A 57,671-nucleotide genomic window follows, 5' to 3' on the forward strand; every position below is an offset into this window, starting at 1 on the left:
ACGGCGAATTTGACAACTGCTCTCCTTCCTATGAGTGATCCGAATGGAATCACAACAGACCCAGCTGGAAAATTTTTATACACAGGAGATTTCCAAAGTGGAAACATATCCTTGTTTTCGATCAACCAAAGTACTGGAGAATTAACAGCAAACGGAAATTTTCCCGCAGGGATCAATCCTCGAAATTTATTGGTGACTCCTGATGGTAAGTATTTGTATCTCGCTGCAGAAGGTTCTCAATCCATTCGTACCTATTCAATCAATGGAGATGGCACTTTGAATTTTTTGAATTCGTTTCCAACGACCATTGGGCATTCACAAATTCAAATCTCCAGAGACGGAAATTATATTTTTTATTTAAGTCCAACTCTAACAGAACTCGTATCGTATCGAATTAATTATATTGATGGAGGTTTAACATTGGTAGGAACGAGTCCATCATTTGCAAATGATGGTTCAGGAAATGTTTCCACTCATCCCAATGGCAATTTTTTGTATGTGGGTTCCTATCCTTCCATGACCATTTTAAGTTTTGATCGTAATACTGGAAACATGGGTCTGGTGGATTCGGTCGCTCATTCTATGGGGATCAATGGTTCTGCCATTCATCCAAATGGTCTCTTTTATTATACAGTTAATATCAATCACGAATCAATTTCATGTTATCGGATCGACCCTAATACAGGAAAAATTTCCTTGTTTCAAACGATCAATGGATTTGTTGGGAGTAGCTTACGTTTTCTTATCATTGATCCAACTGGTAGGTTTGCGTATCTAGCAGATAGTAATGGACAACTAAAACATTTTAGTATCAATCAAATGAATGGTGAACTCACATTAATTGGGTCTGTCAATCCAGGTGGTGTCCAATGGAATTTGGTGTTTTTATAATAATGGTTTACTTTGTGATTCGAGACATTCGCAATTCGCCTTCCTTTGCAAATTGTTTGAACCAATCCATTTCTTAATCAAATCGATCCATCAAATTTCCGTTCGGATCCTTAGATTTTCTTTGATGATATAGTCTTCAAATTCTTTTTCATAAATTTTTATCTTTTGCGTAATCTCTTTTTGTGTTTGTAATAGGTTTGGATATTTTTCAAGAGTAAATGTTTCGGGATTGATGATCTCTTCCGATTCTTTTTGTTCAATATCGTAAACCAATTGGTCAAGTAAAACACGGTAAGTGAAGTAAAATGCTAGAATCTCCATTTTGATTTCTTGTTCTTTTAAGGATGGAATGGAATCATACTTTGCAATTAGATTTTGACCGATTTGATTCAATGAATTTACTTTTGTTTCGATTGAATCCTTTGAATCGCGGATATCTAAAAACGAATGTAGTAGAGGCAAACTTGCAATTTGATTGATCAAAATGATTTTGGACATTCCTGTTTTTTCAAAATCATCGATCAAAAATGATTCAAATTTTGTTAACCTGATCTTTTGGGTTACTAAATAATTTTGAATGAAAAGAGATTCGATCGCGTATGCATCTGCTTCAAATAATGCCTTTACGATTCGATTGTTTTTATAAAAAAGAAAATACCTTTGACTATTGAAAAAATCGTAAGCATGAGTGAATTCATGCACCAATGCGGAATAAAAAATGCTTGGGTTTTTATCAAACAAATCTAAAAAATAAGTTCCGATCACAATGGCAGGTTTTTTGTTTTCATTGTAAAAATCTACAAAACCCATTGCTGATAAATCTTGGTTTGCATTCATATCAATCAAAAATGTAATTTCACCTTTAATGGCTTGTCCCATCATAAAGTTGACTTTTTGTTCTACTAAATCATGTTTTTTAGGTGAAGATTTAAAAACAGTTTCGAACTGAGTGATTGCGTTCCTTAAAATCGGTTCGTAATCACTCAGCGTTTTTTGTTTGGTTGTCTCACCAAACAAAAGGTTTGGTACTAAAAAAGTGAATAGAATGAATGAGTATGTGAATTGTTTCATATGATTCCTATGCCTATCGTTAATTTTATTTATTTGCCAAAATATTTTCTAAAAATTTCACTCTTGGGTATCAACAGAGTTTTCAATATTCATTTCTTTTAGAGTCCAACCTTCGTAACTTTTCAAAAAAAATAAGTGAATGGTTTCCTCTCCCAATTTAAACTTTAGGTATTTTCCAAAAATGAATTGTTTCTCATTTTTAAGATCGAGGGATTCTATGATCTCTTTGGGATTCAGGTTAGCTAAAGAGTTCGGTTGATGGAAGAATCGATTCGTGATTTCATTTTTTGAGCTTAAAAAAGTAATTGGATTTCCAACGATTTTATACTCTTTTTTGTCTTTTTCTTTTAAGACAAAATTTTGATCGAGTAATTGTGATATTTGGTATAAATCGTTACCTTGTAAGATTTTAAAAGTGGATGGAATCTCTAATGAATCTGATACAACGGCAGTCCCTTTGAAAGAAAGTTTAATACTCGTTACTTTTTGATTCTGAACTTCGATACTAAAATTCCTGGAAGTATCGTAGGAGTAATATTGAATTTGTTTTAATTCTTCCTTTGTTTGTTCATCATAAGCACTACGAATTTCATCTGGTTTTCCAAAGGTAGAAATCACTTTTTGGACCTCATCACCTAAATTGATATCGTTCAATCCGAAATGTTTTGGATTTTTGTTCCCTTGGATTTGGATGGCCCAAACTAAATCTGGCCTTTTATTTTCAGATTCTACGACCAAAATATGTTCATCTAATTTGAATGCATCGTAGCTGTAACCATCTTCAAATGTGTGAGATTTAAATGGTTTTCCATAAATTTCTGTAACTAAACTTCGTTTTTGGCCAAGTTTGATTCCATACATCATAAATAGTTTTGATTCGCCGAATAAGGAAAAGGGAATGATGATGAATAATAGGAAAGATAGGATTGAATTGTTTGGTTTCATTTGATTTCTCTTGTGTTGATTGTTAAGGTGATCTTAAAATTTTTTCTAATGATTTGCCTTTCGCAAGTTCATCGACTAATTTATCCAAATAACGAACCTTTCGAGTCAATGGGTTTTCAATGTCTTCGATACGATAACCACAAATCATTCCTTTTATGAGAGATGCATGTTCATTTAATTTTGCTTTGGCGAAAAAAGTTTCAAATGTCACATTCTCTTTTATCATTTCTTTGATTTTCTTTTCATCAAAGGAAGTGAGCCATTTGATCACTTGGTTTAATTCTTCTACAGTCCTTCCCTTATTTTGTATCTTGGTTACATATAGTGGATACACTTTTGCAAAAGTCATCTTAGCCATTTTATCATGGTGTTCTTTCGTTGGTTCCAATGTTATATCTCTCTGCGTGTTTGGTAATGGAGAGCGGTGTTACCAGAAGGGAAGGTTTTGGAACTCACCAAATCCAATCGAAGTGTTTTATCTAAGGTATGATTCGAAAAGAGTCGCGGGCCTTTTCCAACGATTACAGGATGGATCACAATCCTATATTCATCAATCAAACCGAAGTTTGAAAGTTGTGAGGCAAGACTTAAACTTCCAATACAAATATCCTTTCCTGGTTGTTTTTTGAGATGAGCCACTTCCTCTTCCAAAGGCCTTGTGGCAAGAGTTGTATTGGGATCATCTACTTTTGCTATGGTTTGGGAAAATAAGATTTTTTCCAGAGAAGTGAAGACCTTCGCAAACTCATTGCTAAGTTGCGACATGGATTGGTTTTTCGCAACTTCAGGCCAAAAAGGAACCATGAGTTCGTACGTGGTTCGGCCATAAAGGATTTCACTCGAATTTTGTAAAATTTGCATGAAATATTCGTGCAATGCTTCATCCGCATTCATATCGGCATGACCAAAAAATCCATCTGCTGAGGCATTGATCCCAAAGATAACCTTTCTCATTCGCCTTTTTCTAATAGGTTAGGTTGGGTTTGGAAGTACAATTTGCCTGAGAATGGAGGTGGTTTGGGAAAATTTAGATAGGCAAAGGCGTGAAACAATTGTTTGACTTATGAGCCAATTGCCATCAATTTAAGTTTTGAATTTTGAAAATTGTTACGTAAAGAAGGCCATTCCCCAAAAAACCAAACCCAGAAAGAGACAGAGTGGGTTATAAATCCGCTTTGTATAATACACAAAGATCGGTTTCCAATGTTTGGTGACAAAAGGAAGGTATCCAAGGACACCTCGTAACGTAAAAACAATAGCGACAAAATACATTATATAGCGTATACCATTTGTCATTTGAGGATGTATCAAAAAAGGGACTCGATAGATCCAAACAATGGGCAAAATGGAAAAGAGAATCAAAAACACAGCGACAAAAAAACAACTGAAGGCCGACGGGAACTGATTTCCTTTTCCAAAGACTAAATCAATTAATTCTTGTTTGTTTTTCCCTGGCCATAACCCTCCTAAACCCCAATAGATGTGGATCAAAGATAGGGAAAAAAGGAGTAGGGAGGTTGTGATACTAAGGCTAAAGTAGGTGAGTTCCATGTTGAATGATTGTTATGTTGTCATTTAAAAATTGAAATCGTTAGATGAAATAAAACTTTAACCCAAAGAGAACCGAGGATTAGTTTACGGTTAAAGTTTGTTTTGTGACTATGAATTGAAAAGCATTTTCCGATAAAGATTTACCATTAATCGTAGCGGACCATGCACTATGACCTTCTCCCACAAGAGGATTAAATTCATAGGATGCTCCTGTGGCAATGTAGGCATCTCGGAGTGCCTCCGCTTGTGAAAAGGGAACATCGGCATCAAGTGTGCCATGGACAATACTAATGGGTGGGTCATTGGCATCAAATCTGGACTGGCCTGTAATTGTTTGTAAGTATGTCATATGTGTGATTCCACCCCAGTGGTCGATGACAGTATGAATGGTTGATCCTGCATTGAGATTGGTACTTAAAAGAGTGGTATCCACAAGAGTCAAGGTTTCATCTCGGAAATCATTTACATTTGTGATCCCAAGCATATTGGCTAAAAAGGATCCAGCTGATCCTCCGAGTGCTGTCATGTAATTTGTGTTAATACCATAAGTAGATGCATTGGCATACAACCAACGAAGAGCTGCTTTTGCATCTCTTGCCGCAGGATACATCGCATAACTTTGTTGTCTTTCTGCAGGAGTAAGTGCCGCATTATTTAATACATACGTTCCCCAGGCTGTTGAGAGTGTGCCATAAGCTGAAATCAGTCTGTAGTTGATCGAGATACAAACCCAACCACGACTTGTAAAATAATTTGCCATCGATACGATGTTTGTATCATCTTTCGATCCAGTAGAGAACCCACCACCATGGATGAGGATCATGGCAGGACGGTTCCTTGGTGCATTCTCAGGTAAATATAAATCTAAACTTAAGTTGACGATGTTAGTTGTTGCAGATCCCCAATTGGAATGACTCAGTGCTTGTGCATACACATGAGTCGTTTTGGAAACAGAATAGGTTGTCATTGATCGAACAGTGGGAGGTGTATTGTAAGTACTTTGTTGGGAAAGTGTTTGCAATAATAAACCGGCAGAGATGAGTGAAGTGTTCTCTGAGTTTGTTTTACCATCGACATCCACTCCTACAAGGGAACACGAGAAAAACAAAACCATAACCAAACAAACGAACACAGAAGAAAAAGAACTTTTATGTGACTGACTGATTGGGAATCGATTCAATGGATTCATACCCTTCTTTCCTTTCGACTATGAATAACAGATCAGAAACCTATTTTCTCCTAAGAAATTCATTTATTTATTGGGACATGTCCTATGAGCGAAATGAATTGCCAATCCTCGGTTTTTGGTTTACACTTGAAAACAGATTTTATTGATCAGACATAAGCGAATGCAAACCGATTGAATCGCTTGGTACCAATTTGGAGGATTCTCAGATGAATCAAAACCTAACAAAAATCATATTCTTAATTGCCTTGGTTTTGCTAACCGGTGTGACTTATGCGGGACCAGAAGCAAAAATGAAAAGTGAAACCTATCTTCCCAATGATCCAAACAAAAAGAAAGCTGGAGAAGAGTGTAAATCTTCCGATGAATGTCAAAAACATCATGAGTGTAAAAGTGATGGTGAAAAAAATGTTTGTACAGAACCTCCAAGATCTAAACTACCACCGGGTGTTGTGACCTAAATTCTATTAGGCATGGTCCATCCTATTTGTTATGGATTTAGTTTTACCTAAAATTTCCCGATTCGATTTTACCTTTATCATTGGGATTACGTTCCTCGCCAGTATGATGGCTGGGGTCACTGTGTTTTGGCCTTTACTCTTTATCCCAATGTTAACAGTGCATGGTTGGCTTTTTGGGTATGAACACTTATGGTCTACGTATACGAGGTTACTCTTCCATCGAGATGATCGAAACAAGTTTTGGGCATTGGTATGGATTGTGCCACCAATTGTGTTTCTTTTCCTTATGGCGGTAGGTGCAAACTGGGGCATGAAAGGAATTTTACTTCTCTATTTCATGGGTCAATTGTATCACACAGTGCGTCAAAGTTGGGGGATCACTCAATCTTACAGGCGTAAAGCGGGTGGTCTCCTTTGGGATTCGGAAATATTATCTGAATTGACATTATGGTCTGTTCCTATCTGGGGTTTTCTTCATCGGTGTTCCCAAAGGCCTGATGAATTTCTTTTCCAAGAGTTCTGGCTTCCCCCTGTTCCTGATTTGATTGTACAAGCTGCGGGTGTGGTCACGATGATCCTTTGCTTTATTTGGGTTATGACTCGTATCACTGCATTTTGGCGAGGTGAATTTGCCATTGCTCATACATTATTCATGTTATCCCATTTTTTTGTTTTTTTTGTCGGTTATATTTTAATAGAAGAGTTGTGTTCTGGATGGTTACTTGTCAATGTTTGGCACAATGTCCAATACATTGTTTATGTTTGGGTATATAACCGCAATCGATTTGGTTCGGGAGTTGATCCGAAGGCAAAAGTTCTATCCTGGTTATCGCAACGGGGATATGGGTATACAATTCTTTACTTTCTGTTTACAATCGCACTCGCTTTGCCTATCTATTATTTACTACCAGAACTAGGTGGTACACTGGATGAATTGTTTAAAACACAATTGATACCAATGTCAGTGGTACTTACCATGTCACTGACATTCCATCATTATATCGTCGATGGAGTGATTTGGAAAAGAAAGCACAACTCAATAGACCATCTCTCATCTTCCGATCTTGAAACTGAAACCATTCCAGTTCTATAAAATTGAACTCCCCGCGCCCCGGATAGAAGCGGAAATCCTTTGCGTAAGCAAAGATTGGAGCGGATAGCCGGAGATGGGCGCCCACCAAACAAATTGAAAAAAGATTATGAAATAAAAGAGATCGATCGAACCTCTTACTAAAATTGAACTCAAAATCGAATGCCAAGACAGGTCTAACAAGTATGCCATCCCTTTCCTTTCCATCATTTCCATTAGTGGAAGCAACTTATACATCCTTACCCAATTCTTTTTTCCAAGTTACCAAACCCACACCAGTAACTTCTCCGGAAGTTCTATTTTGGAACGATGCATTGGCATTGGAGTTTCAATTTTCGCATTGGAAAAAACAGGAAGAAGCGACCGCTCGTTTTTTTTCCGGGTCAATCCTGCCGGAAGGAATTGAACCATTTGCCCAAGCCTATGCGGGCCATCAGTTTGGACATTTTACGATGTTAGGTGACGGTCGAACGATTGTGATGGGAGAATTCAAAAACAAAAATGGAGAAAGATTCGATTTCCAATGGAAAGGATCAGGTAGGACCAAGTATTCTAGAAATGGTGATGGACGTGCGACTATCAGTGCGATGGTGCGAGAGTACATCATGAGTGAAGCGATGGCAGGTTTGCGGATTCCAACAACTCGAAGTTTGGCGGTTGTGAAAACTGGGGAGGCTGTTTTAAGAGAGGATCCCCAAGAAGGAGCCGTTTTGACTCGAGTGGCGAAAAGCCATATTCGAGTGGGTACATTTGAATATGCCTACCAAGCTCTATCCTTAGAAGAATTGGAAGCATTATTTTTATACACTGCGAGGAGGCATGCCCCTGATGTTTTAAACACAGAGAATCCTGCGCTTGCATTTTTAGAGTTTGTGATGAGGCGCCAAGTCTCACTCATTACCAATTGGATGAGGGTTGGCTTCATCCATGGTGTGATGAATACAGACAATATGAGTATTGCTGGAGAGACAATCGATTATGGTCCTTGTGCCTTTATGAATGGATTTTCCGCAAAACGTGTGTTTAGCTCCATCGATGTGAATGGTCGTTATGCATTTTCCAATCAAGTGGGGATTGCCCAATGGAACTTAGCATGTTTGACAAATTCGCTTCTCCCTCTCTTAGATCCAAATCAAGAAACCGCGATTGCACTGGCAAAAACAAAACTGAATGAATTGGAATCTTGGTTTCATGAAAGTTACATACGAATGTTAGGTGAAAAAATTGGATTCCCTAACCTAACAGAAAAAGATTTGCTATTACTCCAAAGCCTTTACCAGTGGATGCAAGATACCGAAGCTGATTTTACCAATACATTTCTTGTTTTGGAAGGCGTTTACTCTCCTAAGGATACAATTTATAACGATATTCGATGGAAAGATTGGGTGAAACTTTGGAAGGAAGAGAAAACGAAGCAGGGGATCCGAGACGAAGATGCGATCTCACTGATGCAAAAAACAAATCCAAGCTTTGTACCTAGAAATCACTTAGTGGAAATGGCCCTTGCTAACGTTCACCAAGGAAATACGAGTGTTGTGGATCAATTCATTGAAAGGAGTTTGTCTCCTTACAAACGGGAAATTGGTTATGATTATGGAGATGAAGTCCCGATGGGTGGAGATGCCAACTATCAGACATTTTGTGGGACATAGTGGTAGATTGGAGATTTTCTAGTTTTGGAAGCATTTTCATAAAATGTAGTTTTTTCTAGATATACAAACTAAAGTCGAAGGACTTTATTGGGAACGATGAAAAGATTGTTCTCGGAAAAACAGTCATTTAAGGGGTTCAAATTTTGATTCTCCGAATGCACGCGTAAAGTAGCGAAAAATATGAGGGTCATGATGAGAGAAGAAGAGATTATTTTCAAAGGACTGTCTCCAGTATTCTATTCTCATAGAGTTATTGTTAGTTGTTTTAGTATCACTCATACATATTCATTAAATCTTTTAAATTAGACCAGTTGATAATGCGATCAAAAATTGTGCTGAGTAGTACATAGGTAGTCCAATCGCTCGATTCAGGAATTCTTTTTGGACGAATCGGTGCCTTGCTACAAATATATCAGAGATGTAAAAAAGCAGAGCACCGGTTAACACAAAATTGCGGCAATTGATGTTGATTGTGGTGTGGTCCCAAAAAGAAGCAGCTCCAATCACCATCACTGTGATAATACTGATATAGGCTAAAACAGGTGCACGCATATTCCCAAGATTTGCCTGGAGTCGCATATAAATCACGACACTTGTCAGCAAAAAAACTGTTCCCACTGTGATCATGACTGAACCCACCTCTCCTAATCGAGAAAAAGCAATCGTATACATCACATGACCTGCGAGAAAAGCACCAAGACCTGCTGTGAAAACTTTTTTATGAAAGAAAAAAATCAGACATATATCACCAATAAAACTAAGAACCAACCCAACAAGGATGAGATACTGGTAACTTGAATATTGATTGATTTGGAGAAACGCTGTGATGACAAAAAGTGAAGATAAAATTGGTTTTACACCTAACATTCCTTTTATCGATTCTTTTTTTTCAAAATAGAGGAGGATTCCAAGGAGTGGGAGTGCCGAAATTAAAATGAGAGATTGATTCATGAAGAGATGTCCTTTGCCAATGGAAAGGATCTTAGCACAAAAATCGATCGAATGCAATTTTATTTGCTACTGGTTTTTCTTGATGGGAGTTAGTTTTATTTCTAGTATGTTTGAGAATACTGCCTCTTCCCCAATCTACGAGGCCAAGTGACACATTTGGTATCTTGCGAATCTGATACCAAATTTTAAAGTGCCACCTAACTCATTTTGTCTTCTTGATTCCTTTCGTGAATTAGTATTCTTTACTTCCCCCAAAAAGTATTTTCAGCTTCTTGGTCTTCGGAAAAAAGCCAGACTTCTTTGATCTGTCCATTCTGAATTTTTAATAGGTCAACTCCTGCCATTGACATCAGTGCGTTGTCACGGCTAGCTGAAAATTGAATGATTACAGAAACAAAATCTTCGTTCACCATAAGTATTTTTGGTTCTAACTTTAACGTGCCTTTGGTGATTTCCATCATTTTCCCCAAGAAAGGAAACAATTCTTGTTTTCCCTTGTAAGTTCAAAACTTAGAAATACGGAAAGGTTCCCGAAATCAGCTTGAGCGACTTAATTATTTGTAAGGTGCTTATCTGGTTGGAATTGCCTATGTTGACTACAATGGATTTGATCAATCAGAGATGATTCAATCTTACAACTTAGAGAGTTCCCTTCACAATTTCAGAAAACTAATTAACAATATACTTTCGATTCGTAAAAATGTTTTATATAAAATAGACTTTCAATTTTCTGCTTTAAATTCTTTTTTACTCGTAAGTAAACAGATAAGCAGACCATCGTTAGGAATTCATTTCTTCAAAAAAATACGTTAAGAAATCTTCTTTCAATGGAAAGTCAGAATCATTTACTTTCAACTTCAATAGAAGTTTTTGGTATTCATCAGTTTCTTTTTTCTCTTTGAATAATGGTACGATTTGCTCAAGCCCATGCTGTCCAGCGCAACTTAAAATCCGGGCCGAAGCTAGTTCAAGGGTTTCGTCACAAATACCAAATTTTCTAAAAATACTTTCAATAGCACCAAAGGTATAAACTTCAAAATCCAAATTCAAGGTTTGCAAATAACGAATAAATAATATGATAAATTTTTTATCATATAAAGCCAAGGCATGCGATGCGCTAAAAGCAAAAGGTCTTTCTGGATCTGTATAAGGTATTTTGTGCCTACCAACGGATTGATTGAATTCGATTGTTTTTTTTACAAATCTTTCTATTGAATCAATTAATTCTTTGTGCTCGATGGCTGATAAAAACAGGATAGTCTCATCATCCATGACAAATTCACCTTCAACGTCAGTCAGCTCATTGATGAAGACTTGGGTCTGGGCTGAAACCTGAGTAAGATCTTGAAGATGGACATGATATTCTAGAACACCATTAGCAAGAGGAATAGATGCCAGAAGTTCAATTGCCGAAGAAAGACTATCTTGATTTTTAGGAGTGAATTCTATTATTTTCATTCGATCTAATTTACATTCAACAACTTATGAACTTCTAACGATTTTTACAAGATTAATTTAAATGTTTTGAAATTACAAATCTCCATCATATCAAAATTTTGTTTTTGATACTCTGAAAAGACGAGTGCCTTGGCATTTTGTAAGCTGACTTGATCTTTCCATTTCGCTACCGTCACAACCAGGATGTTATTATTTTTTTCACAAAGGAAAACCTCATCACCTAAAAAGCCAGGAATGGTTTTTATATATTCACGGTTGATTTTTACTCGTTTTAAAAAAACTTCCTTTGCTTCTTTCGGTAATTGGAATCGATCAATCAGAATTTGGTTCATGGTATCCTCTTTATTATTTGCGCTTTTAATAGCTTACATAAAGAATAAGATACACGTTCTCAGGTGAGAAAAATTGTAAAAAATCAGAAAAGAAACATTCTTACCAAATTTGTTTTCGTTCGAAAAAAGTTTTAGGCGATTTTCCCGTAAAAAGTTTCAATTCTTTGTTGAAATGGGATTGATCAAAAAAACCATTATTGTGTGCAATCTCCGTGAGGTTCATTTGATTCGAATAGGAAGAAATGGCCGAATGAATGCGCAACAGATTTGAATAATGTTTCATTGTTGTTCCGATGGAATTTTTGAATTAAAAAATTCTCAATGAGATGAATTCTAATCAAGTCAGATGTGGAATCAAAAAGTTTTTCTTCTATCTCCCTTAATGATTGATTAGGAATTAAGAGTTCTAAACTTAAAGTTTTGCCAATGAAGTCGGAGATAGGTTCCAAAAAAAAATTAGCAGCTCCAATTTCTGTCAAAAGAACAAGCAACGCCGAGGATTTTTTAGGATATATGATTGTTCTTGCGGATTTTCTAAACCCAGCAATTCCCATTCTCGGTAAATCATACGAGTACTCAGACTCAATCGAATGTAAGCTTCCTGAAAGTTGGAATGATAATACAAGATGAGGAGCTGGTAGAATTTGGTTCTCGATACCTTCTTCTGTTTTGATAATTAAGTATTTTTGAACATAAGGGGAGAGTAACTTGGATGGAAAAAAACTCTGGATCTTCATATGTATTTCAATCTTTGAAAGGTATAATTAAGAATCTGATTCTTTTTTCCAAAATCAATTCCAAAATTCAGGACAGATTGCGCAAGATTGGAAAACAGTCTAACTCAAACGTGACTAGATTTTATTCCCATTTCACTATGTTTCCATTTTCAGTTACATTTCCTGATTGAACAATATTTGTAATAATGAAAACGTCTGATACTCCTAATTTAAAATGTTTTTTCAATAACGTATCTAAGCTGAGCTGTATTCTTTCAATGTTTGATTTATCCCAAAGAGAAGGTAAAAAAAGAATTACCATTACTTTATAGTTTTGACCTGCCTGTTGAGAAACATCTATAATGGAAAGGCAAATGTCTTTTAAATCAACTTCAATTGTTTCAGCCCACTCTTTGGTAAGCGTCTCCAGTTGTTTGTTTGTAATTGTCAAATCATTAATGTAACAATTGGCTATCGGCATAAGATTTTAATTGGCTTTGAAAATGATTAACTCATTCGTTTCAATGTCAACTCATGTTCTTAAAGTGATTCATCCTCCGTAATTAACTCTGTTTATTTTATTTTCTCTCTTCACGGATTTCCATCAAAAGAAAGGAATTCGTTTTGACGATTCTTTGCCGAATTGTAGGATAAAAATAACCTATGTCGATATTTTAAAAAAATATCGTCTATCAATATGGGGATTTTGCCTTATGACATCAGTTTCTGGAAACTACTTAGAAAAGGGAAGTATGATAGCGAACACGATTCGTATTTCCTTTGCAATTGTTATGTTATCTATCAATATTTTCTTTATGGTGGCGATTCCAACTACCGAAAAAACGATGAGCCTTATTTTATCATTTCTAGAATTAATAGTTTTGTCATATGGTGTTTATACCTTTTGGCTTTATAAAAAACAAAAATTCTTTTTAAAATTTGCATACGTCTCCATCATACTCGATATCATCATTTATTCGAGTGTTTTCGCCATTGTTGTCATTATGTCCAAAACTCCTGCAGAAAAGGTTTCGATTGCAACATTACCATTTGTAATGTTGGTTCTACTATTTGTCGTTATTTACTCAGGTTTTCTTTTGTCATATCGTTTGACTATGACAGTTGGATACATTGCAATTTCAAGTTTACTTCTATATGTATTTTTAGGAGTAAAGGGTGGTGCTGAAATTAAATTTATTGCGACTGCTGCAAATCAATTTGGGATTCCATTCATTGGGATTAATACAATTGCTTTGATTTGTGGTGTGCATATGATGAGTGCCGTCGTAAAATTTATGTCGAATTCTAGTATTGAAGCAACAAAATCTGCCGAAGAAGCAAGACTAAAATCTGAATCCGCAAACCAAACAAAGCAAAACATCCAACAAGAAGCGGAAACGTTGAATCAAAGTGTCCAAGAAATGTTAAAATTTATGGATTCATTGAACACTGAAATCCAAACACAAGTTTCTAGTGTCGAGGAGATCAGTGCGTCTATGGAAGAACTTGCAGCTTCAATGGACAGTGCTAGCGATTTTGTGAAATCACAGTTTACGAGAATAGATGATTTAAACCAAGAAAGTTCCGTGATGGATAAAATTTTGTCCGAAGTATACAGTTCAACGATCAATTTGGCACAAACCACTGATGAATCAAAACAATATAGTGTTCAAGTAACGACAGCTATGGATTCAGTTAGCTCCAATTTTGAAGAAATTAAAGAAAGTTTTCAAAAAGTGGAAGAAGTGAACCAAATTTTACGAGACATAGCTGATCGAACCAACTTACTTGCATTAAATGCTTCTATTGAAGCAGCTCGCGCTGGTGAACATGGAAGAGGTTTTGCTGTAGTAGCTCAAGAAGTCGCTAAACTTGCTGACAGTGCACAGGAAAATGCATCACTAATATCAAAAATCATTACACAAGCTGCTAAACAAATTGTGAGCGGAAATACGGCCGCTTATGAAACGAAAGAAAAAATGGGAATCCAGGATAAAAGTTTTGGTATCCTCGTTTCAAACCTTTCTGATTTAAAAATTCGAGTAGAAAAACAAACATCCATTCATAAATCTTTTTTAAATTCATTCCAAGAATTGTTTTCACTTTCCAAACAATTGGAAGTTTTGGCATCAGAACAAAAAACGGGTACACAAGAAATGTCGAGAGCGCTTGTATCGATTGAACAATCTGCTTCGTCGCTTGCATCCAATACCTCCCACTTGCGTGAAAATGTGGATGGACTCTCAAAACAATCACAACGATTGGCAAATCACATTTAAGATTGGAGCGAGTATCCGGAAATGTGCTGGCAAAAAAAAACTAAGTCTCCGATACTCACCTTAAAGATCTAGCAAATGCTTTCCCAGATTCAGTAGTGCTACCCCTCGAATCATCCATATAAATATTCTCAAATAAGGAACAAATGTTAGTAAAAGGCAAGATTTATTTTGAGCCTAGCAGTGGATTATCGAAAGTCGCAGATACAGAGTTAAATGGCTTTCATAGGCAACTTCACTCACTACTTGTCCTTTAGATGATTGAAACTTTCGATGAAAATCTTCGTCTAAGAAAATTACAATGAAAGAGCCAAAATATTGGATTGCACGCCTCTTTGTTATACTCGCCATTTTCTTGTTACTCTTGGCCATGAACACAGTCCGAAAATGGATTCTCTTTCGAATTTTTGGTATACCACTAACAGGCAGAGTTGTGTCGTTTGTTTCCAGGGGACGAGATCGTTACCAAGTGCCTTTGCTCTCTTTTGAAATTTTGGTTGAGGTCGATGGCAAAGAACATCGATTTCCCACTAATTTACATTGGAATAGGCCCCCTTATCGTATCGGGGACTCCGTTCCCGTTCGGATGATGCGAGTTTCACAAAATGAGCTCACGTTTATGTGGGATCACTTAGAAGAATATGTTACCGATGGGTTTTTTGTACTGGTGATTGGTCTTGTGCTTTTAGTGATGGGAATTGGCTTTTGGTAGTTGTGTAAGTGGGCACCTCGCAATCGTTAGGTTTATGTTGATTCTGTTCTGTAAGCGACCGGGCTTTCCGCTCCAATCTTTTCACTTATGTGAAAAGGATTTCCACTTCAATCCCTGGTGCAGGGTTGATAGACGAAAGGAAAAGGTAGATGTTCCAAGTGACCTTACAAAATTCCGTGCAGGAACTTTTTAATCTCTTAAGTCAAAATGGAGATATTTAAAATGCAGTAGATTTCCAAATACTATTGGTCAATCGATTGAATTTGATTTGGCAACCATTTAACAAGAGTTTCTCTTAGATTTGACAATCGAGCTGGTTTGATCAAAAGCTCATCCATTCCTATGGACAAACAATACTCTCTTTCTTCCACCAAAGCATTGGCAGTGTAACCGATAATCGGTATTCGTTTTTCAAATTTTGATTTTTCTATATTTCGGATCTCTTTGGTTAATGTATAACCATCTTTTATGGGCATATGGCAATCGGTTATGATGAGATCGTATTTATTGTTTAACCACAACTGCAAAGCCTTTTCCCCATCATCAGCTCCATCGACTTCCAGACCAAAAACTTTCAATTGGCGTAAAATAATTTCTAAATTGACTGAATTGTCATCAACAGCTAATATTCGAGGAGGATCAAATTCTGTAAAAAAAATTGGTTCAATTGTTTTTGGGGCATTTTCCTTTGAATTCTCGTTTTTGGTATCCATTTCCGTTGTGGGAAGCGACAATGTAATACTAAATGTAGACCCAGAACCTGGTAAACTATCAATCGTTATGTTTCCGTCCATCAGTTCAGACAATCTCATACAGATAGCAAGTCCAAGTCCAGTGCCACCGTACAATCGAGCAGTGTCAGCTGTGGCCTGCGTATAAGACTGGAATAATTTTGATTGATCAGTTTTGCTGAGGCCTATTCCTGTATCAGTGACGGAAAATTGGATTTGTTGTAATGTATCAATATTTTTAATTAAGTTCGCTGAAATATGAATACTTCCTTTCGATGTAAATTTAATACCATTGCTTACAAAATTATTGATAATCTGAGACAAACGTAAAGAATCCAATATATGCGCAGATGTAATTTTTTCATCCACAGCATAACTTAATGTCAATCCTTTTGAACTTGCGATTTGTAAATAGGTTGTCGCTACTTCGGAGAGTAGTCGACTAATTGATGTTGGTTGAAGTGATAATTCTAATTTTCCCTCTTCTATTTTTGAAAGATCAAGAATATCGCTAAGGATACGTAGTAAGCTGTTGCCTGAAACCAATGCATTATTCACTAAACTTTTTTGGTCATCATTTAATGAAGTTTGATAGAGTAACTCTAACATACCGATAAGCCCACTAAGTGGTGTACGGATTTCATGGCTCATTGTTGCGAGAAAAGAATCCTTTGCTTTGTTTGCCATTTCTGCATTTTCTTTTGCCTTTTCCAGATATGTTTTTGCAGCAAATTCTTCCGATATATCGCGAAAAACTAAAATCGATCCAATGATTTCACCGTTTTTATTTCGAATGGGTGAACATGTATCAGAAATATTTATTTTTCTTCCATAGCGGTGGATTAAAATTCCATCTTGGCTACTTCCTTTGACAGTTCCGTTAGAGATGACTTCGAAGATGGGAATGCTTTTGGGTAAACCAGAGGATGCATACACTAATTGTAATACTTCGTTTACGTTTTTACCGATCGCTTCTTTTGCTGTCCAACCGATAAGAGATTCTGCAACAGGATTTAATCGATTGATGATTCCATGTTCATCCGTAGCAAGAACAGCATCGCCGATAGAACTGAGTGTGATAGATAAATTTTGTTCGCTGTTAAGTAATGCTTCATTTTTTTCAATTACTTCTTTTGCACGGGTAATCACTTCGGATTCCATTTTTGAAATGCGCTCTGTCATTTCATCTGTTTGTTCCGACTGTTCTACTCTTTGTTGTTTTAAATATACAAAATCCGTAACATCTTCTGCCGTATGTACAATACAGACTAAATCTCCATTGGAATTAAAAACTGGTGAATTTCTAGGACTCCAATATCGAACTTCAAATCCACTTCCATCCGGCTTTGTTATATCATATTTTTGTAATGCCATTGTGCTCGTGCGTTTGTAGTTAAGCACTTGCTTAAGCGAGGAACGAAGTTGTTTGACACCATCCGCGGATTGATCCTCTGGATTGTCAGGGAATACTTCAAAAAGATTCTGTCCGACAACATTTTCCCTTTTGATTAACGTCGCATTTGCATACGCATCGCTGATATCAATGATACAAAAATCCAAATCCAAAAGCATATATAGTTCAGGCAATGATTGAAAAATATTTTGAAAATCATATTTTGGAAATTTAGTATTGGAGGAAGTCAATTTCGAGCCTAGCTTTTTGTCATCAAAGGATTTTTTCTAAAACAAAGTTGAAAAAACAAATTAGAATAGTAGAACATAAAAATAGAGAGTGATCAATCAATATATTTCGTTCCTCTGAAGCAAATGCTAAATTAATGGAAACCTTAGGAGAGTCCCCAGTTTTTTGATCAGAGTCAGACTCTGCAATCAGAATGGAGATCATAGAATTGTGACAGATTGTTCACGTTACGATAGTTTCCATTAGATCGATAAGAACCAAGCGGATCAAACGTATCTCTGAATCAATATGACTCATAATCAAGCATCATTGAAAACGATCAATGTACGTTACGTTCATTAAAAACAAAGGTCTGATGAAATAAAGTATATTCATGTTTTCGATATTGATTGGAGCCATTGCACTCTTTAGAAATTTTGGTTGAGGTCGAAGGCAAAGAACATCGATTTCCCACTAATTTACATTGGAATAGGCCCCCTTATCGTATCGGGGACTCCGTTTCCGACTTCGTCCTGTTTTGATTGTTTACTCGCATCACAAACATTAGAAGAGGGTCTATTTTTTCTGACGACATAGGTCTTTGATCAGGTTTTCCAAAAGCAAGCCTCAAATCCAAAAAACGTTTTGGCTTAAGGTTTTGGATACAAACTAGGCATTAACGTTCCAGTCCATTTTGCACGAAGAACTGCAGTGCTATTATTGTTGTTAATGTCTTTGTCCCAGAAACTAAATCCGAATTTTTCCCGATGAAACCAAGGTCCAACATGACCTCCCCAAAACCCTTCGGCAGCTAACGTATTACAAAAAGCACGAGACCATTTGATCGACCAAGGAATGTTGGATTTGGGTCCACTAAAAACTCCCTCGGATCCAGCCGTAGCCTTACAGACTAACTCTGTCCCACTAAAATAAGGCGCTTGGTCTTCAGCGCTTGGAATAAAACTCGCTTCACAATGAGCATTGGACGAACCTTGGCAAGGTCCCGCCGCCGATCCGTTAGTTCCTGGGTATTTTGCATCCCACATAGTTGTGAATTTTCTTTCATCTCCCCAAAGAGCCCGTTTGAACATACATTGATCTTTCTGAATTTGTCTGTCTGCTGAGGTATATCCAACTAACGCACGTACATGGTTGATTGCAATTCTATGCCACTCATCTAATTCCGCTTTTGTGGGATTTTTATTATCTTTGAATGGATTTGTTTTGTAAAATACTTCTCTAATTCCACGAACACGATCCGCACTTGGACAAATGCTTGCGAAAAATTGAGACTTAGTCATTTTTGTTGGATCATAAATTGTTTTTCCATCCCACTTAGATGCATCCCATTGTGCCTTTGTGATCCATTTCACACTATCTGGATCATGTGCTGTGTTTCCAGCTGCTAATGGCTTAGATTGGAGTGTTTTCCAATTTGCTTGGTTTGATGTAAATTGTTCATTTGAACTTATGTCGGTAATTGAAACGACTAATATAGATAATGCGAAATAGAAGAGAGTATTTTTTTTCATAGAAACCTTCTTACAATAATTTAGTGACTACCTAGGAAAGTCGTTCACCTTTTTTAGAATAACCTATCTGCAAAATCAATGCGGAATCCCGATACTCGTTATAGAATGTTCTTTCTTTGACCTAACGTTTATCGAAGGATAGGGGCCAATCAGAATACAGGCGACTCTATTTTCTAAAAAAAAATGACAAAAAAATGAGGCTTAAATTTTGATATCTGTAAAATTTTAGAGGTTGATCGCTTCCAAACTCGTCCCAAAATCCAAAGGTTATGCACCATCAAACCTTTGTTTAAGAAAGGGATTAAGTATCGCATTGCCGATTTTGATATTAACGAAATTCGTATGGACAAACGGAAAGCAGTGATTGACCTTGCAGGACAAACTTCTAGTACCCAAAGGATCATTTACATCATTGATCCAGAAATGAACGCACCTCTATATGATGCAGTAAAAAAGAAGGACACTCTTTAACTCCAGAATTCCATTTTTATGATTCAATATTTAGATAGTATCGTTTAGATAAATCTAGACATGAATCATCAAAGATTGAATCTTATGAAATGGAAAAAATTGGAAAAATCGCTTCGATCAAAAGAGAAGCGGCTATTTACAAATTAACAAATTCCTTTCGATGGTTTTCAGAATTTGGAGCTACCGGTGGTCTGATCCTATTTTTTATTTCGATTATAGCTTTAGTTTGGGCGAATTCTCCCTTCCAAAACTTTTATGAAGATTTTAAAAACATAAACCTTACATTTTCCGTTGGAAGTTTTGTAATTTCCAAAGGACTCATCCTTTGGATCAACGATGCTCTAATGGCAATTTTTTTCTTTGTTGTAGGTTTAGAAATCAAACGAGAATTTTTAGTTGGAGAACTTTCAGATATTCGTAAGGCAACATTTCCGATCTTTGCGGCAATCGGAGGGATGTTAGTGCCAGCCTTGATATATTATCTTTTTAATCAAGAAGGAGATTTAAGAAATGGTTGGGGGATACCAATGGCAACGGATATCGCATTCGCCTTAGGTTTCCTTGCTTTATTAGGTTCTCGAGTACCTGTCTCCTTGAAAGTCTTTTTAACCGCACTAGCGATTGTGGATGATATCGGAGCTGTTGTTGTGATCGGTCTCTTTTATACTGAGACAATTCATATGATTCCGATTGTATGTGCAGGATTCATATTTATTACATTGATATTTGGGAATTCATTAGGAATCAGAACTCCCTGGTTTTATTTCATTTTTGGAATCTTTTTATGGATCGCTTTTTTAAAGTCAGGCATTCACGCCACTGTATCTGGAGTCCTAGCAGCATTCACGATACCATCCAAATCTCTCGTTGATGGACATCTCTTTGTAAAAGAAGGAAAATCTTTGCTAAACGAATTTGAAAAATCAATCTCTAATGCAAATACAACAAAGAATTCGCAAATCTTACTCACAACAAAACAAGAGTCCGTTGTGTCCACAATGGAAACCGCATGTGAATACATCCTTCCTCCTTTGTTTCGTTTAGAACATTCAATTCTACCTTGGGTTACTTTTGTGATTATGCCAATCTTTGCTTTAGCAAATGCAGGGATCACCATGCAAGGTGACTTTTTTAGTTCATTGTATCATCCTGTAACGTATGGTGTCATAGGTGGACTCTTCTTTGGAAAACCGATCGGGATTTTCATATTTTCCTTTTTTGCTGTAAAACTTGGCATTTCGAAATTACCAGAACATACAAGCTGGAGTCAGGTAATTGGAATCGGGTTTTTTGCAGGGATCGGATTTACAATGTCCATATTTGTTGCAAGTTTAGCTTTCGCAAACGCTAACCATTCATTAACAAATTCTAAAATTGGAATTTTACTCGGATCGTTCATCAGTTTGGTGGTGGGAATGGTTGTGCTCTATTTTCAAAAAAAGAAATAGTGTATCGGCACACGATCAAACTTTCCGTATATGAACGATTTAGAACTGATTCGAAGATTACTTCAATTAGTTTTGCTGAAAAATCGGATTCAAGAAAGGCTCTTAATTTAGTATTACGATTTTCCCTTCCAGTCACATAGAGAAATGGAAAACGAAATTTATTTTGAGTTTTCTACAAACATCTTTAGACGAGAAAGCGAACTATCCCACTCTTTGGAAATAATATTTAGATACTCTTGCAAGGCTTTAATGGGTTTTGGATTTAATACATACAATCTTTCACGACCCTGTTTCAGTTTTGAAACTAGACCTACATCCTCTAACACAGTCAGGTGTTTTGTAATTGCTTGCCGTGAAATCTCAGCATCTTTCGATAGCGAAGAAATAGAGTAAGGCTCTTTGTCTGTTAGTTTTTCAACCAAAGACAAACGAGTTGGATCACCCAAGGCAGCAAAAATCTCTGCCTTTTTTTCCATCGTGAGTGCTTTTGAATGATTAGGCATTTAAGACGAAACTCTCAATGTTTTTAAGTTGTGCATCCCAACCTCCACTATGCATACGAAATGCTTCCGCTCGCCGACTGGCAGTAATTAGATCGAAACCCGATTCTTTTACTCTTAATTCAGTTTTGTCTCCCTTTTCGACTAAAAAAAATTCTACAAGAGTCGGTTCTTCCTTTGTGTAATCAAAACTTTGGTCGAGGGGAAAGGGAATCCATGAATACGAAAAATACGATTGGGGTTGGATCTTTTTAATTCGAAATTCCATTTTCATTTCAAAACCCTTCAATGTATTCATACCTAATGTTGTATTTCCTTCCACAAACTCTGATTCCAATTTTACGCCAAACCATTTCCCAAATTGTTTAGAATTCGTAAGTGCATCCCAAATTTTATGTAATGGTGCATCGATTTCAATTTTTCTCTCGATTGTGTTTTCTGTTGTTTCCATATGCAACCTCTTTCTTGCATAATTTCAGGTTCTACGATTTATGCAACCATTTAGTTGCATATTTTACAGAAAATTTTTGGAAATTTTTAAATGGGAATGCACAAATCTATCATCATTTTCGAGTCACCTCGCTTCTTACATTTCGATACTTTAATTAGTTTTAATGCAAATCGGTCAAGACCTGTGGGTTCACGAAAATATAGTCATTGAACCCAGAGTGATCAAGATTACGCATTTCAATATATTACAATTATAATAACCACATAGGAACTTCCTAAGAGTTTTTCTAAAACCAAATCCCTATATCCAGAAATGGTTCCCGTTATGAGGGACAGATTGCCTATTATGGGAATCCAATATGCTTAAAGGCGACTATATTTATTCAGAAGTAAGAAGACTTGCGGAGATATTAAAAAATGCAGATTCAGAGAAACAAATTCCGATTTTGTTTTTAGATGAAATTTTAAAAGGAACCAATTCTAAGGAACGTTATATTGCGACCCGCGAACTTTTGTTTGCCTTAAAAGAAAAGGGTGCTATTGTTTTTGTCACAACCCATGATTTAAAATTAAGCGAAATTCCTTGGGCCCAACAATTCCATTTCACCGAACTGGAAGTAGATGGAAATATGGAATTTGATTATAAAATAAGGAAGGGAGTCTCTACCTCGACGAATGCCCTCCGAATTTTAAAAAAAGAAGGAATCCCCACTAGAAATGAAGAGGAATGAACTATCTTTTATATCGTGAAAAATAAGCATTTGAAGTACCAGAACCAAACGGAATTGGGGAATCAGAAATATCACCATCTGAACTACCAATACTACTAAAAGAGTCATCACAATGTTTGATAGAAGCGGATTTGAAATTTTCTTTCCCTGTAATTCTGTAGTCTTCGCGAAGAGTCACAGGATCCAATTCCGAACTGATTCCAGATGTATTCGAAATCGTACCCGAAATCAAAACTTTGCTATTAGAAAGTAATTTTGCGTCCGAAAGTGTGACACTTTCACCTGGATTGTATACAAATGTAGAGAACAATAGATTTCCGGAACCATTTAATCGGTAAAGAATTGTGGAATCAATCCCCGTACCTGGATGTTGTAGGCCATCACTTGGTGTTGTATCAGTATAAAGGGCCGAACTAATCAAAGTTTGATCCGGAAAGACAACTAGAGAAGGTGCCACATTGTCGCTTGCATTCGAGCCACCTCCTAAATAACGATGCCATTGGTAGTTGAAATCAGAATCCAGTTTCATAACTAAGCTGCTAACAGCACCTGGGTAGGTATTTAATTGATTCGGGAAATTTGCTAATAATAACGCAGCATATGCGAGTGAAACAATGTAATAACCGTTTCCATTTGGAATTTCCACAATTCGATTGGGCCGATAGTCATCAATATTTGATCCAAAAGCATAATATCTTGTCCATTGGGTATTTCCGTCGTAACTAATTTTTTGTATGAACCAATCGTTTCCTGAAGGAGATCCAATTACCGTTCCTGCATTAACCAATGTATAGCGAGTAAATCCTAAAATATATAAACCAGATTTGTCCGAACTATTAACAATATCGGAGATAAAGGCAGATTCGGCAGTTGTACCATCATTCAAGTATTTTGTCCAAAGGAAAGTACCATCTGTTGAAAGCTTTGTGATCACGGTATTATTTCCATTATTGGTATGTGAACTAATTGCTCCTGGAATCGTACTCGTAGGAGTTGTAAAATAAGCATACAATCCATCATCTTCTATATGGATCAAACCGTTGGGGCGATCCGAACGTTGGCCAAGGTAACGGAACCACTCTTTTGTTCCCAAATTTGAAAACTTTGAAGCAAATATATTGGTTGTTGAACCAGGAGTTCCTTGGAAATTCACCCCACTAGCACCAAAGTCATTGGTGGTCATACCGAAACCGAAAAGATTATAGTTTCTGTCAGTTTGAATTTTAAAGCCTGCAGTGAACCCAGTAGTTGGTGTTCCCACAAAACTCCCCCAAGGACCTGGAGCCGGTGAACAAGAATTACATGCTTGGTAGTAGCCTAAGGCACATAATAGTAGGGCATTTTCGAAGAATGATTTTGAATTGGGATCCGAAGCGTTGTTTAATTCGGAAGGTTTGCAAAATGTTGTAGCAAGGAGTGCCACGGTGGTAATAAGAAGAACTGATTTTGTTACGAATTTGAATTTGTTACCATCAGACATATGTTTCTGCATATTTTTAACCACATAGGAACTTCCTAAGAGTTTTTCTAAAACCAAATCCCTATATCCAGAAATGGTTCCCGTTATGAGGGACAGATTGCCTATTATGGGAATCCAATATGCTTAAAGGCGACTATATTTTACGCGAAAAATCGAAAAAAATGAGGGTTAAATTTACAAACTGGACAGGCGAGTGGATCTTTAACATCAAACGAAGATTTGATGGCTTCTGCCCAGGAAGATTTCTTATCCAGATATTGGTGTCTGATCTTCTTTGCTGGTCGCACGTAAATTCCATAATAGCGAACTGATTTTTCATCCTTCTTAGGTAGAAAGAAGAGCATACGCGCGAGAAATTCATCGATCGGCATCGTTAAACTCTGATACGATTTTTCTTTAGTGATAGATTCGACGTTGCTCTTAAAAAATGGAGTTCTGAAAAAAAATAAGTAATCTCTTTCACTCTCCCGCGAGAGGGATAGTAAGGGCGCGAAGCGGTCGCTTGGCGACCGAAGCCCTGCATAGCCCGACCCGAAAGGGGCTCGCCCACCAACAGTATAAACATCTTCCCCCATAAAAAAAGGGAAACTTTCGTTTCCCTTTTTGCATTTAAGTTGCTTTACATCTTGCTTACTGTGGCAATTAACTCTCGCTAAATGCCGAGCATTGAGTAGGCCAAAGGCCGTATCGAAATGCGAAATGTTCCCTACCGAATCCCAGGTTTGATGTATTTCAACTCATCCAAATATCGTCCCGTTCCGAGCACCACACAAGTGAGTGGGTTTTCGGCACGGAAGACAGGAACCCCTGTTTCTTTGGTGATGGTGGGCACCTCGCAATCGTTAGGCTAATTTCGATTTTGTTTCGTAAGCGACCGGGCTTTCCGTTCCAATCTTTTCACTACGTGAAAAGGATTTCCACTGCAATCCCTGGTGCGGGGATCCCAAGAAAATCAGAATTTGAAAGAGATAAATTAGATTGACTAGATGATAGGACTAAGTCTATAATTCTTTCATGGAAAAAAAGTATAATATACACGAGGCAAAAACTCATTTTTCTGAGCTTGTGCATGAAACGGAGGAGGGAAGGGAAATCTTAATTTCCCGAGCAGGAAAGGTCGTTGCTAAATTAATTCCATTCAGAGAAAAGCCCAAAAAAAGAAATCTAGGTATGTTCAAGGGCGAAATATGGATGGCAGAAGATTTCAATGCCTCATTACCGCCTGACATTCAAAAATTCTTTGAAGAGTAGTCTATCTTGAAATATTTACTGGATACACAAATCTTTATTTTTGCTTTGGAAAATCCTACAATGATACCACCAAAGATAAGAAAGGTTCTTGAGTCCTTTGAGAGCGAACTGTTTGTAAGTGATGTTTCCGTCTGGGAAATGATAATAAAAGCCTCTATAAAGAAACTCAAATTTAAATCAGATATAAAGCAAGTTATTACCAAGGGATATGATGTATTAGGTGCAAACGATTTACTTATTCAGAAAAGCCATATCTTCCGTTCCATGACTCTTCCATTTCATCATAAGGATCCCTTTGATCGATTGCTCGCATCACAAGCATTGGAAGAGGATCTCCTTTTTCTTACGACTGATGTTATATTTAAAAAATATAAAGTGAAGGTCCTATAACGACAAATGTCGAATATAAAGATTTACAATGAGTCAAGTGTGGAGTAATGAAAAAAGAAAAAGATAGTATAAGTGATTCTGTTATCGTGGAAAAGGCATTAAAAGAAGCCGCCAAACACGCAAAAAAACTCGCAATACAGACGAAAACCAAGTTCATAACGCGCAAAGTAAAAACTAAGAAATCCATTTCAACCACATAGGAATTTAATAAGAGTTTTCCCGCGACCAAGTCCCCATATCCAGAAATGTTTCCCGTTATGCGGGACAGATTGCCCATTATAGGAAGCCAGCCGGCTTAAAAGCGACTATATTTTAAGTCCAGAAGCGGCGGCAATCCGGCTCGCTCGTGCTCCAGCATGTTGTTCGCGCGCTGGCGAAGCGTGTCCCAGAACAGAATGGTGCGTTCGAAGAAGTCGCGCTGGTAATCGAAATAGTCCTGCGCCGAAGGTGCTTCAGCTGCTCTTTTCATGCCACTAGACGCATCCTGTGGCGCAGGCTTCAACAACTCCTCGGAATGATCCAAGACGGTCGGTGGTAGATCCTTTGCCTGGCGGTGCGTCCATTGCACCGCTGCTTCCTTACCCACCGCCGTGGTGCGTTGAGAGGTCCGAGGCTTTTGTGGTGACGTGGGGGTTTTCATCATTCCTCCGAACTACGGGGTCATTTTTTTCCGCGCCGTAAACGCAGAGCATTGAAAATCACCGAGGCCGAGCTCAGACTCATGGCCAGCGCCGCGATCAGCGGGGACAACAACCACCCAGTGAATGGGTACAGCACGCCTGCCGCAATCGGCACCCCAATGCCGTTGTAAACGAATGCGAACAGGAGGTTCTGGCGCATGTTTCGGACGGTGTCGATAGAGATGTCGCGTGCGGCTGTGATGCCGCGCAAATCGCCTTTGACCAGCGTGATCTGGCCGCTGTTCATGGCCACATCGGTCCCCGTGCCCATGGCCACGCCGACATCGGCCTTTGCCAACGCAGGCGCATCGTTGATGCCATCGCCGGCCATGGCGACAATGTGGCCCTCTTTCTGGAGCCGTTCCACGAGCGCCAGCTTGTCTGCGGGCTTGACTTCGCCATGCACCTCGTCGATGCCCAGTTTTGCACTCACGGCCTTGGCGGTGGTCAGACCATCGCCAGTTGCCATCACGATGCGCAAACCGCTGGCGTGCAAAGTCTTAATGGCTTCCAAGGTGGTGGCCTTGATGGGATCGGTCACGGCCAGGATGCCAGCCAGTTGTCTGTCCACGGCCAGATGCATCACGCTGGCGCCTTCACTGCGCAGACGCTCGCCATCTACCTTGAGCGCATCAGTGGCCACGCCCTCCTGCTGCATCAATGCGGTGTTGCCCAGCACCAGATGCTTCCCATCGACGATGCCGCGCACGCCAATGCCGCTGCCGGATTCGAAATCTAGCGGCTTGATCAGTTCCAGGCCCTTGGCGCGTGCTGCGCTGACGATGGCCTCTGCCAAAGGATGCTCGCTGCCTTGGTCCAAACTGGCCGCAAGGCGCAGTACTTCGTCCGCTGTATAGCCGGGTGCGGCAACTGCGGTGTCGAAAGCGGGCTTACCTTCGGTCAAAGTTCCTGTCTTGTCCACTATCAGCGTGTCCACCTCGCGCATTTTCTCGATGGCGCCAGCATCGCGGAACAGCACCCCCTGTGTCGCGGCACGCCCTGTGGCCACCATCACCGACATCGGCGTGGCCAGCCCCAGCGCACAGGGGCAAGCGATGATCAGCACGGCCACTGCGTTGATCAAGCCAAACACCCAGCTAGGTTCCGGACCGAACCAACCCCAGACAAAGAAGGTGGCAATGGCGATGAGCACCACCACGACCACAAATTTGCCTGCCACCACATCCGCCATGCGCTGCATGGGCGCCTTCGAGCGCTGGGCATTGGCCACCATCTGAACAATCTGCGACAGCATGGTGGCCGCACCGACTTTTTCGGAGCGCATCACCAAGGCGCCACTGGTGTTCATCGTGGCGCCAATCACATTGTCACCAAGCCGTTTGGTCACCGGCACAGGCTCGCCAGTAAGCATGGATTCATCGACCGCACTGCTGCCTTCGGTCACAACGCCGTCGACCGGCACTTTCTCGCCGGGACGAATGCGCAGCAGATCCCCGACGTGAACATGGTTCAGCGGCACGTCCTCTTCGCTGCCATCCGCATTGATGCGGCGAGCGGTCTTTGGTGCCAAACCGAGCAGCGCCTTGATCGCCGCAGAAGTTTGCGAACGGGCCTTCAACTCGATGATCTGGCCCAGCATGGTCAGCGAGATGATGACCACTGCCGCCTCATAGTAAACAGCCACGCGACCCATGGAAATGAATGAATCCGGGAACACGCCCGGCGCCACGGTAGCCACGAGGCTGTAGAGAAAGGCCGCGCCAGTACCCAGGCCAATCAATGTCCACATGTTGGGGCTGCGATGGACAAGAGACTGCCAACCGCGTTCGAAGAAGGGCCAACCCGTCCACAACACGACGGGTAAGGACAGCGCCAGTTCGACCCAGGTTTGAACGTTCATGTCAAACCACCCGAGACGATGGCCGAACATTGCAAGAACAGTAACGATGACTGTGAATGGCAGTGTCCACCAGAAGCGATGCTGAAAATCCTTTAACTCATGGTTGTCTTCCTCGTCCAGAGGAATGATTGGCTCCAATGTCATGCCGCACTTGGGACAGATTCCAGGATGATCCTGCCGCACCTCGGGGTGCATAGGGCAGGTGTAGATGGTGCCGGCCGGCTCTGGCGCGGTGTCCTCGGGTGCAGTAGATACAAGGTATTGCAGTGGGTTCGCTGCGAACTTGCCTTGGCACTTGGCGCTACAGAAATAGTAGGGCAGCCCTTCGTGCGTCAATTTGTGTTCAGACTGCTCCGTAACGGTCATGCCGCACACCGGATCCTTTAGATCCTTTGGCGAGGCTGGCTCGGCAGGGGGGTGACTGCCGTGATGGTGGTGTGCATGCATGTCCATTGCTTATTCCTTGTCGTTGTTGGTGCGCCGTGGCGGCTGCGCATGGTTGCCGTGCCCACCATGGCCGCCGTGGCCGTGCATCAGGTGCATTAGCGGACAGGCGAGGAGCAGCAGGTAGGGCCAATAACCCAGAACATGGCCCCAGTGCTCTCGCAGCAGATAAAAACCAGCGATCACGGCAGCCGTTGCCAGCGCCATGCCGGCTGGGCGGCGCCAGAACGATGGCGCATGGGAGTCGTTGTCAGGCTGATCCATGGCGTTGCTCCTTCAAAGTTGCCAGCAAAAGGTGCGGGCGCGGACGCGCCCAGCCGGTCGACCCGGAATCAAATACCGTGGCCGTCATCGGCAACCACAGCCCCCCGCACCGCCGCTGTGGCAGCCCGAGGCTTTAGGCTGCGAGGTCGCAGCGGGAATGGACGCGTCTGTGGCCAGCTTTGCGGGGTAACCCGCATCCGTCAACCACTACCACTTAGGAACAAGATAGGGGTTTTTCCAAGATTGAGCCCCCAAATCCAGAGGGGAAGCCCAATCTTCGTGACAGATTGCCCATTATAGGAAGCCAGCCGGCTTAAAGGCGACTATATTTACCACTTAGGAACAAGATAGGGGTTTTTCCAAGATTGAGCCCCCAAATCCAGAGGGGAAGCCCAATCTTCGTGACAGATTGCCCATTATAGGAAGCCAGCCGGCTTAAAGGCGACTATATTTATGTCTGATAAAGAACTCGGGATTAAATATTCACCTGCAAGGGAGGCATTTTCCCACCTCACTACAGTTTGGTACAAGGCTTCTCTCATTTTGGAAGCCATTGGATGATTTGGATATAAATTGTTTTTGTTGTATGGATCTTTGATCCTGTCATACAGCTCAAACTTCACTCCCTCACGGGTGGGGATATAAATGAGTTTGTACTTGGAATTTTGAATGCTCCTGTGTTTGGAGAAGGCAATCGTTTCCCGATAAATTGGATCTGTGATCATAATTTGGTAGTCTTCTTCGGGAACCACTTGGTGGAGTGATAAAATATTCGGATAAGGGATTCTTTGTTTTTGGAAAAAATGATCCCCAACGTCGGAAAACCAAATCCCTGTTTCAGAATATACAAATCGATCCTCTTTCCAATCTCCCTCGTTCATAACAGCTAACAAGGATTTGCCTGGGTATTCGGAAGGCAGTGGAATTTCAAAATAATCCAACAAGGTAGGAACTAAGTCCACACTTGAAGTGATCCCATAAAAATTCTGATCCAAACTAGAAGTTTGGTAGGACTTTGGAAACTTGACCACTTAGGAACAAGATAGGGGTTTTTCCAAGATTGAGCCCCCAAATCCAGAGGGGAAGCCCAATCTTCGTGACAGATTGCCCATTATAGGAAGCCAGCCGGCTTAAAGGCGACTATATTTTATTCCTATGATAACGGAAATCATATTCATGCGGTGACAAGAGTGAATAGTCCGAATACAGGGATTGTTGGCTATTCCTATGATGCTATGGGGAATATGATTGGTCGTAACGGTGACACACTTGTATACAACGCACAAAACAAACTTCAACGAATTGAGACCATTGGAGGAGACAAGTTCGAATACACGTATGACCATTCGGGGATGAGGATTAAAAAATCCTTACAGAATTCAAATACTACGACGTATAGCTTTGGAAACTATTATGAAATCCATCGATCTCCAGGAGTACAAGAGAAACATACGTTGTACGTGATTGGTGCGGAAGAAGATATGGTTGCCCAGTATAGTCGAGGGGATGTTATTCTACTGAATCAGATGGCTTCTAACGAATGGTTAGTGAATCCATTTTGTAAAGATGTAAATATAGATTGTGAAACTTACTGGAAAAACAAAGTTGGCTTTGTCTTGAATACATTCCTTGAAGATATGAATATTTATAAGGATGGAAAGATCGGAAAAGGGCACAGAGTATTACCATGGCTAGTATTACTTGGATTTCTATTCTGGGTGGTATACAAAACAAAAGACCAAAGGGAAGAAACAAATACTAAAAATCAATCCTTTGACTTATTTGGAATTTCTATTCTACCTAATTTGATATACCGAATAGATAGACAAATTCCTCGTTATGGAACTGCATTATTTGTAGTCCTCTTTACTTTTACCACTACAGCAGGATGTTTCCCATTATTGCTCGGAGGTGCGGAGGGCGAATCTGGAACACCGATTTGGATGCTAGGACTTGGGAATATACCTAGCGATACGCAATCAGTAGGTGATGAGCCTCCTGGTCAAGGTGGTGGGGGCGGCGGTTCTTCTACAGGGAATGCGAGAGTTACTGGGATGTACTTTTTCCACCCAGATCATTTGGGAAGTATTACGATGATCACCGATGGGAATGGCAATGTTCTTGCTGGTGGTGAAAGGGGCGGTAAAAGTCATATTACATACAAACCATATGGAGAAATTCTTAGAACTGACTCTTATGGTCCAGACATTACTAAATTCAAATATACAGGGCAAGAAGAAGACCAGGAAAGTGGTTTATACTACTACAAGTCTCGGTATTATGATTCAAATATAGCCCGATTTGTATCCAATGATGGAATGGTTTTTCCCGATAAAGATCAGGGTATGAATAGAATGATGTATGTTGAAGGTAATCCTTTAAAATGGAGAGATCGCAGTGGAAATAGAATATCCACACCACTTGCTTGGGGCATAATGGGTGCATTGTCGGCTCAACGTTATGGTTTATCTGCAGCGGAAGGGTTCGCATTAGGTTATGGAGTTGGAAATCGAATAAACAATAGAAGTAAGAGATTTAATCTAAAGCGAAGTTTTGATAATACATTAGGTAATAATGGTGCACATGGTTGGCTGACAAGAAATGCATTTAGTACAGAAAAGATTTCGAGATGGTATAACAGAGGTAAAAGTGGTTTTGGTATTGGCTCATTTGGTTCTCCAGATAAATATGAAAATACACACCAATATGCCGTACATACAACACTTAATATAATGCTGAGGGATGGTGAAACTTGCAAAAGACTATTAGGGGATAATTGTGCAAATGGAAGAATGTTGTTATATATTATGGCACATGATTCAAGAAAGCGATTTGAAGATGTTGCCAATATTTCAAATCGAAATAATGTTTCATTGCCAAACATCGATATAAATATTGACCCAGAAACTGCATCGGCATTATTCTATATTTGGATTGATTATTCTAATTCCAAAAAGGTTCAAAATGGTGGAGTTTCTTGTGCTGATGATGATAATCTAACAGGTACTCAAGGTTGTAGTCCTGCAGATAAACCACCAAAACCAGAAGAATAAAAGGTTTTTAATATGAAGATATTTATTATTTTAGTTTTAATCATATTTTCTAGTAATTGTGCGACTGAATCTAATTGTATGGAAAAGGCTGATAAAAGTTTTGAAGACTTATGCCTACAAGCAATAGAAGTCGCTTTAAGTTCTCAGGATGAATCAACTCCTGGTTATCAAAGTAGAGTACTAAATAATTCCATTTTAGTATGCTTAGTTCGTTACCAAAACTATAAAAAAGATCAAGCTAACTGTAAAAATATTTTAAGATTGCAAGGGATATGAAAAAGTTATCTATAAAATTAAATTTGTATTGTATTTTTCTTTTTATTCAGCTTTGCCTAATTAATTGTAATAATTACAAAACCTCAAATGATGGAATCATACTTTTATTATTGTATAATCAAATTCTCGAGAGTAGTGATGGAATAAATCGAATGAAATCTGTTGCTATAGATAATGAACGAATTCTTATCTGTGGTGGCACAGGAACACGAATAAGGGGCGATAGTAATTGTCTACTTTATGAAAATGGGAATTTTCGAAAAATTGGTGAGATGCTGACTGCTAGAAGTTCGAATCATAATATGATTAAACTTAATGATGGCAATGTTTTCATCTCTGGTGGAATTCACGGGAATTCTACAACTTCGAATACTGAAATTTTTAAAGCAAATTCCTTTTCTTTTGAACCCGGACCAAAAATGATTTCTACTAGAAGTCGGCATTCATTAACAAAATTGCAAAATGGAAAGATTCTAATCGTTGGTGGGCGAGATTCTAATTTAAATTGGCTTAAATCTGCCGAAATTTATGATCCTGTAACAAACACAATTGAATTAGTAGGCGATTTAAATTTAGCAAGAGGTCGACATTCGTCAGAGTTATTGAGTGATGGTCGAGTTCTTATAATTGGTGGGACCGTTGGTAATCAAAATACAAATACGACAGAAATCTTTGATCCAATAGCAAAGACTTTTAGTAATGGTCCTCTTCTAAATTCACCTCGGAGTTATTTTACCTCAACTTTATTGGCAGGTGATAAGATTGTAATTGCTGGAGGAATTTCTGATGATCTAAATATACAGGGAAATTATTTAAGCTCTATTGAAAATTATAATATCGGTCTGAATTCATTTGCTTTATCTAGTCAGTTTCCTGACCCCAAAGGAATTCATTCTCAGGTAAAATTATCTTCAACAAAAGTTCTTTTTTGTGGTGGAGCGAATGAGAATGTCACGCCAACTGTAATTGAAAAACGTTGCTATATTTATGATTCAGTTGCTTCATCAGTGGTAGAATCTGCAAGTATGGTTGAGGAAAGAATATACAATACTATGGATTTAATTTCAATGAATAAGATATTAATTTGTGGTGGAAATAATTTAAACCGATATTCTAATACTTGCGAAATACTCGATTTAGATATAAATTTATCGAAAATAATAATTTCTGAAATATATTAAATATTTAAATAAATTCGTTATCGTTTCATTCTAAAACTTAAATTTCATCAATCGGTCTCGTATAGGAAATTTTAAAGATAGTTAAAAAGTTAACGGGTAGTGTACAGAATTTCTTGCATAATAAAAAAACTCTCGGATGCGAATAACTATTGGCTTTCAAAATTCATTTTATACAATTTACTTACATCAAGATATTTTTTGTTACCCCATTGAGAACTAGCAATATGCCTTAATCCTGGAGTGACGAGCATGAGGGCAGACTCGCCATCAGGGAAGGCTCCAATTACCCTTGTTCGACGACGAATTTCTTTTATATTTCTTTCTAAAGGATTGTTTGTTCGAATTCTTGTCCATTGAGTTATTGGGTAATTCTTATAAGATAGGGTTTCACTCTTCCATTATCTGATAATGGATAACTTTATTCTATCATGCGTTTTAGCCATTCCACTATTTGTGAAAATGTTTTTTGTTAAGATTACTGATCGTTCCAGAAGGGACTCTCGTGCTCTGTAGTTGTGCAGAGACACCTTCAATGTACACCACGGATACTTCTTTAAGATACCTTTCGGTTTGTTTTTCTTCAAGAAAGCTTTCCAGACGTTTTCCTTTATTTATTTTGGGTCTCGAATTGAATTCCTTTCAATTTTGGTATTTTTAATTTAGCTTTACCTGACTTTGTTTCGAAATTTCTAGTATAGCTACCTGACCTATATCCATCCTGACTTTCTGTTTTTTTTCTTCACTGACGGAAAATAATTTCTCATATACTTTTCCTTAATTGATATGATTAATCCTGTTAGATGGTCTGTTTTGAATTATCTTTTTGGCATGCAGGTTTGCTTTTTCCATTTAACGAAAGAATTTAGACCTTTCCTTGGGATTTTTGCTTTACGGATAAACTTGAAAAGGACATTTTCTAATATAGCTGGAATAGCTCAGAATTCTTCGAATCCTCTTAATTTTAATTTATTGAAAATAATACTTTTTTTTAATACAATTTTGTTAGTTGATTTGATAAATGTGTTTTCTTGATGAAATAATTTGGAATATCTGTTGAATGCAAATGTGGAGTTTGTAATGAAATTTAAGATACTTTTTTTATTATGCTTGGTTTTAAGTTGTTCAGTATCCGTATCGTTGTCAACAGAGCATATTAATTGTTCTGAACAAAAGAAAAAACTTCAAGCTTGTTTGCTTTTTGCGAATTCTGCTAATGAGGGTGAAAAATTACCGTTAGCATTTTCATGTGGAAGTATCTTTAAACTAGATTCATTTTGCGATTAGCATACCTTGTTAACAATTATTTTAATTCTTTTTTTATTCTTTGTTTTTGTATCTTGACTAAAATTTTCCTATTAGATACTTATTTGGTAGTTCAATTTAGGAAACTATTCGTAATTATTTAATTTTATGTTATTATAGGAGAATTCTTGGATATTTTTATCTGCCAATGCATGAGTTTAGCGATTTTCATCAACCTTCTTACTTCTCTAATTTTCTGTTATTCTTATATAACTTGACCACTTAGGAACAAGATAGGGGTTTTTCCAAGATTGAGCCCCCAAATCCAGAGGGGAAGCCCAATCTTCGTGACAGATTGCCCATTATAGGAAGCCAGCCGGCTTAAAGGCGACTATATTTTCGCGAAAAAATCGAGAAAATGAGACATAATTTTTGATGAGACAAAAAGAGGCCAAGCCATTGGATTTGGCATTTTTTGGGTTATGAGTTGGAACGAATTGAAGGTCTGTGAAAACTAGGTTTTCCTAGAATGCTTCTGGAGGATCTCTAGTTCGTTTTTGGTAAAAATAGCCATCGATCAAATTGTATTTCTTTTTCAGCTCTTTCTCTTTGCTGGATGCATGGAAGGAATAGATAACCTTCGTTTCCATACCGTTTTTACAAACTGGACAGGCGAGTGGATCTTTAACATCAAACGAAGATTTAATGGCTTCAGCCCAGGAAGATTTCTTATCCAGAGATTCGTGTCTGATCTTCTTTGCTGGTCGCACGTAAATTCCATAATATCGAACTGACTTTTCATGCTTGTTAGGTAGAAAGAAGAGCATACGCGCGAGAAATTCATCGATCGGCATCGTTAAACTCTGATACGACTTTTCTTTGGTGATAGATTCCACATTACTTTTGTAACGAAATGTTAATGTTTGTTGATTGGAATCAACTTTCTGAATTTGGCTGTTATGAAAGAGTCCGAAGGCAATGTATTGGGCGATTCGAAAAATCGAATTGCTTTCTGCTATATTGATCTTTTCGAAGTAAACATGGAAACCTTTTGGGTAGCTTTTCATGAAAAGGGTATGTTCTTCTTTACTGATGTAATTCTTGCGAAGTAAGTATTTACAAACTGTCCTTTGCCAGTCGTAGCGCATTGTTTTGTAAGGCATATAGAGGATTTGTTTGATTTCACCTGATACCGAATTTATGAGGTCTCTGGTTGCAATCGCATGAACATGTGGATTGAAATTCAAGTGATTGCCCGCTAGGTGAAGAGTGCTAAGGATTCCCGGTTTGTAGTTGTTATCTGATTTGCTAATATTTCGAAGTCGTTTTGTATAGATCTTTGCCGCAAGGCCATTTAGAAACCTAGGATTGACAAGTCTTTGAAATAATAGTTCATTTAATCTTCCAGGTAAGGTGAAAACGATATGGTAATGGGGCAGTTCGGCGTTTAGAATTCTAGATAGATGAATTGACCACCCAAAAAGCTTTTTTCGATAGCAAGATAGACAAAGTCTACTTTTACAGGAGAAGGGAACGGCAAGTACAATTTTGCAATCATGGCATTCATTCCAAATAAAGCCGCGATTGAATTTACCGCAGTTGAGAAGTTTTTCTGCTTCTGCCTTTTTCCAAATTGGGATCTTTCCGAATTTAGTTTCGAATTTTTCCGCATAACTTAAAATAAATGTATCATAGTGATTTTTCCAGAGGGATTTGTACTCAGATTCGCGGGTAAGGGCAGGCGTATAAGTTCGCTTGCCTTTTTTCGAAGAGATGAAAATGGGAAACCTCGGAGAAAGGAATAACTCTCTGATGAGGAAGGTTTGGAATGTAGCTTAAATTCCAAAAAAATGGAGTTCTGAAAAAAATAAGTAATCTCTTTCACTCTCCCGCGAGAGGGATAGTAAGGGCGCGAAGCGGTCGCAAGGCGACCGAAGCCCTGCATAGCCCGACCCGAAAGGGGCTCGCCCACCAACAGTATAAACATCTTCCCCCATAAAAAAAGGAACCATTAATTTGGTTCCTTTTTAGTTTCTCATTGGAAGGTTTTAATATCCGTCGTTTCGATACGCTTCGCTACTCAACGACCGAAACGACGGCAATGGAGCAAATACGCAACCACCGAAACGACATCCGACCAACAAAGCCGAGCCTTGAGTAGGCCGAAGGCCGTATCGAAAGGCGAAAGGCGAAATGTTCCCTACCTGATCCCTGGTTTGATGTATTTCAACTCATCCAAGTAACGTCCTGTTCCGAGCACCACGCAAGTGAGTGGGTTTTCGGCACGGAAGACAGGTACCCCTGTTTCTTTGGTGAGGTAGTGTTCGAGACCTCGGAGGAGGCAACCACCACCCGTGAGAACGATCCCTCGCTCCACGATGTCGGCTGCCAGTTCTGGAGGAGTGCGCTCGAGAACCGATTTGATCCCGTCTAAGATTTCGTCTGTTGGTTCTTTGAGAGCTTTACGGATTTCGTTGGAATCCAGTTCAAGGGTGCGAGGGAGACCAGAGATCGCATCACGGCCTTTCACTTCCATCGTGTCGACACGTTTGTCGGCAAAGGCGTTACCGATGGTGAGTTTGATATCTTCTGCTGTTCTTTCCCCAACCACTAGGTTGTATTGGTTCCGGAGGTATTTGACAATGGCTTCATCGAATTCGTCACCACCAGTGCGGATGGACTCGGCAATCACCATACCACCAAGAGAGATCACAGCGATTTCTGTGGTTCCTCCCCCGATATCCACAATCATGTTCCCTGCTGGTTCATGGATGGGGATATTCGCTCCAATGGCGGCGGCAAGTGCTTCTTCGATGAGGAAAATTTCGCGGGCTCCCGCTTGTTCTGCGGATTCCCGAACGGCACGTCGTTCCACTTCGGTGATTCCCGAAGGAACTCCGATGACGATGCGTGGTTTTACAAATGTAGTGCGGTTGTGGACTTTGGCGATGAAGTAACGGATCATCTTTTCAACGGTTTCAAAGTCGGCGATGACCCCGTCTTTCATGGGGCGGATGGCAACGATGTCCCCAGGTGTCCTTCCGAGCATTCGTTTTGCTTCTTGTCCCACGGCGAGGACTCGGCCTGTAGAGGCTTGGACTGCCACGACCGAAGGTTCTGATAGGACGATCCCTTGTCCTTTTACATGCACGAGAGTGTTCGCGGTTCCCAAATCGATTCCCATATCGTTCGAGAAAAGTCCATAAAGGTTATCAAATATCATATCAGTTCCTGGTGAAAGAAGTACGAAAGGGGGAATTTACGGTGGGTTACACCAAAATAATACAATTCTACCCGTTCCCCATAATTTTCGGCTGGTTTTTGCTTTCAACCGTAAAAATTTTCGATAGGCTAGTTAGATACAAAATGCTACCTTTCTCACAAATCTTACGCAAACCAAACCAGGCATTTCGCTCGGAAAAGATCCTCGCTGCCATTGATTTAGGCACCAATTCCTTCCACATTGTCGTCGTAAAACTAAGACCGGACGGTACACTTGAATACTTAACAAAAGAAAAAGAATCTGTCCGATTAGGGAGTGGTAGCAGTGATTATGCGGTGATCAAAGACGATGCGATCGAGCGTGGTATCGCTTGTTTGAAACGATTCAAAACCTTAGCTGACTCCTACAAAGCGGAAATCAGAGCAGTTGCCACAAGTGCCCTAAGGGAAGCCGAAAATCGTCAGGTCTTTCTTGACCGAGCTGAGAAAGAAACGAGCATCCAAATCCAAGTCATTTCAGGAAACGAAGAAGCCCGCCTCATTTATTTGGGGATTTTACAAGGACTTCCCGTGTTTGACAAACGAATCCTCTTAATTGACATCGGGGGAGGCAGTACAGAACTCCTCATTGGAGAAAAGGGTGAAATTCTTTTTTCCACCAGCATGAAGTTAGGTGCCATTCGATTAACGGAGAAATACCTAAAAAAAGATCCCCTTTCGGCCACTGATTTACAAAAATGTAGGATCCACATTGAATCAGTGTTATCTGCTTTTTTACCGCAAATTGAGAGATTAAAACCCTTTTTGGTTGTGGGAAGTTCCGGAACCATTACCTCGGTGACTTCCATGGTACTCGAAAAAAAAGGGGAAAAGAGAGAACGACTGAACGGAACAGAGATTACAATCGATTTGTTTAAAGAAATCCGCAAACAAGTATTAGATGCAGAAAGTATCAAAAAAAGGTTAAAAATTCCAGGACTTGATGCCAAACGAGGGGATATCATTGTGGGTGGGGTTTTGGTTTTGGACGAAGTGTTACAAAGGATCAAAGCGCCTTCGTTTACAGTGAGTGACTTTGCTCTAAGAGAAGGGATTGTCTACGACACGATTGAATCTTGGTATCGGCATACAGACACATCTTTACCAAGACTCGATAACATTCGAGACAAGGCGATTAAAACCGTAGCCAATCTTTACCCACAAGGGAAAAAACATGCAGAAGCCGTAACGAAACTCACCTTGCAATTGTTTGATGACCTTACAAACTTACATGGACTTGGTAATTTAGAACGAGATTATTTAGAAACGGCATGTTACCTCCACCAAGTGGGGCTTTGTATTTCCCATCACAACTACCACAAACATAGTTATTATATCATTCGAAACTCTGAGGCGATGGTTGGTTTTTCCAATGCTGAAATTGAAATCATAGCCCTTCTTGCCCGTTACCATAGAAAGGGGGGACCCAAAGGGAAACACGAAGAGTTCAAAAACCTTCGGCCCGAAGACCAACTCCTAGTCAAAAAACTGGCCTCGTTTCTTCGGATTGGAGATGGACTTGACCGTTCTGAAAAATCCATTATTGATCGATTGGATGCCGTCGTGGAAAAAGGAAAGGTGAGCTGTCGATTGTATTTTAAAAAGAACGAAGATCCCAATTTGGAAATTTGGTCTGTATCGGAAAAAAAGGATTTGTTTGAAGATACATTCAGTACGACTTTAGAATTTCATTTGCATCCAATATGACTAGAATCATCATTTCGTTTTGTTTTTTCATCTGTTTGACCGAATCCACCACTGCGCTTCCGATCGACTTATCCAAAAATTGGTATGTCACAAAAGGATTTGTTGTCTCAGAAAATCCTGATAGTAAAAAATGGAAAACCTTAGAATCTTTGCCACTCGTTTCCATTCTCCCTGAATTTGATTGGGAAAAAGGGAAATTAAGAAAGGTGACAATGGCAAAGTCCTTTTTGTTGTCACCACCTGACTTCCAAAAGGTGGATGACGATGCATTTAGCCTCCATATACCTTATATTTCTAACTATTATCAAATTTATATCAATGGAAATCTTGTTTCTGCAAACGGTAAATTAAAAGAAGATACCATCGAACAAAGTGGGTACAGACGCCATATCCTCGTTCGGATCAAAAGAAATTTTTTAAATGTTGGGCAAAATCAAATTCGAATTCTCCTCGCGGCAGAAGAAGGGGAAGAACTAAACGTTTATAAGTTATTTAACGATTTCCCTGCCAATATCAATTTAGCGTCAGAACATTTGACTATAGAAGACGAATATGAAACCTACATGTTATTGTTTTTATACTTTTTTGTAGGAATTTACCATGGATTGTTTTATTGGAAACGAAAGCAAGAAACGTATAACTTGTATTATGCTTTATTTTCTGTTTTTTTAGCTGTTTATATGATCTTTCGCTCACAAGGCGTGTATTCCTTTGGTCTTGATCCGTTCACTCAAACAAAAATAGAATACTTTGTGGTATTTTTAACTCCTGTTTGGTTGTTATTGTTTGCCGAAGTATTTTTTCGTGGTAAAATCAGCATTTTATCGAAATCATATTTATCTCTGAGTGGGGTATTGGCAGTCACTCAGATCTTTGTGAATCGTGCCACTTCTGTGATCATTCTTAGGATTTGGCAAGTATCGGTTTTGGTGTTTGGGGTCATGATTTTGTATCTTATTATATCTGCCGTTAGGGCAAAGAATAAAGATGCCAAACGACTGTTAATTGGAATATTATTTTTGCTTGGTACAGGGACTTGGGATATTTTAGGTGCATCAGGAATGTTGCCGATTCAAAATCTAAATCTATTACGTTTTGGGTTTTTAGTTTTTGTCTTAGGTATTGCCGTTGTACTTGCCAATCGGTTTTTGCGAGTGCATAAGCAAGTCGAAGAACTCAATTTGAGTCTTGAAAAAAAAGTAGAAGAAAGAACAAATGAATTACAAAACACCTTAACAAAAGTCCAAGAACTCAAAGTGCAACAAGATGGTGATTATTTTTTAACATCACTCCTCCTAGATCCTTTAAGCCAAACCAAAGTGGAATCAACTCAAGTTTTACTCCAGTCCTTTGTGAAACAAAAAAAGGAATTTGAATTTCGCGGAAAAAAAAGAGAAATTGGTGGTGATATCATCATTAGTGATACCATCACTCTCAACGGAAAAACCTATTTAGTTTTTGTGAATGGAGATGCAATGGGTAAGTCCATCCAAGGTGCGGGTGGAGCTCTCGTTTTAGGTGTTGTATTTTTATCATTCATCAAACGTACCCAAATGATTTTGGAAAACCAAATCAAATCTCCTGAAAGATGGATCAAAGAATGTTTTTTTGAACTGCAAACTATCTTTGAATCTTTCGATGGATCTATGTTAGTTTCTGTTGTGCTTGGCCTTGTGGAAGAGGACACAGGAGTTTTGTATTATCTCAATGCCGAACACCCGTGGACCGTGCTCTATCGTGATGGTGTGGCATCTTTTATAGAAGAAGAATTGGAACTACGGAAGATTGGAACCAAAGGAATGGACGGGGATGTCCGAATCCGAATTTTTCCTTTGGAAAAAGGAGATATTTTATTCATTGGTTCTGATGGTCGAGATGATTTGGTTTTGGAAGAAAGTGGAGATGGAAATCGCCTCATCAATGAAGACGAAACAAAGTTTTTAGAAGTAGTTAAAAAGTCGAATGGTGACTTAAACCTAATCGTCGAAAATTTATTAGATGTAGGAACATTTTCGGATGATTTAACATTACTTAGGTTGGAATGGCTTGGTTCCTTCAAACGAGTTTCAAAAGATACATTGACCAATTTATCGTCCGATGATTATTTATATGCAAAAATAAAATCCTTACTTGAACTTGGGAACGGTGAAGAAGCCTTTCAAACCATTGAATCTTTACTTTCCAATGAATCTTTAAATGATGATGTCCGAATCAACCTCATTCGAGAAAAATCAAGAATCTCATTATTACTCAAAAAATTCGATGTGGCTGTAGAGTCCTTAGAATCTATTTTTCCTTTTTTTGTCACAGACAATGAAATCCTTTTACAACTTAGTTTTGCCTATCGTAAGTCTAGAAACCTAAAAAAAGCGATTGAAATTGGAGAAAGATTACGTGCAAGAGATCCGAAACATGTCCGTAACTTAATCAATTTGGTGGAATGTTATCGCTTGATTGGGAATATAGAAAGGGCAAAAAAGATACTCAATAGACTTGGAGCCATTGCTCCTGAAAATCTTCAATATTTGAAGTTAAAAGAGAATATCGTCACATAATTTTCCCATATTCAGATTGTGGTATTGTAAGTTTCGGCGAATAAAATAGATTGAGAAACGATACTTTCGGTTGAAGGGAGAGTTCGCCGAACTCCGGGATTCAAGTCTATCGCTTGAAAGAATAGGAAATAGAATGGAATTTAAATTCACTCGCTATCATGTATTTGTCGTTGGTTTACTTGCTTTTTTGCAATTTACCGTTGTTTTGGATTTTCTGATCTTATCACCGTTAGGTGTACTTGTCATGAGTGAGCTACAAATCACTACCGAAAAATTTGGATATGTGGTTTCCGCTTATGCCTTTAGCGCCGGGATTTCTGGACTACTTGCTGCAGGGTTTGCGGATCGTTTTGATCGTAAAAAACTCCTCTTGTTTTTTTATATCGGATTTGTTCTCGCAACTTTCCTTTGTGGGATTGCAGTTCATTATGAATTTTTACTATTTGTCAGAATTTTGACTGGTATGTTTGCAGGAGTATTGTCCTCTATTTCATTTGCCATTGTTGCTGATTTATTTCCTTTGCAAGTTCGGGGCAGAGTGATGGGTTTTATCATGACTGCTTTTGCGGCAAGCCAAGTATTTGGTTTACCCATTGGAATATATATTTCGAATCTTTGGGGTTGGCAATCTCCATTTCTTATGATCGCAAGCGTGAGTGGGGTTGTTGGGGTTTTTATTTTTCTCTTTCTAAAACCTGTGACCTCACACTTGGATCAAAAAACTGACACCCATGCCTTCCATCATTTGGTAACGACACTCACCATGCCTAAATACATACCGGCCTTCATTGCAACAACTCTAATGGCAACAGGTGGGTTTATGCTCATGCCATTTGGTTCCGCATTTTCTGTTCATAACTTGGGGATGAAATTGGAAGATTTACCCTTTATTTATATGGTCACAGGGATTGTTTCTATGTTAGGTGGTCCAATGATGGGACGATTGAGTGATTCGATAGGGAAATACAATATGTTTGTTATCGCATCGTCCATTGCAGCACTCATCATCCTTTATTTTACCAGGCTAACCGTGACACCTCTTCCGATTGTCATTGTTCTCAATTCACTTTTATTTGTGTTCATAGCAGCTCGTATGATTTCAGCCAATGCGATTAATTCTGCAGTGCCAGAACTGCATGACCGTGGTGCCTTTATGGCCATCAGCTCTTCTATCCAACAAATCTCAGGTGGGATTGCGGCTTCCGTTGCCGGGCTCATTGTGATCCAAACTCCCAGCGGTTATTTAGAGCATTACGAAGTGTTAGGGTATGTGGTGGCCACTGCAATTGTATGTACAGTGATCCTGATGTATCAAGTGAATCAGATGGTAATGGGAAAAAAATAAGGTAATGGTGAAACCTATTGTTTATCTAAATATAGGTGAAACATTTTTTTCTAAAGGATTCCAAATTGTTGGATAGAGAGTTTTTGTATAAAAAATACCTCTATCCAACAACTAACAGGGAATCTTCGGAATCTTTATTTCCCTGCTAGTTCCTTTGCAAGATCCACTAACAGCCGTACACCGTATCCTGTTGGGCCATGGAATTGGGTTCCGGATTTTTTCTTTCTCCATGCGGCCCCTGCGATATCGATATGGGCCCAGTTGATGGAGTCATCCACAAACTTAGAAAGAAAAATTCCTGCAGAAATGGTTCCTGCACCTTTTCCACCACCAGTGATATTTTTTAAATCCGCAATGTCTGACTTCAGGTCTTCACCATATTCGTCCCAAAGGGGGAGTTCCCAAACTCGGTCATCGGATGCTTCGGATGCTTTGAATAGGGCTTCTCGAAGAGGATCTGAGTTGGTGAGGATGGCGGCGGCCTCATGCCCAAGGGCAATGATCACAGCGCCAGTGAGTGTCGCTAGGTCCACCATATAGTCTGGTTTGTAATTTTTGGAAACATAGGACAATACATCACCTAACACAAGCCTTCCTTCGGCATCCGTGTTTTGGACTTCTACGGTGGTTCCGTTATAAGCTGTGTAAACGTCACCTGGTTTGATTGCTTTTCCATCTGGCATGTTTTCTGCCACCCCAATGGCTGCAATGATATGGATGGGGATTTCAAGGGCTGCAATGGCACCAATCGCGTGTATGGTGGCAGCTGCCCCACACATATCATACTTCATTTCGTGCATCTCACCTGGTGGTTTTAAGGAAATCCCACCTGTATCAAAGGTAAGACCTTTTCCCACAATCGCAAATTTCTTTTTTGCCTTTGTCGGTTTGTATTCCAAAATCACCATCTTGCCTTCCAGTTCGGAACCGCGAGAGACGGCAAGGATTCCACCAAGGCCCTCTTTTTTCAGTTGGGCTTCCTCCCATACCTTTACAGAGAGTTTGTATTCTTTGGCAATTTCTTTGGCCCTGGATACAAAGTCGTTTGGTGTGAAATAATTAGCAGGTAAGTGGGCAATGTGACGAGCACCATTGACGTGTTTTGCGACCACTTTACTTTTAGAAAGTCCTGCTTCTGCAAGTGTAGTGACAGATTTGTCTTCGAACTTGAGATAAACAGATCCCACTTTCTTTTTTTCTTTGTCTTTTTTTTTGGTTTGTAAAACGGAAACCGGATAACTTCCAATGAACAATGTATTGGCGATTTGGTAGGCGATTCGGTCTGCAGAAAACTTTTTGGAAAGTGCTTTTGGGATATGGATTTCTAAACCCATTCCATCATAGTTGAGAATTTTTTCCCCATACTTAAAAAAATGAGAAATCAATTTCCGAAAGTTTAATTTTTCTTTTTCACCTAAACCAAGATAGATGGTGTGTTCTGCTTCATCCCGAAATTCTTTTCCCAGTTCACCTGAGAACACTTTGGTTTCAATTTGGATGGGGAATTTTTTTCCCAGTTCTTCTTTCACTTCTTCTTGGAAAATTGGAATGAGTTTATAAAAGGAACCAGATTTTGCCTGACCGATTTGGATTTGGAGTGGAGAGATTTCGATTTTCATTTCCCTTGGATTTCCTGAATGTCTTTGATGATTTCTTCAACGTGTCCTTTTACCTTCACGCTGTCATAGATTTTTTTAATTTTGAGAGAACTATCGAGTAGGAAGGTGGAGCGAACAATTCCCATGCCTTTGCGACCCATAAACACTTTCTCTCGCCACACTCCATACGCTTCACAAATCTCACCCGATTCATCCGAGATCAGGTCAAAATTGAGCTCTTGTTTTTCGATGAACTTGGTATGAGACTTGGGATTGTCTTTGGAAATCCCCACCACATTGTATCCAAATTTTTTCAGACGAGAAAAGTTGTCTCGAAAGTCACAGGCTTCTGTCGTACAACCGGGTGTCATGTCTCTTGGGTAAAAATAAACAACGATTCCATTTTTGCCTGTTAGATCCGCAAGTTTTACCGATTCGCCGTTTTGGTTGACACTTTTAAAATTGGGGGCTTTTTTTCCTACTTCCAACATAGATTTCTCTCCTTTTAAATTCATTCTTTTAGACAATTTTCAGTTGTCAATTTCGGAAAATGGTTCGATACTCCTAGTATGGACTCCAAAGAAAGGGTACAACTCATCCGCGAAGGAAATACTGCGTTTAATGCAGGTGACATTCGGAAAGCACGCGAACTCTTTCTTAAAACCGACTACAAAGATGGACTGATTCGATTGGGTGACCATTTTATGTATGATCGGAAACTTCCCATGCTTGCCTTTGGATACTATAAAAAGGCAGGAAGGCAAGACAAAGTCGACGAAATTTACCAACGAATGGTGTATGCGCTATCTGTTTGGTTAGGGCGTGATAAATGGAAGATGCCAAATTCCGCCAACCAATCCAATGAAGGGTTAACCAATGGTGAGCAATCATCACAATCAACGCTCAATCCTGATGATTTCAAAGTACACCCCATCCTAAAAGCAAAAGCTCTCGAAATCCTTTCCTGCAAACAGTAAGTGGTTTGGATTCGTCTAAGGTGTAAACATGATCGATAGTTTTACTTTACAAGCACTCGTAATTTCCACACTCATCATCTTTTCCATTCTTTCGAGTAAACTTTTTTTCCGTTTTGGATTTCCGATTCTACTCATTTTTTTAACCTTTGGAATGTTAGCTGGTTCGGATGGACCTGGTGGCATTGACTTTAGTGATTATGGTTTAGCACAATCCATTGGAATCTTTGCTTTGATTTATATTCTGTTTTTAGGTGGCCTTGAAAGTGAATGGGATAGTTTAAAAAACTTTTTAGCTGTTGGGATCCGGCTTTCCATCATCGGCACCATCCTTACGGCTCTTATCTTGGGTGTCCTCATCCATTTATTATTCCCGGTCCTTGGGTTTTTGGAATCCTTTTTACTTGGTTCCATCGTCAGTGCCACTGATGCCGCTTCTGTGTTTAATATTTTTAAAACAGATTCTTCAGACCTTCCTATGCACTTAAAAAAGATCATCGAATTTGAATCGGGATCGAATGATGCAGTGGGAGTTTTACTCACAACCATTTTTATGAACTTAATCACGGCTGATGTGAGTTTTAGTGGTTTCCAATTCTTACGTTTTTTTGTGATGCAGGTTCTTGTGGGGATGATGATGGGATACAGCATGGGAATTCTCATCTTGTATTTAATGAACTCCGTCAAACTTGGATATGATGGTCTTTATTTGGTATTTATCATCGCATCCGTTCCTTTTATTTATGCGGTTGCAACTGTTTTCCAAGGGAATGGATTTTTAGCAGTGTATGTGGCAGGGATCATTGTGGGTCGAAACAAATTCATTCATAAAAAATCCATCTTTCGGTTTTTAAATGGATATGTTTGGATTTTACAAATTGGAATGTTCCTTTGTTTTGGACTTCTTGTCTATCCAACAAGGATGGCTGATATTTGGGTACCAGGACTCCTCATTGGTGTTTTACTGATTCTCTTGGCAAGGCCCCTTGCGGTTTTCATTTCCCTCTTCCGTGTGAATTTACCTGTAAAAGAAAAATTATTTATCTCTTGGGTGGGCCTACGCGGGGCATCCCCCATCATCCTTGCTACTTTTCCGATTGCCCAAGGTCTTGTTTGGGGAGATTTACTCTTTCATATCGTATTCTTTGTGGTATTAGTTTCCCTTCTCGTCCAAGGTTCCCTCATCCCTCGAGTGGCCCAGTGGTTGGGAATCTTAAAAAATGACCCCGATCGGAAAATATACAGACCAACTGACTTTGATAACATTGAGTTTCCAGGAATGACCTTACAAGAGTTAATTGTTCCATACAACTCCAGTGTCGTCGACAAAGCTTTGTTCGAAATTAAACTTCCGGAACAATCGCATATCCTTCTCATTGCTCGAGGGGAACAATTCCTCATCCCATCGGGTAACACACAGGTGAAAGGTGGGGATGTGGTATGGGTGCTCGCAAAAGATGATGTGATGCCCATCATTGGCAGAACCTTTATGGCAATTGCTTAAAAATTAATCCACAAGTTTCATTGGTTTTTATGATTTCTTTTTTGTTGAAACCATCTTTTTGTCCAATCGGAATAGATAATACACTGGTAAGGCGATGAGTGTGATCATAAGGCCCCAAGAAGCCGTGATTGGTTTTTCTACAAATAAAATCACCATCACAGCAATGTTGGCAAAGATATATAAAAAGATTGGCAGAGGATAAAATGGAATTTTGTAATCCGATTTCATTCCCATCTTTTCAAATCGAAACGGAGTTGCTGCGGTGAGACAAGACAAAATGAGTATGGAACAAGTGATCATATAAAGCAAAGATTCGATTTCTTTCACAAACAAAAAGAGAATCGCAACAAATGCCTGAAAAAAAATCGAAACATAAGGGCTATGCCATTTGGGATGGACTTTGGAAAAACTTGGTAAAAACACACCATCTCTTGCCATCGCAAAGTAAACCCGACTCCCACCAATGAGGATGGCGGACATGGATCCCAAAATCACCCATGCAATGAAACTTGTAGTTAAAATGGAATAATCCGAACCGAATAACTTTTGAAAGGCGATGGCACCAATCCCATCTTGCCCTGCCAATTCTCCAATGGGAGCTGAGATCACAAAAAGTAAATTGATGGCAAAATAAAGCCCTGCGACAAGAAAACAAGCAGTGATGGCTGATCGAACAATGGTTTTTTCTGGTTGTTTCACTTCTTCTGCAATGTAGGTGATCATATTCCAACCAAGATAGGAGAAGGAAACTGGGACGATGCCAATGAGAACTTTAGAATAAAAAGATAATTCGAAAAGATTGGGAAATGGAGATTCGAATAAATAACCCCAGTGGGTGGAACCAATCGAAAATCCAAGTGCTAAAAAGAGAAGTAGTCCCGTGATTTTTAAAACAGCAAAAACGTTTTGCACTCGTACTGCTGATTTGATCCCAAAATAATTCAATCCACTAAAAAATAGAATGGGGATCATTCCGATGAAGGTAAGGGAACTCACTTGTAAGTCGAGACCAAGGAATGTATACGTGGGTGATTCAAAGTAGGGAAGGCCTGGGAATAAAATTTGTACATACTTTCCAAAGGCGAGTGCTAAGACCGATACACAGGCTGAAAAATTGGTGAGTAGAGAGGACCACCCACTCATGAACGCGATGGCTGGCGAGTAGGCAACTTTGAGATACACATAATCGCCTCCCGCAAAGGGAAGGAGACGAGCCGCATATGCATATGTGATGGATCCAGAGAGGGCAAGTAGACCGCCGATGATCCAACAAAAGAGGACAATCCAGAGGTTGCCAGTTTCTTTGATTAAGTATCCAGAAGTGAAAAAAATCCCCGACCCCACCATGGAGGAAAAGAGAACGGAAATGGAATCAAAAGTATTAAGGCTACGTTTTAATTCCAATTAACTGCCGAGGAGACGTTTGACCATGGTTTCCGAAATTGGTTTCATGGAAGCCGTAGAGACCGATCCAATTTTACCTTTGAATTCTTCTGGGCTTAGCATCATACCGAGTGAAAATATATTTTCACCTTCCACTTCTTTTTTCTTAAGTTCTGCAAGAAGACTGGAAATGGTACCTTTGCTTGCTTCCAAAATTTCTGGTTTGGAAATTTTGTTTTCACCTAACTCTGGAAAGAGTGGTTCCCCCTCAAATAAAAGTTCTTTGAGTTTGTTTTCATCTTGGGTTGTGTCTTCGAGAAGTCCCATGCGGGATTGTTCTTTCGAAAGTTGTTTTTGTAATTCTGTGAGCCGAGATTGAATATTGTGGTACTGAACAGGGAGGCTTACCACAAAGTCAGATTTTTCATCTGCCTTTTGGATTGGCGTTCCTGTTTTTCCAGAGACATCTTTGGGATCCTTTTTGTCCTGGATTAATTTTTCGGCTGAGTTGAGGAGACGATTGAGACGAACATCCATGTCCTACCTTCCTTGGTAATGGCCTTATGTCTCGGCGGTGCCTGGACATAAATCCTGTGACTACCTGTCTAATTTTCGGCTAACCCGTACAATGAAAATAAACTTTTTCTAAAAAAAAGTAAAGAATTATTAAAGTTGACTCGGGTTTTTGCAAGGTTTTGCTTGTGGGAGTTTATGGAAAGAAACCAATTTCTTCTCTTTCTCTCCTTTTTGTTCTCCACAATTGCCACAATTCTTGGAATTGCCATTTTGGTCTCTGGCTCAAGCCTTGCCCGTTTCTCCAGTGGGACCGGTGGTAGTCTTTTCCAGGCCAGTGAAATTGGAGCCGTCGTTTTACCCATTGTTGGGGAAATCCATTCGGGGGAATCTACCTTTGATTCCACAGGTGCCGACACCGTATTACGCCAATTACGTGAATTGGATGAAGATACCAATGTTAAAGGTATTCTCATCGAGATCAATTCCCCAGGCGGAACGGTAGCCGCTTCCCAAGAAATCTTTAATGAACTCTTACATCTGCGAAAATCCAAAAAGATCGTCGTGAGTATGAAAGATGTGGCCGCTTCCGGTGGATACTATATCGCCGCTGCATCCGATTATATCTTTGCGGAAAACGGAACCATCACTGGATCCATTGGAGTCATTTCATTTGCACCGAATGTGAAAGGGTTACTGGACCGTTACGGGGTGGGAGTTCGCACTTACAAAGCGGGCAAATACAAAGACATGTATTCTCCTTTCCGTGATTCCACAAACGAAGAAGACGATATGATTGGCAAACAACTCCAAGACACCTATCGTAAGTTTGTCGAAGATGTTGCCAAAGGAAGGAACAAAACTGTAAAATCCATTGAAGAGTTAGCAGAAGGAAAAATATATTCTGGTGAAGATGCCTTTCGCAATAAACTCGTGGATGATATTGGCGGAAGAAGGGAAGCTCATAAAAAACTTTCTGAACTTTGCCAATACGAAGGCCTCATTCCTTTATTTGAACAAGAATATTCTCCTTTTGAAAGGATGATTCGATCTCTTGGTGTGAAGTTTTTAGGGGAAGGTTCCCAAACTTCCAAAATCCGAGCTCTCTTACAATCGCAAGTTCTTGTGATTTTACCTACGGCACTTGGGAAATTGATGTTATGAGAGATTTTTTCTTTGATTTGGTTGATACTTTGGAATTGGTATTTCTCGACCCACTTCGTTATTCAGAAGAAGTCAAAGAGATTCCCTTTGCCATGAGTCCAAGTTCTAGTTGGCTTTTTTCAATATTGGCCGCCTTGTCGCTGTCAGTTGGAATGAGTATTTTATCTGCACCTTATACCATTTCGACATTGTCTTTTTTATTTTTTGGTTTTGTTGCCAATTTGATTTTATTTCGGTTTTTTCCTTTTTTTTATTCCCTCGTCGCTGACTATTACGTTCAAAAAAAAGGAAGGTCACAAAAGTTATTGTTTCTTGTGATGTTTGCAAGGCATGCGAGTGTTCTCTTTCTCATCTTTGCTCCTGTTTGTATTGTGTTACATGCCATTGGATTCTCGGGTGTGGGTTCTGGATTTTTTTTATTACTTACATTCATTGTGTTATACGGTCTTGTGATGGCACGTGGACTCAAATCCATTTATGAATTAAGGAATCGAGACTCGATTCGGTTCTCTTTTTACGCATTGGGTCTTACCATTTTGTTCCCATTTTTAATGAATTTATATACAGCAACGAGTGTACTGCAATCGGTTTCAGGTGGTTTTTAATTGAATTTACTCATCACAAATGACGACGGAATTTCTTCCGCCGGGATCAAAGCTTTGGAACGTGTCCTTGGCAAATCTTACAATACATATCTCATTGCCCCTCTAAAAGAACGTTCTGTCACTTCCATGGCACTCACAGTGTTCCAAGGCATGCGAGTGGAACGAATCAATGACAACCACTACATCGCGGATGGATTCCCTGTGGATTGTGTGAACATTGGATTGTATGCCGAAATTTTTCCCAAAATTGACTTTGTCATTTCAGGCATCAATCGAGGTGTCAACATGGGGTATGATGTCCATTATTCAGGAACAGTGGGTGCCGCCAAACATGGTGCCTTACATGGGATTCCGTCCCTTGCTGTCAGTTCAGGTAGGATTGACCCAGAGGATGGGTATGAAAAAGAAGCCGAACTTGTGTTAGCTTTTTTAGAACAATACAAATCACAAATCCAATCGGGGGAGATTTGGAATTTAAATTTCCCACCTGAAGTGAGTGGAACAGGTACCATCAGTGAACTTGTTTTCACAAGACTCGGTCGCCGTCGTTATTCTGAAAAATACGAAAAAAAACAAATCATCGAAGGTGTGAGTGAATTCCAGTTAAATGGAAGTTTACTCGGCCATGATGAGGAAACAGGAACCGACTTTGAGGCCTATGCGCAAGGGAAAATTCCGCTCACTCCCATCCAATTGGATCTCACAGAGAAAAACCGACTGAAAGAATTGCTAACGAATCGATAACAATGCCTGAAGACAACGATTACCTTTCTTATATGAACAAAGGCAATTATGCCATGGCTCTTAATCTTCTCGATCAAGCCTTACTGCAAAATCCAGAAGATCCGATCCTTTTATACAATTTTGCCCTTTGTTGTTTCCAAACCAAAAACTTCAAAAAAACCATCCAAGTTTTGGGTCGGATTTTAAGTGAATACCCAGGTTTCATTGAATTGGACAATGTGTACCGACTGAAAGTATTTTCCCTTGTGGAACTCAAAGATTGGGAAAATGCAGAAACCATCATCAAAGAAAGATTACAAATTGCCGTTGATGACGCAAAACTCCTCTCGTTCTTAGCTCATGTTTATGAATACACACACCGTTTGGAAGAAGCCATCTCCGTCCATCGAAGGATTTTAAAAGCAAATCCAGATTACAAGAACAGCTTAAATTCACTTGGTTACCTCCTTGCTCTGAAAAAGAAGCTAACACCAGACGAAAGGGCAGAGGCAATACGTTCTTTAAAAAAGGCTTTAGAGCTTGATCCGAATAATCCTGCCTATTTGGATTCTTTTGGATATTTTTTGCAGACCAACGGGAAACCAGAAGAAGCCTGGAAGGCCTATCGCAAAGCCTTACAAAAGAACCCAAACCACCCAGTACTTCTCGAAAGACTCAAGAACCTGAAGAAATAAATCTCCCTTTTGTTGACACAGTCCTTCTGCCAAAAACACTGGTGTTTCAAGGACTTTCTCGGGATGTAGCGCAGTGGTAGCGCATCTGTTTTGGGTACAGAGGGTCGCAGGTTCAAATCCTGTCATCCCGAATCAGTTGGTTCTATCTGACCCGGTAGCTCAGCTGGATAGAGCAACTGCCTTCTAAGCAGTTGGTCGGGGGTTCGAATCCCTCTCGGGTCGATGATTGTTCTGAAACGGTGGATGTAGTTCAGCGGTAGAGCCCCGGTTTGTGGTACCGGTCGTCGCGGGTTCGAATCCCGTCATCCACCCACTCAAAAATTTCCCCTTCAATGTTTAAATTCTCATAAAAATGTCTGGGCCGCCTTGCGCTCGCCTGGCCCTCCATGGCCAGAGCTCCCGCTCGCATCCATCCATGGATGCTGTGCGGCGGACCAGACATTTTTATGAAAGTAACAAACTTCATTTGGGAAATTTGGTATAAGTGTTAAGGTTACTTAAGGCTAAAGGAGATTGGGATTCGAACGATTTTGCGAAAGAGTTCGAGTAGGATAAAAATGCAAGACACCTTGCATTTTTTCCGTTAAGCGAGAACGACCGAGCACAGGGAGGTGCGAGGGCTCGCAAAAGACGGCCTGGAACGAGTTCGACCCGGAAGGGAGAACCGTGTAAGGCGAAATCCCGTCATCCACCCACTTGTTAATTTCCCCTTCAACGAATATACTTTCTTAGAAATGGCACGGGCGCCTTCGCGTTCGCCTGGCCTTCCATGGCCAGAGCTCTCGCACGCACCCATCCGTGGGTGCTGTTCGGCGTCCGCGCCATTTCTAAGAAAGAACTCGAATTCATTGGGAAATTTGGTACAAGTGTTTAAGTTACCTAAGAATCGATCGCATTGGGATTCGAACGATTTTGCGATAGAGTTCGAGTAGGATAAAAATGCAAGACACCTTGACTAATTGGCGTTAAGCGAGAACGACCGAGCAGAAGGAAGTGCGAGGGTTTGTAAAAATACTTGAAGGAGCTACAGGAAACCTTCTAATGATGGCATGAAGAAAGTTCTTTGTTTGGTTTTGATTGAATTGTTTTTTTTCGATTGTAAATCGAGCAATACAATCGTGGAAGCAACTAGTGTTATCAGTGGATTTGCTTATACGATTCAAAGTGTACCAATCTATAAAGATCCCGATACAAAAACGGAGATTCTCCTGACGGTTTCCAAAGGTTCTAGGTTGGAAGTTATGGACCATCCGAATCGTGAATTTTGGAAGGTATCTTATAATGAGAATGTGGGTTATATTCCTAGAACATTTCATACGGAGCAAAAATCTAATTTTGTTTCAGTATTCCATTTCGTTGATCATCGTCTTCCAACAAGGGAGATTCAAATTCTTGGAGACAAAGTTAGATTAAGAGAGAAACCATTTTTAGATTCGAAAGTATTAACAGCTTTATCTAAAAATTCAAATTTAGAAATCATCGCCATTGGAAAACTTTTTCAATCAATCGAAACTTATTTTGACGTTTGGTATTTTGTTAAATCTAAGAATGGAATCGAAGGATTTGTTTATGGAGGATTCATACCAAAATTTAGTCACTCTATCCAATTATATTCCAATATGAAAAATCCTCTTTGGATGGATGTAAGAAACCCTGATGCTTTTGTGGCATCCCCTGGTACTGATGAATTTGCAGAACCTCTGTCCTCTTATTGCGGTAAGGGGAGGGAAAATAGTTATAACCGAAAGATCCATGGAGGGATTGAACTCATTTCCGGGATTGCCAATCATAAAGGAATCAATTATTATTTAGTAGATGAACTGTATAATGACATGGAAGGGTGTAGCGGGGTAACCCTATGGATTTCTGAGAAAGAAGTAACATTGGTTGAGGATGTAAAAGCTTATACAGAAAAAAAGTATGCTAAGAACTTTGATCCGAAACTCTTAAAGATTCTGAAAGTAGAAAACTACAAAGCACTTTCAGTTAGAAAGTTAGAAGAGAGTGAAACATACCTACATAATTTTTATCAAATCGAATACGACTTAAGAGATAATAACCTTGGTCACTCAACCTTTGTATACCAAGACCCAAAGAAAGATTATTTCCACTTAGTGGAAGCATCTCAATTGTACTTTGGAGATATGAACAAAGACAAAATTCCTGAGATTTTTGTATGTTATACGGATGGGTTAAATAGTTTTATGGGTGATCTCTTTGTCTTTCAAAATGGAGATTACCAAAGCGTATTACAATTCACTCCTGAAGATGAGTTTAGTGGTGTGAGATTCACTGAAGACCGAATTGAGTTTGCTTTTGATGGAGCAGTTGATGGTTGTCCTTTTGATGAAAGGTTTTCTGAAACAGCCAAGAAGATTTCCCGTTACAAATTGGTGAATGGCTCATTACAAAAATCAAAATTATAGGAAACGATTTTTTCTGACACGAGAATGTGAATTGGGAAATACTAAATCATGCCATACATTCCCAATATCATTAGTTTGTGTGCGCACTCACGGTAGAGGATCTGGACCTACAACCAAACCTGTCTTGTGAATATAGATTATCCTGTTATGAGGAATACAGTAAAATTCGGTTTGCTGTTACCTTTGGTGGCATGCGAAAGGAAGGAATTCCTCCTGTTGAAATCCCTAAAATTTCCGGTATCACAAAATTTGAAAGGACATAAGTCTATTTTAGCATTAATTAAAGTTATGCGGAGATCATTATTTGATTCGTACTAACCCTATAGTATCGAAATCAGTAAATGTATTTCCAGGTCTCATTTTATAAATTTTCTAAGTATATTTTTTTTGATATTCTAATTTAAAAGATTAGGAAAGGATTCTTTATTTCTACGGAAGGACGTAGTAGACATATGAATTCTTATTTTTCAAATCTATCGATTCGACTTAGACTTTTCCTACTCCCAATTCCAATCCTTCTCTTTTTATTAGTACTACTGATTTTATTCATCCGTTCTCAAAACAAGGATATCGATTTCACTTCGAAAGAATTGAAAGGAATCCAAATCATAAAACCCATTTACGCAGTTTACCAACGCGGTTTGACAAAACTGAAAATTGGCGAAGAAAACAGCCGTGATCTAAAACCTTTGGTTCAAGATGGAACTTCCGCCATTCTCAGTTCAGATATTTTTCCAAAAGAATCAACATTAGTGAAAGATTGGAATGCTTACCTAAACCAAGAAAGTTTTGATCAAACGACCACTCACAATTTTTTAGTCAATACACAAGAGATTGCTCTCAAGATTGGGGACTATTCTCATTTAATCTTAGATCCTGAGTTAGATTCTTATTACCAAATGGAAATCGTATTGTTGCAAGTTCCAGAACTTTGGCAAAATGTCGCCCTCTTAAAAGAAGTCATCCGCGAAGAATACTTAGGTGAAAATAAAGGGAGTGATCAATTTTCAAATACAAGCCATACAAAGGCCATCATCTCCATCCATGCAATCGAAACGATTTGTCTCAATATCACCAATTCAAATCAAAAAACGTTAGAAAGTTCTAAAAAATACCAAGAAAAAATAAATCAAAATATCAAGGAAGCAAACCAATCTTGTAAAAATTATGTAGAATCATTAAATGAAGTTTTTTTAAAGAGAACAAAAAAACCTTCAACTTCCAATGATTTGTTCTCTGTCATTCACAAAGGTACTTCGATCGGTGCTGGAATTCAAAATGCTTCAATCAATGTATTGGAAAGTTTAATCACAGATCGACTAACGGAACAAAAGTGGCAAAGGATGGTGAATATTCTAATCGTCTTCGTTGCATTGAGTTTTTCCATTTTATTGATTCGTGTTATCGTTCGAAGTATCAATCTACCATTGGAATCGGTATTAACAAAAATAGAGGAACTTTCCAGTGGCGATGCAGATTTAACGAAACAATTACCATTATTTGGAAAAAATGAAATTGGTAAAATTTCAGAATCGATCAATCACTTTTTGGTCCAATTGAATGATATTATGGTTCAATTAAAGAAATCTGTTTCACAAGTAGATATCATATCCGACCAGTTGAAACATGATGCCATTTCTGTTTCAGACAATGCATCAGGACTCGCCTCTACCACGGAAGAATCTGCCGCTTCCTTAGAAGAATTATCTTCTTCGTTCGAAGTTATGTTTGGATCTATTGAAAATGAAACTAAAAACATAAAAAAAATTGCCGATGAAATACGAAATATTGAATATTCGATCGGCAATATTGAAAAAGAACTTTGGCAACTATCATCCGACTCTGTTTTGTCGACTCAGTTAGCTGACAATGGAAATTTATCGATTCGTAGTACCGATCGTTCCATGGAAGAAATCCGTTTGGTAACCAAAGAGATATCAGGGATTGTTGGTTTCATCACAGATATCTCAGAACAAACCAATTTACTTGCTCTTAATGCTAGTATTGAAGCGGCAAGGGCAGGGGATGCAGGGAGAGGGTTTGCTGTCGTTGCAGAAGAGATTTCCAAACTAGCAGACAAAACTCGTATTTCAGTGAAAAACATTATGACACTCATCACAAAAAGTGATACAGCAGTGAGTGTTGGTGTGAATCATGTGAATGATACTGTAAAAGCATTGAATGAGATTGTGAGTCAATCAAGCCGAATCCAAATGGGTGTTGAAAAGTTAAAGGGAGAAATGTCTTCTCAATCAAATAGTTTGACTAATGTATCAGATGAATTAAAAGAACTCCAGTTATTGGCTGAATCGATTGAAAC

At 39.2% G+C, this 57,671-nt stretch carries 53 protein-coding genes, 3 tRNA genes and 5 pseudogenes (2 of these 61 running past the window's edge); 29 read left to right on the forward strand and 32 right to left on the reverse strand.

Annotated features, from left to right (window positions below; genetic code table 11):
• On the forward strand, nucleotides 1-891 hold the 3' portion of the coding sequence (locus LEPBI_RS01965) for a beta-propeller fold lactonase family protein (protein ID WP_081431645.1). The gene continues 288 nt to the left of window position 1, outside the view; 891 of the gene's 1,179 nt are visible here — the last part of the coding sequence; its start codon lies off the left edge, out of view; the stop codon is at nucleotides 889-891.
• A 90-nt stretch (nucleotides 892-981) separates the two neighbouring features.
• On the opposite strand, the gene LEPBI_RS01970 is transcribed toward LEPBI_RS01965, so the two are convergent.
• The 6 genes from LEPBI_RS01970 to LEPBI_RS01995 form a co-directional block, all read right to left on the reverse strand.
• Complete coding sequence (locus tag LEPBI_RS01970; RefSeq protein WP_012387434.1) at nucleotides 982-1,962, reverse strand: hypothetical protein; 981 nt, start codon at nucleotides 1,960-1,962, stop codon at nucleotides 982-984.
• 57 nt (nucleotides 1,963-2,019) lie between these two features.
• Nucleotides 2,020-2,907, reverse strand: a complete 888-nt coding sequence (locus LEPBI_RS01975; RefSeq protein ID WP_012387435.1) for a hypothetical protein — start codon at nucleotides 2,905-2,907, stop codon at nucleotides 2,020-2,022.
• Nucleotides 2,908-2,929: 22 nt separating this feature from the next.
• Nucleotides 2,930-3,295, reverse strand: coding sequence for a DUF2200 domain-containing protein (locus LEPBI_RS01980; RefSeq protein ID WP_012387436.1), 366 nt, complete (start codon nucleotides 3,293-3,295; stop codon nucleotides 2,930-2,932).
• 2 nt (nucleotides 3,296-3,297) lie between these two features.
• A complete protein-coding gene (locus LEPBI_RS01985; RefSeq protein ID WP_012387437.1) occupies nucleotides 3,298-3,861 on the reverse strand; it encodes a dihydrofolate reductase family protein in 564 nt (187 codons plus the stop codon).
• Nucleotides 3,862-4,014: 153 nt separating this feature from the next.
• On the reverse strand, nucleotides 4,015-4,458 hold the full coding sequence (locus LEPBI_RS01990) for a DUF3995 domain-containing protein (RefSeq protein WP_012387438.1): 444 nt from the start codon (nucleotides 4,456-4,458) through the stop codon (nucleotides 4,015-4,017).
• Nucleotides 4,459-4,537: 79 nt separating this feature from the next.
• On the reverse strand, nucleotides 4,538-5,647 hold the full coding sequence (locus LEPBI_RS01995; RefSeq protein WP_012476112.1) for an alpha/beta hydrolase: 1,110 nt from the start codon (nucleotides 5,645-5,647) through the stop codon (nucleotides 4,538-4,540).
• 206 nt (nucleotides 5,648-5,853) lie between these two features.
• Here LEPBI_RS01995 and LEPBI_RS02000 point away from each other — a divergent pair, with 206 nt between their 5' ends.
• The 3 genes from LEPBI_RS02000 (at nucleotide 5,854) to LEPBI_RS02015 (ending at nucleotide 8,847) form a co-directional block, all read left to right on the forward strand.
• A complete protein-coding gene (locus LEPBI_RS02000) occupies nucleotides 5,854-6,105 on the forward strand; it encodes a hypothetical protein (RefSeq protein ID WP_012476113.1) in 252 nt (83 codons plus the stop codon).
• Between the two features lie 31 nt (nucleotides 6,106-6,136).
• A complete protein-coding gene (locus LEPBI_RS02005) occupies nucleotides 6,137-7,198 on the forward strand; it encodes a hypothetical protein (RefSeq protein ID WP_012387442.1) in 1,062 nt (353 codons plus the stop codon).
• A 143-nt stretch (nucleotides 7,199-7,341) separates the two neighbouring features.
• Entirely contained in the window at nucleotides 7,342-8,847 is a 1,506-nt protein-coding gene (locus tag LEPBI_RS02015) for a protein adenylyltransferase SelO (RefSeq protein WP_226992855.1), read from the forward strand.
• Nucleotides 8,848-9,144: 297 nt separating this feature from the next.
• Here LEPBI_RS02015 and LEPBI_RS02020 read toward each other — a convergent pair whose 3' ends face one another.
• From LEPBI_RS02020 to LEPBI_RS19210, 7 genes are all read right to left on the reverse strand, one after another.
• Nucleotides 9,145-9,798 (reverse strand): lysoplasmalogenase, encoded by a 654-nt coding sequence (locus tag LEPBI_RS02020; RefSeq protein ID WP_012387444.1) that lies wholly within the window; start codon nucleotides 9,796-9,798, stop codon nucleotides 9,145-9,147.
• Between the two features lie 242 nt (nucleotides 9,799-10,040).
• A complete protein-coding gene (locus LEPBI_RS02025) occupies nucleotides 10,041-10,259 on the reverse strand; it encodes a nuclear transport factor 2-like protein (RefSeq protein ID WP_226992857.1) in 219 nt (72 codons plus the stop codon).
• A 319-nt stretch (nucleotides 10,260-10,578) separates the two neighbouring features.
• Nucleotides 10,579-11,256: a hypothetical protein gene (locus LEPBI_RS02030; RefSeq protein WP_012387447.1), complete on the reverse strand. Its 678-nt coding sequence runs from the start codon at nucleotides 11,254-11,256 to the stop codon at nucleotides 10,579-10,581.
• A gap of 44 nt (nucleotides 11,257-11,300) precedes the next feature.
• Nucleotides 11,301-11,588 (reverse strand): antibiotic biosynthesis monooxygenase family protein, encoded by a 288-nt coding sequence (locus LEPBI_RS02035; protein ID WP_012387448.1) that lies wholly within the window; start codon nucleotides 11,586-11,588, stop codon nucleotides 11,301-11,303.
• Nucleotides 11,589-11,688: 100 nt separating this feature from the next.
• The gene (locus LEPBI_RS19205; RefSeq protein ID WP_226992858.1) at nucleotides 11,689-11,871 is read right to left on the reverse strand and encodes a helix-turn-helix domain-containing protein; all 183 of its coding nucleotides are present in this window, start codon (nucleotides 11,869-11,871) and stop codon (nucleotides 11,689-11,691) included.
• Nucleotides 11,783-12,325, reverse strand: coding sequence for a DUF6597 domain-containing transcriptional factor (locus tag LEPBI_RS02040; protein ID WP_012387450.1), 543 nt, complete (start codon nucleotides 12,323-12,325; stop codon nucleotides 11,783-11,785). The genes LEPBI_RS19205 and LEPBI_RS02040 overlap by 89 nt, the downstream gene beginning before the upstream one ends.
• A gap of 121 nt (nucleotides 12,326-12,446) precedes the next feature.
• Complete coding sequence (locus LEPBI_RS19210; RefSeq protein ID WP_012387451.1) at nucleotides 12,447-12,785, reverse strand: hypothetical protein; 339 nt, start codon at nucleotides 12,783-12,785, stop codon at nucleotides 12,447-12,449.
• Between the two features lie 232 nt (nucleotides 12,786-13,017).
• Here LEPBI_RS19210 and LEPBI_RS02050 point away from each other — a divergent pair, with 232 nt between their 5' ends.
• Together LEPBI_RS02050 and LEPBI_RS02055 are read left to right on the forward strand one after the other, a co-directional pair.
• Complete coding sequence (locus LEPBI_RS02050) at nucleotides 13,018-14,583, forward strand: methyl-accepting chemotaxis protein (RefSeq protein ID WP_012476115.1); 1,566 nt, start codon at nucleotides 13,018-13,020, stop codon at nucleotides 14,581-14,583.
• 298 nt (nucleotides 14,584-14,881) lie between these two features.
• On the forward strand, nucleotides 14,882-15,292 hold the full coding sequence (locus LEPBI_RS02055; RefSeq protein ID WP_012387453.1) for a hypothetical protein: 411 nt from the start codon (nucleotides 14,882-14,884) through the stop codon (nucleotides 15,290-15,292).
• Nucleotides 15,293-15,534: 242 nt separating this feature from the next.
• Here the strand turns inward: LEPBI_RS02055 and LEPBI_RS02060 are convergent, their stop codons facing one another.
• Complete coding sequence (locus LEPBI_RS02060; protein WP_012387454.1) at nucleotides 15,535-17,667, reverse strand: ATP-binding protein; 2,133 nt, start codon at nucleotides 17,665-17,667, stop codon at nucleotides 15,535-15,537.
• A gap of 627 nt (nucleotides 17,668-18,294) precedes the next feature.
• Nucleotides 18,295-19,176: a hypothetical protein gene (locus LEPBI_RS02070; RefSeq protein ID WP_012387456.1), complete on the reverse strand. Its 882-nt coding sequence runs from the start codon at nucleotides 19,174-19,176 to the stop codon at nucleotides 18,295-18,297.
• Between the two features lie 204 nt (nucleotides 19,177-19,380).
• Between LEPBI_RS02070 and LEPBI_RS19405 the strand changes: the two are divergent.
• Both LEPBI_RS19405 and nhaA read left to right on the forward strand, forming a co-directional pair.
• Nucleotides 19,381-19,647, forward strand: a pseudogene (locus tag LEPBI_RS19405) (HD-GYP domain-containing protein); the annotation flags it as partial.
• A gap of 89 nt (nucleotides 19,648-19,736) precedes the next feature.
• Nucleotides 19,737-21,095, forward strand: a complete 1,359-nt coding sequence (gene nhaA / locus LEPBI_RS02075) for a Na+/H+ antiporter NhaA (RefSeq protein ID WP_012387458.1) — start codon at nucleotides 19,737-19,739, stop codon at nucleotides 21,093-21,095.
• Nucleotides 21,096-21,253: 158 nt separating this feature from the next.
• Here nhaA and LEPBI_RS02080 read toward each other — a convergent pair whose 3' ends face one another.
• Both LEPBI_RS02080 and LEPBI_RS02085 read right to left on the reverse strand, forming a co-directional pair.
• The gene (locus LEPBI_RS02080) at nucleotides 21,254-21,598 is read right to left on the reverse strand and encodes an ArsR/SmtB family transcription factor (protein WP_012476116.1); all 345 of its coding nucleotides are present in this window, start codon (nucleotides 21,596-21,598) and stop codon (nucleotides 21,254-21,256) included.
• The gene (locus tag LEPBI_RS02085) at nucleotides 21,591-22,046 is read right to left on the reverse strand and encodes an SRPBCC family protein (protein WP_012387461.1); all 456 of its coding nucleotides are present in this window, start codon (nucleotides 22,044-22,046) and stop codon (nucleotides 21,591-21,593) included. The genes LEPBI_RS02080 and LEPBI_RS02085 overlap by 8 nt, the downstream gene beginning before the upstream one ends.
• Nucleotides 22,047-22,419: 373 nt before the next feature.
• Here LEPBI_RS02085 and LEPBI_RS02090 point away from each other — a divergent pair.
• Nucleotides 22,420-22,776 (forward strand): annotated as a pseudogene (locus tag LEPBI_RS02090) (P-loop NTPase family protein); the annotation flags it as partial.
• A gap of 1 nt (nucleotide 22,777) precedes the next feature.
• On the opposite strand, the gene LEPBI_RS02095 reads toward LEPBI_RS02090, so the two are convergent.
• The 3 genes and pseudogenes from LEPBI_RS02095 to LEPBI_RS02105 all read right to left on the reverse strand — a co-directional run.
• Nucleotides 22,778-24,313 carry a hypothetical protein gene (locus LEPBI_RS02095; RefSeq protein ID WP_012387462.1) on the reverse strand — a complete coding sequence of 512 codons (1,536 nt, stop codon included), beginning with the start codon at nucleotides 24,311-24,313 and terminating at the stop codon, nucleotides 22,778-22,780.
• Between the two features lie 83 nt (nucleotides 24,314-24,396).
• Nucleotides 24,397-24,831, reverse strand: coding sequence for a transposase (locus LEPBI_RS02100; RefSeq protein WP_012387463.1), 435 nt, complete (start codon nucleotides 24,829-24,831; stop codon nucleotides 24,397-24,399).
• Nucleotides 24,832-24,962: 131 nt separating this feature from the next.
• Nucleotides 24,963-25,079, reverse strand: a pseudogene (locus LEPBI_RS02105) (rod shape-determining protein); the annotation flags it as partial.
• 191 nt (nucleotides 25,080-25,270) lie between these two features.
• On the opposite strand from LEPBI_RS02105, the gene LEPBI_RS02110 reads away from it, so the two are divergent.
• Genes LEPBI_RS02110 through LEPBI_RS19100 form a run of 3 tightly spaced genes read left to right on the forward strand, consistent with a single transcriptional unit; the run spans nucleotide 25,271 to nucleotide 26,097 of the window.
• On the forward strand, nucleotides 25,271-25,507 hold the full coding sequence (locus tag LEPBI_RS02110) for a type II toxin-antitoxin system Phd/YefM family antitoxin (RefSeq protein WP_012476117.1): 237 nt from the start codon (nucleotides 25,271-25,273) through the stop codon (nucleotides 25,505-25,507).
• Between the two features lie 6 nt (nucleotides 25,508-25,513).
• Nucleotides 25,514-25,897, forward strand: coding sequence for a type II toxin-antitoxin system VapC family toxin (locus tag LEPBI_RS02115; RefSeq protein WP_012387464.1), 384 nt, complete (start codon nucleotides 25,514-25,516; stop codon nucleotides 25,895-25,897).
• Nucleotides 25,898-25,944: 47 nt separating this feature from the next.
• Complete coding sequence (locus tag LEPBI_RS19100) at nucleotides 25,945-26,097, forward strand: hypothetical protein (protein ID WP_012387465.1); 153 nt, start codon at nucleotides 25,945-25,947, stop codon at nucleotides 26,095-26,097.
• Between the two features lie 95 nt (nucleotides 26,098-26,192).
• Here the strand turns inward: LEPBI_RS19100 and LEPBI_RS02120 are convergent, their stop codons facing one another.
• From LEPBI_RS02120 to LEPBI_RS02135, 4 genes are all read right to left on the reverse strand, one after another.
• Entirely contained in the window at nucleotides 26,193-26,540 is a 348-nt protein-coding gene (locus LEPBI_RS02120) for a hypothetical protein (RefSeq protein WP_041769584.1), read from the reverse strand.
• A 17-nt stretch (nucleotides 26,541-26,557) separates the two neighbouring features.
• Nucleotides 26,558-28,891 carry a heavy metal translocating P-type ATPase gene (locus LEPBI_RS02125; protein ID WP_012476119.1) on the reverse strand — a complete coding sequence of 778 codons (2,334 nt, stop codon included), beginning with the start codon at nucleotides 28,889-28,891 and terminating at the stop codon, nucleotides 26,558-26,560.
• Nucleotides 28,892-28,894: 3 nt separating this feature from the next.
• Nucleotides 28,895-29,146: a DUF2933 domain-containing protein gene (locus LEPBI_RS02130; protein WP_012476120.1), complete on the reverse strand. Its 252-nt coding sequence runs from the start codon at nucleotides 29,144-29,146 to the stop codon at nucleotides 28,895-28,897.
• A gap of 416 nt (nucleotides 29,147-29,562) precedes the next feature.
• On the reverse strand, nucleotides 29,563-30,177 hold the full coding sequence (locus tag LEPBI_RS02135) for an alkaline phosphatase family protein (RefSeq protein WP_012387468.1): 615 nt from the start codon (nucleotides 30,175-30,177) through the stop codon (nucleotides 29,563-29,565).
• Nucleotides 30,178-30,336: 159 nt separating this feature from the next.
• Here LEPBI_RS02135 and LEPBI_RS02140 point away from each other — a divergent pair, with 159 nt between their 5' ends.
• Genes LEPBI_RS02140 through LEPBI_RS02150 form a run of 3 tightly spaced genes read left to right on the forward strand, consistent with a single transcriptional unit; the run spans nucleotide 30,337 to nucleotide 33,656 of the window.
• On the forward strand, nucleotides 30,337-32,199 hold the full coding sequence (locus LEPBI_RS02140; protein WP_226992859.1) for an RHS repeat domain-containing protein: 1,863 nt from the start codon (nucleotides 30,337-30,339) through the stop codon (nucleotides 32,197-32,199).
• A gap of 12 nt (nucleotides 32,200-32,211) precedes the next feature.
• Nucleotides 32,212-32,475 (forward strand): hypothetical protein, encoded by a 264-nt coding sequence (locus LEPBI_RS02145; RefSeq protein ID WP_012387470.1) that lies wholly within the window; start codon nucleotides 32,212-32,214, stop codon nucleotides 32,473-32,475.
• Nucleotides 32,472-33,656 carry a Kelch repeat-containing protein gene (locus tag LEPBI_RS02150; protein ID WP_012387471.1) on the forward strand — a complete coding sequence of 395 codons (1,185 nt, stop codon included), beginning with the start codon at nucleotides 32,472-32,474 and terminating at the stop codon, nucleotides 33,654-33,656. The genes LEPBI_RS02145 and LEPBI_RS02150 overlap by 4 nt, the downstream gene beginning before the upstream one ends.
• Before the next feature lie 146 nt (nucleotides 33,657-33,802).
• Here the strand turns inward: LEPBI_RS02150 and LEPBI_RS18835 are convergent.
• The 4 genes and pseudogenes from LEPBI_RS18835 to LEPBI_RS02170 form a co-directional block, all read right to left on the reverse strand.
• Nucleotides 33,803-34,045, reverse strand: a pseudogene (locus LEPBI_RS18835) (transposase); the annotation flags it as partial.
• Nucleotides 34,046-34,263: 218 nt separating this feature from the next.
• Nucleotides 34,264-34,338 (reverse strand): annotated as a pseudogene (locus tag LEPBI_RS19410) (hypothetical protein); the annotation flags it as partial.
• Between the two features lie 1,084 nt (nucleotides 34,339-35,422).
• Nucleotides 35,423-36,712 carry an IS91 family transposase gene (locus LEPBI_RS19415; protein WP_420804594.1) on the reverse strand — a complete coding sequence of 430 codons (1,290 nt, stop codon included), beginning with the start codon at nucleotides 36,710-36,712 and terminating at the stop codon, nucleotides 35,423-35,425.
• Between the two features lie 386 nt (nucleotides 36,713-37,098).
• Nucleotides 37,099-38,121, reverse strand: coding sequence for a rod shape-determining protein (locus tag LEPBI_RS02170; protein WP_002972591.1), 1,023 nt, complete (start codon nucleotides 38,119-38,121; stop codon nucleotides 37,099-37,101).
• A 143-nt stretch (nucleotides 38,122-38,264) separates the two neighbouring features.
• Here LEPBI_RS02170 and LEPBI_RS02175 point away from each other — a divergent pair, with 143 nt between their 5' ends.
• The 3 genes from LEPBI_RS02175 (at nucleotide 38,265) to LEPBI_RS02185 (ending at nucleotide 43,766) form a co-directional block, all read left to right on the forward strand.
• Nucleotides 38,265-39,866 (forward strand): Ppx/GppA phosphatase family protein, encoded by a 1,602-nt coding sequence (locus tag LEPBI_RS02175; protein WP_012387473.1) that lies wholly within the window; start codon nucleotides 38,265-38,267, stop codon nucleotides 39,864-39,866.
• Nucleotides 39,863-42,421, forward strand: coding sequence for a SpoIIE family protein phosphatase (locus LEPBI_RS02180; protein WP_012387474.1), 2,559 nt, complete (start codon nucleotides 39,863-39,865; stop codon nucleotides 42,419-42,421). Before LEPBI_RS02175 ends, LEPBI_RS02180 begins: the two co-directional genes overlap by 4 nt.
• Nucleotides 42,422-42,554: 133 nt before the next feature.
• Nucleotides 42,555-43,766, forward strand: a complete 1,212-nt coding sequence (locus tag LEPBI_RS02185; protein ID WP_012387475.1) for an MFS transporter — start codon at nucleotides 42,555-42,557, stop codon at nucleotides 43,764-43,766.
• A gap of 134 nt (nucleotides 43,767-43,900) precedes the next feature.
• Here the strand turns inward: LEPBI_RS02185 and LEPBI_RS02190 are convergent, their stop codons facing one another.
• Both LEPBI_RS02190 and bcp read right to left on the reverse strand, forming a co-directional pair.
• The gene (locus LEPBI_RS02190; RefSeq protein ID WP_012387476.1) at nucleotides 43,901-45,385 is read right to left on the reverse strand and encodes a leucyl aminopeptidase; all 1,485 of its coding nucleotides are present in this window, start codon (nucleotides 45,383-45,385) and stop codon (nucleotides 43,901-43,903) included.
• The gene (gene bcp / locus LEPBI_RS02195; RefSeq protein ID WP_012387477.1) at nucleotides 45,382-45,855 is read right to left on the reverse strand and encodes a thioredoxin-dependent thiol peroxidase; all 474 of its coding nucleotides are present in this window, start codon (nucleotides 45,853-45,855) and stop codon (nucleotides 45,382-45,384) included. The genes LEPBI_RS02190 and bcp overlap by 4 nt, the downstream gene beginning before the upstream one ends.
• Before the next feature lie 78 nt (nucleotides 45,856-45,933).
• On the opposite strand from bcp, the gene LEPBI_RS02200 reads away from it, so the two are divergent.
• Entirely contained in the window at nucleotides 45,934-46,341 is a 408-nt protein-coding gene (locus LEPBI_RS02200) for a hypothetical protein (protein ID WP_012387478.1), read from the forward strand.
• 28 nt (nucleotides 46,342-46,369) lie between these two features.
• Entirely contained in the window at nucleotides 46,370-47,842 is a 1,473-nt protein-coding gene (locus LEPBI_RS02205; RefSeq protein ID WP_012387479.1) for a potassium/proton antiporter, read from the forward strand.
• 27 nt (nucleotides 47,843-47,869) lie between these two features.
• Here LEPBI_RS02205 and LEPBI_RS02210 read toward each other — a convergent pair whose 3' ends face one another.
• Both LEPBI_RS02210 and LEPBI_RS02215 read right to left on the reverse strand, forming a co-directional pair.
• The gene (locus LEPBI_RS02210; protein ID WP_012387480.1) at nucleotides 47,870-49,246 is read right to left on the reverse strand and encodes an APC family permease; all 1,377 of its coding nucleotides are present in this window, start codon (nucleotides 49,244-49,246) and stop codon (nucleotides 47,870-47,872) included.
• The gene (locus LEPBI_RS02215) at nucleotides 49,247-49,762 is read right to left on the reverse strand and encodes an LIC10415 family protein (protein ID WP_012387481.1); all 516 of its coding nucleotides are present in this window, start codon (nucleotides 49,760-49,762) and stop codon (nucleotides 49,247-49,249) included.
• A gap of 174 nt (nucleotides 49,763-49,936) precedes the next feature.
• On the opposite strand from LEPBI_RS02215, the gene sppA reads away from it, so the two are divergent.
• The 9 genes from sppA to LEPBI_RS02260 form a co-directional block, all read left to right on the forward strand.
• Nucleotides 49,937-50,902, forward strand: a complete 966-nt coding sequence (gene sppA / locus LEPBI_RS02220; protein WP_012387482.1) for a signal peptide peptidase SppA — start codon at nucleotides 49,937-49,939, stop codon at nucleotides 50,900-50,902.
• Nucleotides 50,899-51,507: a hypothetical protein gene (locus tag LEPBI_RS02225; protein WP_012387483.1), complete on the forward strand. Its 609-nt coding sequence runs from the start codon at nucleotides 50,899-50,901 to the stop codon at nucleotides 51,505-51,507. The genes sppA and LEPBI_RS02225 overlap by 4 nt, the downstream gene beginning before the upstream one ends.
• Entirely contained in the window at nucleotides 51,508-52,251 is a 744-nt protein-coding gene (gene surE, locus LEPBI_RS02230; RefSeq protein WP_012387484.1) for a 5'/3'-nucleotidase SurE, read from the forward strand.
• A gap of 2 nt (nucleotides 52,252-52,253) precedes the next feature.
• A complete protein-coding gene (locus tag LEPBI_RS02235) occupies nucleotides 52,254-52,925 on the forward strand; it encodes a tetratricopeptide repeat protein (RefSeq protein ID WP_012387485.1) in 672 nt (223 codons plus the stop codon).
• A 59-nt stretch (nucleotides 52,926-52,984) separates the two neighbouring features.
• A tRNA-Pro gene (locus LEPBI_RS02240) sits at nucleotides 52,985-53,056 on the forward strand.
• Nucleotides 53,057-53,073: 17 nt separating this feature from the next.
• Nucleotides 53,074-53,147, forward strand: a tRNA-Arg gene (locus LEPBI_RS02245).
• Nucleotides 53,148-53,164: 17 nt separating this feature from the next.
• Nucleotides 53,165-53,236: transfer RNA gene (locus tag LEPBI_RS02250), tRNA-His, on the forward strand.
• A 738-nt stretch (nucleotides 53,237-53,974) separates the two neighbouring features.
• On the forward strand, nucleotides 53,975-55,351 hold the full coding sequence (locus LEPBI_RS02255; RefSeq protein WP_012387486.1) for a hypothetical protein: 1,377 nt from the start codon (nucleotides 53,975-53,977) through the stop codon (nucleotides 55,349-55,351).
• A 452-nt stretch (nucleotides 55,352-55,803) separates the two neighbouring features.
• Nucleotides 55,804-57,671: the 5' portion of a methyl-accepting chemotaxis protein gene (locus LEPBI_RS02260; RefSeq protein WP_012387488.1), read on the forward strand. 181 nt of this gene lie beyond the right edge of the window; 1,868 of the gene's 2,049 nt are visible here — the first part of the coding sequence; the start codon lies at nucleotides 55,804-55,806; the stop codon falls past the right edge of the window.

This window comes from Leptospira biflexa serovar Patoc strain 'Patoc 1 (Paris)', assembly GCF_000017685.1.
GTDB classification, from domain to species: Bacteria; Spirochaetota; Leptospiria; order Leptospirales; family Leptospiraceae; genus Leptospira_A; species Leptospira_A biflexa.

What these genes read in the sequence shown, in the direction of transcription:
- LEPBI_RS01970 (WP_012387434.1), bottom strand. Translation starts at nt 1,962, where the DNA reads ATGAAACAATTCACATACTCATTCATTCTATTCACTTTTTTAGTACCA.
- LEPBI_RS01975 (WP_012387435.1), bottom strand. Translation starts at nt 2,907, where the DNA reads ATGAAACCAAACAATTCAATCCTATCTTTCCTATTATTCATCATCATT.
- LEPBI_RS01985 (WP_012387437.1), bottom strand. Translation starts at nt 3,861, where the DNA reads ATGAGAAAGGTTATCTTTGGGATCAATGCCTCAGCAGATGGATTTTTT.
- LEPBI_RS01990 (WP_012387438.1), bottom strand. Translation starts at nt 4,458, where the DNA reads ATGGAACTCACCTACTTTAGCCTTAGTATCACAACCTCCCTACTCCTT.
- LEPBI_RS01995 (WP_012476112.1), bottom strand. Translation starts at nt 5,647, where the DNA reads ATGAATCCATTGAATCGATTCCCAATCAGTCAGTCACATAAAAGTTCT.
- LEPBI_RS02000 (WP_012476113.1), top strand. Translation starts at nt 5,854, where the DNA reads ATGAATCAAAACCTAACAAAAATCATATTCTTAATTGCCTTGGTTTTG.
- LEPBI_RS02005 (WP_012387442.1), top strand. Translation starts at nt 6,137, where the DNA reads ATGGATTTAGTTTTACCTAAAATTTCCCGATTCGATTTTACCTTTATC.
- LEPBI_RS02020 (WP_012387444.1), bottom strand. Translation starts at nt 9,798, where the DNA reads ATGAATCAATCTCTCATTTTAATTTCGGCACTCCCACTCCTTGGAATC.
- LEPBI_RS02025 (WP_226992857.1), bottom strand. Translation starts at nt 10,259, where the DNA reads ATGATGGAAATCACCAAAGGCACGTTAAAGTTAGAACCAAAAATACTT.
- LEPBI_RS02030 (WP_012387447.1), bottom strand. Translation starts at nt 11,256, where the DNA reads ATGAAAATAATAGAATTCACTCCTAAAAATCAAGATAGTCTTTCTTCG.
- LEPBI_RS02035 (WP_012387448.1), bottom strand. Translation starts at nt 11,588, where the DNA reads ATGAACCAAATTCTGATTGATCGATTCCAATTACCGAAAGAAGCAAAG.
- LEPBI_RS19205 (WP_226992858.1), bottom strand. Translation starts at nt 11,871, where the DNA reads ATGAAACATTATTCAAATCTGTTGCGCATTCATTCGGCCATTTCTTCC.
- LEPBI_RS02040 (WP_012387450.1), bottom strand. Translation starts at nt 12,325, where the DNA reads ATGAAGATCCAGAGTTTTTTTCCATCCAAGTTACTCTCCCCTTATGTT.
- LEPBI_RS19210 (WP_012387451.1), bottom strand. Translation starts at nt 12,785, where the DNA reads ATGCCGATAGCCAATTGTTACATTAATGATTTGACAATTACAAACAAA.
- LEPBI_RS02050 (WP_012476115.1), top strand. Translation starts at nt 13,018, where the DNA reads ATGACATCAGTTTCTGGAAACTACTTAGAAAAGGGAAGTATGATAGCG.
- LEPBI_RS02055 (WP_012387453.1), top strand. Translation starts at nt 14,882, where the DNA reads ATGAAAGAGCCAAAATATTGGATTGCACGCCTCTTTGTTATACTCGCC.
- LEPBI_RS02070 (WP_012387456.1), bottom strand. Translation starts at nt 19,176, where the DNA reads ATGAAAAAAAATACTCTCTTCTATTTCGCATTATCTATATTAGTCGTT.
- nhaA (WP_012387458.1), top strand. Translation starts at nt 19,737, where the DNA reads ATGGAAAAAATTGGAAAAATCGCTTCGATCAAAAGAGAAGCGGCTATT.
- LEPBI_RS02080 (WP_012476116.1), bottom strand. Translation starts at nt 21,598, where the DNA reads ATGCCTAATCATTCAAAAGCACTCACGATGGAAAAAAAGGCAGAGATT.
- LEPBI_RS02085 (WP_012387461.1), bottom strand. Translation starts at nt 22,046, where the DNA reads ATGGAAACAACAGAAAACACAATCGAGAGAAAAATTGAAATCGATGCA.
- LEPBI_RS02100 (WP_012387463.1), bottom strand. Translation starts at nt 24,831, where the DNA reads ATGGGGGAAGATGTTTATACTGTTGGTGGGCGAGCCCCTTTCGGGTCG.
- LEPBI_RS02110 (WP_012476117.1), top strand. Translation starts at nt 25,271, where the DNA reads ATGGAAAAAAAGTATAATATACACGAGGCAAAAACTCATTTTTCTGAG.
- LEPBI_RS19100 (WP_012387465.1), top strand. Translation starts at nt 25,945, where the DNA reads ATGAAAAAAGAAAAAGATAGTATAAGTGATTCTGTTATCGTGGAAAAG.
- LEPBI_RS02120 (WP_041769584.1), bottom strand. Translation starts at nt 26,540, where the DNA reads ATGATGAAAACCCCCACGTCACCACAAAAGCCTCGGACCTCTCAACGC.
- LEPBI_RS02125 (WP_012476119.1), bottom strand. Translation starts at nt 28,891, where the DNA reads ATGGACATGCATGCACACCACCATCACGGCAGTCACCCCCCTGCCGAG.
- LEPBI_RS02130 (WP_012476120.1), bottom strand. Translation starts at nt 29,146, where the DNA reads ATGGATCAGCCTGACAACGACTCCCATGCGCCATCGTTCTGGCGCCGC.
- LEPBI_RS02145 (WP_012387470.1), top strand. Translation starts at nt 32,212, where the DNA reads ATGAAGATATTTATTATTTTAGTTTTAATCATATTTTCTAGTAATTGT.
- LEPBI_RS02150 (WP_012387471.1), top strand. Translation starts at nt 32,472, where the DNA reads ATGAAAAAGTTATCTATAAAATTAAATTTGTATTGTATTTTTCTTTTT.
- LEPBI_RS02170 (WP_002972591.1), bottom strand. Translation starts at nt 38,121, where the DNA reads ATGATATTTGATAACCTTTATGGACTTTTCTCGAACGATATGGGAATC.
- LEPBI_RS02175 (WP_012387473.1), top strand. Translation starts at nt 38,265, where the DNA reads ATGCTACCTTTCTCACAAATCTTACGCAAACCAAACCAGGCATTTCGC.
- LEPBI_RS02180 (WP_012387474.1), top strand. Translation starts at nt 39,863, where the DNA reads ATGACTAGAATCATCATTTCGTTTTGTTTTTTCATCTGTTTGACCGAA.
- LEPBI_RS02185 (WP_012387475.1), top strand. Translation starts at nt 42,555, where the DNA reads ATGGAATTTAAATTCACTCGCTATCATGTATTTGTCGTTGGTTTACTT.
- LEPBI_RS02190 (WP_012387476.1), bottom strand. Translation starts at nt 45,385, where the DNA reads ATGAAAATCGAAATCTCTCCACTCCAAATCCAAATCGGTCAGGCAAAA.
- bcp (WP_012387477.1), bottom strand. Translation starts at nt 45,855, where the DNA reads ATGTTGGAAGTAGGAAAAAAAGCCCCCAATTTTAAAAGTGTCAACCAA.
- LEPBI_RS02200 (WP_012387478.1), top strand. Translation starts at nt 45,934, where the DNA reads ATGGACTCCAAAGAAAGGGTACAACTCATCCGCGAAGGAAATACTGCG.
- LEPBI_RS02205 (WP_012387479.1), top strand. Translation starts at nt 46,370, where the DNA reads ATGATCGATAGTTTTACTTTACAAGCACTCGTAATTTCCACACTCATC.
- LEPBI_RS02215 (WP_012387481.1), bottom strand. Translation starts at nt 49,762, where the DNA reads ATGGATGTTCGTCTCAATCGTCTCCTCAACTCAGCCGAAAAATTAATC.
- sppA (WP_012387482.1), top strand. Translation starts at nt 49,937, where the DNA reads ATGGAAAGAAACCAATTTCTTCTCTTTCTCTCCTTTTTGTTCTCCACA.
- LEPBI_RS02225 (WP_012387483.1), top strand. Translation starts at nt 50,899, where the DNA reads ATGAGAGATTTTTTCTTTGATTTGGTTGATACTTTGGAATTGGTATTT.
- LEPBI_RS02235 (WP_012387485.1), top strand. Translation starts at nt 52,254, where the DNA reads ATGCCTGAAGACAACGATTACCTTTCTTATATGAACAAAGGCAATTAT.
- LEPBI_RS02255 (WP_012387486.1), top strand. Translation starts at nt 53,975, where the DNA reads ATGAAGAAAGTTCTTTGTTTGGTTTTGATTGAATTGTTTTTTTTCGAT.